The 55,087-nt window shown below is 65.0% G+C and carries 56 protein-coding genes (1 of these 56 cut by a window edge); 20 read left to right on the plus strand and 36 right to left on the minus strand.

Annotated features, from left to right (window positions below; all coding sequences use genetic code 11):
* Positions 1-104 precede the first annotated feature (104 nt).
* Complete coding sequence (locus C2134_RS02065; protein ID WP_103317154.1) at positions 105-1,115, minus strand: zinc-dependent alcohol dehydrogenase family protein; 1,011 nt, start codon at positions 1,113-1,115, stop codon at positions 105-107.
* A gap of 103 nt (positions 1,116-1,218) precedes the next feature.
* Here C2134_RS02065 and C2134_RS02070 point away from each other — a divergent pair, with 103 nt between their 5' ends.
* A complete protein-coding gene (locus tag C2134_RS02070; RefSeq protein WP_158248670.1) occupies positions 1,219-2,127 on the plus strand; it encodes an AraC family transcriptional regulator in 909 nt (302 codons plus the stop codon).
* Here C2134_RS02070 and C2134_RS02075 read toward each other — a convergent pair.
* From C2134_RS02075 to C2134_RS02120, 10 genes are all read right to left on the minus strand, one after another.
* Positions 2,124-2,819, minus strand: coding sequence for an aspartate/glutamate racemase family protein (locus tag C2134_RS02075; RefSeq protein WP_158248671.1), 696 nt, complete (start codon positions 2,817-2,819; stop codon positions 2,124-2,126). The genes C2134_RS02070 and C2134_RS02075 overlap by 4 nt on opposite strands.
* Positions 2,820-2,881: 62 nt before the next feature.
* Complete coding sequence (locus tag C2134_RS02080; RefSeq protein ID WP_103317159.1) at positions 2,882-4,444, minus strand: EAL domain-containing protein; 1,563 nt, start codon at positions 4,442-4,444, stop codon at positions 2,882-2,884.
* 133 nt (positions 4,445-4,577) lie between these two features.
* Complete coding sequence (gene argH / locus C2134_RS02085; RefSeq protein ID WP_103317161.1) at positions 4,578-5,957, minus strand: argininosuccinate lyase; 1,380 nt, start codon at positions 5,955-5,957, stop codon at positions 4,578-4,580.
* Between the two features lie 79 nt (positions 5,958-6,036).
* Entirely contained in the window at positions 6,037-6,795 is a 759-nt protein-coding gene (locus C2134_RS02090; RefSeq protein WP_158248672.1) for a substrate-binding periplasmic protein, read from the minus strand.
* Positions 6,796-6,996: 201 nt separating this feature from the next.
* On the minus strand, positions 6,997-7,731 hold the full coding sequence (locus C2134_RS02095) for an amino acid ABC transporter ATP-binding protein (RefSeq protein WP_103317164.1): 735 nt from the start codon (positions 7,729-7,731) through the stop codon (positions 6,997-6,999).
* Between the two features lie 5 nt (positions 7,732-7,736).
* A complete protein-coding gene (locus tag C2134_RS02100; RefSeq protein WP_199179855.1) occupies positions 7,737-8,405 on the minus strand; it encodes an amino acid ABC transporter permease in 669 nt (222 codons plus the stop codon).
* Complete coding sequence (locus tag C2134_RS02105) at positions 8,402-9,142, minus strand: amino acid ABC transporter permease (RefSeq protein WP_103317166.1); 741 nt, start codon at positions 9,140-9,142, stop codon at positions 8,402-8,404. Before C2134_RS02105 ends, C2134_RS02100 begins: the two co-directional genes overlap by 4 nt.
* A 156-nt stretch (positions 9,143-9,298) precedes the next feature.
* Positions 9,299-10,198 carry a glutamate/aspartate ABC transporter substrate-binding protein gene (locus C2134_RS02110; RefSeq protein WP_103317167.1) on the minus strand — a complete coding sequence of 300 codons (900 nt, stop codon included), beginning with the start codon at positions 10,196-10,198 and terminating at the stop codon, positions 9,299-9,301.
* 110 nt (positions 10,199-10,308) lie between these two features.
* The gene (gene rsmA / locus C2134_RS02115) at positions 10,309-11,097 is read right to left on the minus strand and encodes a 16S rRNA (adenine(1518)-N(6)/adenine(1519)-N(6))-dimethyltransferase RsmA (RefSeq protein WP_103317169.1); all 789 of its coding nucleotides are present in this window, start codon (positions 11,095-11,097) and stop codon (positions 10,309-10,311) included.
* Between the two features lie 117 nt (positions 11,098-11,214).
* A complete protein-coding gene (locus C2134_RS02120; RefSeq protein ID WP_103317171.1) occupies positions 11,215-12,423 on the minus strand; it encodes a multidrug effflux MFS transporter in 1,209 nt (402 codons plus the stop codon).
* Between the two features lie 515 nt (positions 12,424-12,938).
* Here C2134_RS02120 and C2134_RS02125 point away from each other — a divergent pair.
* Positions 12,939-13,535: a Maf family protein gene (locus C2134_RS02125; RefSeq protein ID WP_103317172.1), complete on the plus strand. Its 597-nt coding sequence runs from the start codon at positions 12,939-12,941 to the stop codon at positions 13,533-13,535.
* Between the two features lie 16 nt (positions 13,536-13,551).
* Positions 13,552-15,048, plus strand: coding sequence for a ribonuclease G (gene rng / locus C2134_RS02130; RefSeq protein WP_043627741.1), 1,497 nt, complete (start codon positions 13,552-13,554; stop codon positions 15,046-15,048).
* Positions 15,049-15,261: 213 nt separating this feature from the next.
* On the opposite strand, the gene C2134_RS02135 is transcribed toward rng, so the two are convergent.
* Positions 15,262-16,494 (minus strand): M23 family metallopeptidase, encoded by a 1,233-nt coding sequence (locus C2134_RS02135; RefSeq protein WP_103317174.1) that lies wholly within the window; start codon positions 16,492-16,494, stop codon positions 15,262-15,264.
* Positions 16,495-16,727: 233 nt separating this feature from the next.
* Between C2134_RS02135 and C2134_RS02140 the strand changes: the two genes are divergently transcribed.
* From C2134_RS02140 to C2134_RS02150, 3 genes are all read left to right on the plus strand, one after another.
* Complete coding sequence (locus C2134_RS02140) at positions 16,728-16,997, plus strand: hypothetical protein (protein WP_103317176.1); 270 nt, start codon at positions 16,728-16,730, stop codon at positions 16,995-16,997.
* Positions 16,998-17,208: 211 nt separating this feature from the next.
* On the plus strand, positions 17,209-17,826 hold the full coding sequence (locus C2134_RS02145; RefSeq protein WP_103317177.1) for a glutathione S-transferase family protein: 618 nt from the start codon (positions 17,209-17,211) through the stop codon (positions 17,824-17,826).
* A 64-nt stretch (positions 17,827-17,890) separates the two neighbouring features.
* The gene (locus C2134_RS02150) at positions 17,891-18,559 is read left to right on the plus strand and encodes an O-methyltransferase (protein WP_103317179.1); all 669 of its coding nucleotides are present in this window, start codon (positions 17,891-17,893) and stop codon (positions 18,557-18,559) included.
* A gap of 64 nt (positions 18,560-18,623) precedes the next feature.
* Here C2134_RS02150 and C2134_RS02155 read toward each other — a convergent pair whose 3' ends face one another.
* The gene (locus C2134_RS02155) at positions 18,624-19,373 is read right to left on the minus strand and encodes a BPSS1780 family membrane protein (protein ID WP_103317180.1); all 750 of its coding nucleotides are present in this window, start codon (positions 19,371-19,373) and stop codon (positions 18,624-18,626) included.
* Between the two features lie 241 nt (positions 19,374-19,614).
* On the opposite strand from C2134_RS02155, the gene tkt reads away from it, so the two are divergent.
* From tkt to moaE, 7 genes are all read left to right on the plus strand, one after another.
* The gene (gene tkt, locus C2134_RS02160; protein WP_103317182.1) at positions 19,615-21,603 is read left to right on the plus strand and encodes a transketolase; all 1,989 of its coding nucleotides are present in this window, start codon (positions 19,615-19,617) and stop codon (positions 21,601-21,603) included.
* Positions 21,604-21,697: 94 nt separating this feature from the next.
* Positions 21,698-22,708: a type I glyceraldehyde-3-phosphate dehydrogenase gene (gene gap / locus C2134_RS02165; protein ID WP_103317184.1), complete on the plus strand. Its 1,011-nt coding sequence runs from the start codon at positions 21,698-21,700 to the stop codon at positions 22,706-22,708.
* 395 nt (positions 22,709-23,103) lie between these two features.
* Positions 23,104-24,279, plus strand: coding sequence for a phosphoglycerate kinase (locus C2134_RS02170; RefSeq protein ID WP_103317185.1), 1,176 nt, complete (start codon positions 23,104-23,106; stop codon positions 24,277-24,279).
* A gap of 140 nt (positions 24,280-24,419) precedes the next feature.
* Positions 24,420-25,049 carry a LysE family translocator gene (locus C2134_RS02175; RefSeq protein ID WP_103317187.1) on the plus strand — a complete coding sequence of 210 codons (630 nt, stop codon included), beginning with the start codon at positions 24,420-24,422 and terminating at the stop codon, positions 25,047-25,049.
* Between the two features lie 82 nt (positions 25,050-25,131).
* Positions 25,132-26,196 carry a class II fructose-bisphosphate aldolase gene (gene fba / locus C2134_RS02180; protein WP_043627725.1) on the plus strand — a complete coding sequence of 355 codons (1,065 nt, stop codon included), beginning with the start codon at positions 25,132-25,134 and terminating at the stop codon, positions 26,194-26,196.
* A 410-nt stretch (positions 26,197-26,606) separates the two neighbouring features.
* Complete coding sequence (moaD, locus tag C2134_RS02190; protein WP_103317190.1) at positions 26,607-26,858, plus strand: molybdopterin converting factor subunit 1; 252 nt, start codon at positions 26,607-26,609, stop codon at positions 26,856-26,858.
* A 1-nt stretch (position 26,859) separates the two neighbouring features.
* A complete protein-coding gene (gene moaE, locus C2134_RS02195) occupies positions 26,860-27,357 on the plus strand; it encodes a molybdopterin synthase catalytic subunit MoaE (RefSeq protein WP_103317191.1) in 498 nt (165 codons plus the stop codon).
* On the opposite strand, the gene C2134_RS02200 is transcribed toward moaE, so the two are convergent.
* The 8 genes from C2134_RS02200 to C2134_RS02235 all read right to left on the minus strand — a co-directional run bounded on the left by C2134_RS02200 (position 27,329) and on the right by C2134_RS02235 (position 36,184).
* Positions 27,329-27,529 carry a 2'-5' RNA ligase family protein gene (locus tag C2134_RS02200; RefSeq protein ID WP_103317193.1) on the minus strand — a complete coding sequence of 67 codons (201 nt, stop codon included), beginning with the start codon at positions 27,527-27,529 and terminating at the stop codon, positions 27,329-27,331. The two genes, moaE and C2134_RS02200, sit on opposite strands and share 29 nt — an antisense overlap.
* A gap of 256 nt (positions 27,530-27,785) precedes the next feature.
* A complete protein-coding gene (locus C2134_RS02205; protein ID WP_158248673.1) occupies positions 27,786-28,139 on the minus strand; it encodes a 2'-5' RNA ligase family protein in 354 nt (117 codons plus the stop codon).
* Positions 28,136-29,749, minus strand: coding sequence for a response regulator (locus C2134_RS02210; protein WP_103317197.1), 1,614 nt, complete (start codon positions 29,747-29,749; stop codon positions 28,136-28,138). The genes C2134_RS02205 and C2134_RS02210 overlap by 4 nt, the downstream gene beginning before the upstream one ends.
* A 104-nt stretch (positions 29,750-29,853) precedes the next feature.
* On the minus strand, positions 29,854-31,467 hold the full coding sequence (locus tag C2134_RS02215) for a response regulator (RefSeq protein ID WP_103317199.1): 1,614 nt from the start codon (positions 31,465-31,467) through the stop codon (positions 29,854-29,856).
* 24 nt (positions 31,468-31,491) lie between these two features.
* The gene (locus C2134_RS02220; RefSeq protein WP_103317201.1) at positions 31,492-32,628 is read right to left on the minus strand and encodes a PilT/PilU family type 4a pilus ATPase; all 1,137 of its coding nucleotides are present in this window, start codon (positions 32,626-32,628) and stop codon (positions 31,492-31,494) included.
* A gap of 92 nt (positions 32,629-32,720) precedes the next feature.
* A complete protein-coding gene (locus C2134_RS02225; RefSeq protein ID WP_103317203.1) occupies positions 32,721-33,758 on the minus strand; it encodes a type IV pilus twitching motility protein PilT in 1,038 nt (345 codons plus the stop codon).
* 175 nt (positions 33,759-33,933) lie between these two features.
* On the minus strand, positions 33,934-35,649 hold the full coding sequence (locus C2134_RS02230; protein ID WP_158248674.1) for an ATP-binding response regulator: 1,716 nt from the start codon (positions 35,647-35,649) through the stop codon (positions 33,934-33,936).
* 40 nt (positions 35,650-35,689) lie between these two features.
* Positions 35,690-36,184, minus strand: a complete 495-nt coding sequence (locus C2134_RS02235) for a putative pterin-binding protein (protein WP_103317207.1) — start codon at positions 36,182-36,184, stop codon at positions 35,690-35,692.
* 257 nt (positions 36,185-36,441) lie between these two features.
* Between C2134_RS02235 and C2134_RS02240 the strand changes: the two genes are divergently transcribed.
* The 6 genes from C2134_RS02240 (at position 36,442) to aroG (ending at position 40,871) form a co-directional block, all read left to right on the plus strand.
* The gene (locus C2134_RS02240; protein WP_103317209.1) at positions 36,442-37,137 is read left to right on the plus strand and encodes a YggS family pyridoxal phosphate-dependent enzyme; all 696 of its coding nucleotides are present in this window, start codon (positions 36,442-36,444) and stop codon (positions 37,135-37,137) included.
* 49 nt (positions 37,138-37,186) lie between these two features.
* Positions 37,187-37,990 (plus strand): pyrroline-5-carboxylate reductase, encoded by an 804-nt coding sequence (proC, locus tag C2134_RS02245; RefSeq protein ID WP_103317211.1) that lies wholly within the window; start codon positions 37,187-37,189, stop codon positions 37,988-37,990.
* 9 nt (positions 37,991-37,999) lie between these two features.
* Positions 38,000-38,584, plus strand: a complete 585-nt coding sequence (locus C2134_RS02250; RefSeq protein ID WP_043627706.1) for a YggT family protein — start codon at positions 38,000-38,002, stop codon at positions 38,582-38,584.
* Between the two features lie 75 nt (positions 38,585-38,659).
* Positions 38,660-38,965, plus strand: coding sequence for a c-type cytochrome (locus C2134_RS02255; RefSeq protein WP_103317213.1), 306 nt, complete (start codon positions 38,660-38,662; stop codon positions 38,963-38,965).
* 286 nt (positions 38,966-39,251) lie between these two features.
* Positions 39,252-39,662, plus strand: coding sequence for an RNA polymerase-binding protein DksA (dksA, locus tag C2134_RS02260; RefSeq protein ID WP_043627703.1), 411 nt, complete (start codon positions 39,252-39,254; stop codon positions 39,660-39,662).
* Positions 39,663-39,806: 144 nt separating this feature from the next.
* Positions 39,807-40,871, plus strand: a complete 1,065-nt coding sequence (aroG, locus tag C2134_RS02265; protein ID WP_103317214.1) for a 3-deoxy-7-phosphoheptulonate synthase AroG — start codon at positions 39,807-39,809, stop codon at positions 40,869-40,871.
* A gap of 68 nt (positions 40,872-40,939) precedes the next feature.
* On the opposite strand, the gene C2134_RS02270 is transcribed toward aroG, so the two are convergent.
* The 4 genes from C2134_RS02270 to C2134_RS02285 form a co-directional block, all read right to left on the minus strand.
* On the minus strand, positions 40,940-41,935 hold the full coding sequence (locus C2134_RS02270; protein WP_103317216.1) for an extracellular catalytic domain type 2 short-chain-length polyhydroxyalkanoate depolymerase: 996 nt from the start codon (positions 41,933-41,935) through the stop codon (positions 40,940-40,942).
* A gap of 162 nt (positions 41,936-42,097) precedes the next feature.
* Positions 42,098-42,484, minus strand: a complete 387-nt coding sequence (locus C2134_RS02275; RefSeq protein ID WP_103317217.1) for a carboxymuconolactone decarboxylase family protein — start codon at positions 42,482-42,484, stop codon at positions 42,098-42,100.
* Positions 42,485-42,647: 163 nt separating this feature from the next.
* On the minus strand, positions 42,648-43,910 hold the full coding sequence (locus C2134_RS02280) for a deoxyribonuclease II family protein (protein ID WP_103317219.1): 1,263 nt from the start codon (positions 43,908-43,910) through the stop codon (positions 42,648-42,650).
* Between the two features lie 179 nt (positions 43,911-44,089).
* On the minus strand, positions 44,090-46,111 hold the full coding sequence (locus C2134_RS02285; RefSeq protein WP_103317222.1) for an NADPH-dependent 2,4-dienoyl-CoA reductase: 2,022 nt from the start codon (positions 46,109-46,111) through the stop codon (positions 44,090-44,092).
* Between the two features lie 209 nt (positions 46,112-46,320).
* Between C2134_RS02285 and C2134_RS02290 the strand changes: the two genes are divergently transcribed.
* Complete coding sequence (locus C2134_RS02290) at positions 46,321-46,887, plus strand: carbonic anhydrase (protein ID WP_103317225.1); 567 nt, start codon at positions 46,321-46,323, stop codon at positions 46,885-46,887.
* A 43-nt stretch (positions 46,888-46,930) separates the two neighbouring features.
* On the opposite strand, the gene C2134_RS02295 is transcribed toward C2134_RS02290, so the two are convergent.
* The 11 genes from C2134_RS02295 to C2134_RS02345 all read right to left on the minus strand — a co-directional run.
* A complete protein-coding gene (locus tag C2134_RS02295; protein WP_103317227.1) occupies positions 46,931-47,275 on the minus strand; it encodes a hypothetical protein in 345 nt (114 codons plus the stop codon).
* A 5-nt stretch (positions 47,276-47,280) separates the two neighbouring features.
* Complete coding sequence (locus tag C2134_RS02300; protein ID WP_103317229.1) at positions 47,281-47,616, minus strand: hypothetical protein; 336 nt, start codon at positions 47,614-47,616, stop codon at positions 47,281-47,283.
* 435 nt (positions 47,617-48,051) lie between these two features.
* The gene (locus C2134_RS02305; RefSeq protein ID WP_103317231.1) at positions 48,052-48,966 is read right to left on the minus strand and encodes an alpha/beta hydrolase; all 915 of its coding nucleotides are present in this window, start codon (positions 48,964-48,966) and stop codon (positions 48,052-48,054) included.
* Between the two features lie 16 nt (positions 48,967-48,982).
* Positions 48,983-49,564: a GNAT family N-acetyltransferase gene (locus C2134_RS02310; protein WP_103317233.1), complete on the minus strand. Its 582-nt coding sequence runs from the start codon at positions 49,562-49,564 to the stop codon at positions 48,983-48,985.
* Between the two features lie 95 nt (positions 49,565-49,659).
* Positions 49,660-50,538 (minus strand): phosphoribosylaminoimidazolesuccinocarboxamide synthase, encoded by an 879-nt coding sequence (locus C2134_RS02315; protein WP_103317234.1) that lies wholly within the window; start codon positions 50,536-50,538, stop codon positions 49,660-49,662.
* 52 nt (positions 50,539-50,590) lie between these two features.
* Entirely contained in the window at positions 50,591-51,721 is a 1,131-nt protein-coding gene (locus C2134_RS02320; protein ID WP_103317236.1) for a 5-(carboxyamino)imidazole ribonucleotide synthase, read from the minus strand.
* The gene (gene purE, locus C2134_RS02325) at positions 51,721-52,209 is read right to left on the minus strand and encodes a 5-(carboxyamino)imidazole ribonucleotide mutase (RefSeq protein WP_103317238.1); all 489 of its coding nucleotides are present in this window, start codon (positions 52,207-52,209) and stop codon (positions 51,721-51,723) included. Before purE ends, C2134_RS02320 begins: the two co-directional genes overlap by 1 nt.
* A gap of 125 nt (positions 52,210-52,334) precedes the next feature.
* Positions 52,335-53,156 (minus strand): CPBP family intramembrane glutamic endopeptidase, encoded by an 822-nt coding sequence (locus C2134_RS02330; protein ID WP_103317240.1) that lies wholly within the window; start codon positions 53,154-53,156, stop codon positions 52,335-52,337.
* Positions 53,157-53,279: 123 nt separating this feature from the next.
* On the minus strand, positions 53,280-53,660 hold the full coding sequence (locus tag C2134_RS02335; protein WP_071109528.1) for a hypothetical protein: 381 nt from the start codon (positions 53,658-53,660) through the stop codon (positions 53,280-53,282).
* 230 nt (positions 53,661-53,890) lie between these two features.
* Positions 53,891-54,175 carry a hypothetical protein gene (locus C2134_RS02340; protein ID WP_103317242.1) on the minus strand — a complete coding sequence of 95 codons (285 nt, stop codon included), beginning with the start codon at positions 54,173-54,175 and terminating at the stop codon, positions 53,891-53,893.
* 110 nt (positions 54,176-54,285) lie between these two features.
* Positions 54,286-55,087: the 3' portion of a pyridoxal phosphate-dependent aminotransferase gene (locus tag C2134_RS02345; RefSeq protein ID WP_103317244.1), read on the minus strand. It continues 293 nt past the right edge of the window; 802 of the gene's 1,095 nt are visible here — the last part of the coding sequence; its start codon lies beyond the right edge, outside the window; its stop codon occupies positions 54,286-54,288.

The raw sequence follows: 55,087 nt of genomic DNA on the forward strand, positions 1-55,087 counted from the left end.
TTCGTTGTTCCGCGCTGGCAGAGAATGACTATGCGGCGCGCGAAACGCCTCGATTCGCCGCAAAACGCATCCCGGCGCGACCGCTCACCAAACGTCAACAGCCCCTAGTGCGTGATCACCACCTTGCCGAAGTGGCGGCGCGCGTCGAAATGCTCAAACGCCGCGCGCGCCTGGTCGAAGGCGAAGGCCCGGTCTATCACCGGGCGCAGGCGATGCTGGCCGATGGCGCGCAGCATCGCCTCCAAGCCGTCGCGGTGGCCGACCGCGATGCGCCTGAGCGTGGCGCCGCTCATGAAGTAGCGCATGAAGTCCAGCGCCGCGCCGCCCTGGTCCAGAAAGCCGATCACCGCGATTTCGCCGCCCGCCGCGATGGCGGCCAGCGATTGTTCCAGCGTGCCCTGGCCGCCCACTTCGATGACCCAGTCCACGCCTTGTCCGCCAGTCAGCGCCCGCGCCCGCGCGCCCCAGTCCGGCGTGGCCTGGTAGTCGATGACCTCGTCGGCGCCCAGCGCCCGCAGCCGCTGCGCCTTGTCCGCGCTGGAGGTGGTGGCGATCACGTGCGCGCCCATCAGCTTGGCCAATTGCAGCGCGAACAGCGACACGCCGCCGGTGCCTTGCACCAGCACCGTGTCGCCGGCCTGCAGCGGCTTGGGTCCTGTCAGGGCGGTCCAGGCAGTCAGCGCGGCGCAGGGCAGCGCGGCGGCCTCGGCGTAGCTCAGATGATCCGGCACCCGGACCAGCGCCTCCTCGCGCACCGTCTTGTACTGGCACAGCCAGCCGTCCAGATTGCTGCCGTACTGGCGCGCGGCCTGCGCCAACGGGAACGGCCCGCCAAACCATTCCGGGAAGAAGGCGTTGCAGACGCGGTCGCCGACGGCGAAGCGGCGGCAGTCCTCGCCCAGCGCGACGATGTCGCCGGCGCCGTCGGACAGCGGAATCAACCCATCTTGCCAGCTCATCGGATAGTGGCCGTGCAGCAGCGCCAGGTCGCGGTAGTTCAACGAACTGGCGCGCACCCTGACCAGCACTTCGCCGCGGCCCGGTTGCGGCATGGCTTCGTCGTGTCGTTGCAAATGGTCGAGGGCGCCGAAGCGCGAAAAACGGTAGCTTTGCATCGTAATGGTCCTGTTGAGAAACAACGCTGCCATCTTGCCGCGGGCAAGCGGTATGATGAATGACTTGCCGTGCCGGCTTATTCACCATTCGTCTCAAACTGCCATGGACCTGCTGGAAAACCTGTTCACCGCCATGCGGGTGGAAAGCGCGCTGTACGCGCGACTGGAGGCGCGCGCGCCTTGGGGCATCGATTTTGCGCATCAAGTGTCCGCCCGTTTCGGCATCGTCGGCCATGGCCGTTGCTGGCTCAGCGGCGCCGGGCTGGACCAGCCGCTGGCGTTGGCGGCCGGCGATCTGTTCATCGTCAGCGGCGGCCAGCGCTTCAGCCTGCTGGACGCGCCGCAGCGCCCGGCCATCCCCTGCGAAGCGGTCTTCGCCGGCCGTACCGAGGGCCTGATTCGCTTTGGCGGCGAGGGCGATAAAACCGATGTCGTGTCCGGCCGTTTCGTATTCGATGCCGCCGCCGGCGCGCCGCTGATGGCGCTGTTGCCGCCGGTGCTGCATGTGCCGCTGGACGCCGAGCGGGCGCGCTTGCTCCAGGCCGCGCTGGAGATGATTGCGCGCGAGAATGCCGAGCCGGGGCTGGGCTCGCGGCTGGTGGTGCAGAAGCTGGTGGATGTGCTGCTGATCGAGGCGTTGCGGATTTATTGCCTGTCAGGCCGCGGCCAGGGCTGGCTGGGCGCGCTGTCGGACCCGCGCTTGTCGCCGCTGTTGCGCGCCTTGCATGCCGATCTGGCCGCGCCGTGGACGCTGCAGGCGATGGCCGCGCGCGCCGGCATGTCGCGTTCCGCCTTCGCCCGTTATTTCCGCCAACGGGTGGGCGACACGCCGCTGAATCATCTGACGGCCTGGCGCATCGACTGCGCGCGCGGCTTGCTGCGCGAGAGCCGGCTGCCGCTGGCTGAAGTGGCGGCGCGCGTCGGCTACGACAGCGACGCCGCCTTCCAGCGCGCGTTCAAGCGGCTGACCGGAATGCCGCCGGGCGAATACCGGCGGGCGGCGGCAGATTAGCCGCAGGCGGCGGCCAGCGCCGCCGCGGCCAGCGTCAGCGTGGTGTCGATGGCCGGCATGCCGCAATTGGCGTCGTTCAGCACCAAGGGCAGTTCGGTGCAGGCCAGCGCCACGCCATCGCACCCTTGGGCCTGCATGGACTGCACTACTTGCAGCAGCGCGGCCAGCGTTTCGTCGCTGGCGCGGCCGGTGGGCACCAGTTCGGAGAAAATCGCGCGCTGGATGATGGCCTGCTGCGCTTCGTCGGGGATCACTTCCTCGATGCCGCGGGCGGTGAGCGGCGCCTGGTACAGCCGGCGCGCCATGGTCCAGCGCGTGCCGAGTATCGCCACTCGTTTCAGGCCGCGCGCCGCGCAGGCGTCGGCCACCACGTCTAGCATGCTGATCAGCGGGATGGGCGAGCGGGCGCGGATATCGTCCACCACCAAGTGCACGGTGTTGGCCGGGATCACCGCCAGTTCGGCGCCGGCGCCGGCCAGGCGTTGCAGCGAGCCGACGATGGAGTCGGCTACCTTGTCCCAGCGGTCGTCGTCCTGGGCCTGGTGCACGATGCCGAAGTCCGGCTGGTCCAGCACAAAGCGCGGGTGGTGATGGGTGGGGAAGCGGTCTGCGCACAGACGATGGATCTTGGAGAGGCAATCGACGGCGCCGGGCACGGTCACGCCGGCGATGCCTATGGTTTTTGCTGTCATGATTTGGTCAGTTAAGCGGCGCCGCATGCCGGCGCCAATCGGCGCAGTCTACGCATCAGTCATTAAAATGACAATGTCTCATACCCGTCCCAGGTGTCGCCGGCGCGCAGCCGGCGGATGAAGGCATTCAGCGGCATCGGTTTGGCGATGTAGTAGCCCTGCAGCCAGCCGACGCCGAGCTGGCACAGGTAGTCGAACTGCTCGGCGGTTTCCACTCCTTCCGCCACCGTATCCAGGCCCAGTTTGGCCGCCAGTTCGGCCACGCTGTCCACGATGTGGGCCGACAGCCCGTCGCTGCCGATGCCGGCGACGAAGCTTTGATCTATCTTCAGTCCGTCCACCGCCAACTGGTGCAGATAAACCAGGCTGGAGTGGCCGGTGCCGAAATCGTCCAGCGCGATGGTGATGCCCAGCGCATGCAGCTGGCGGAACAAGGCCTCCACTTCCGGCGTGATGGCGATGATTTCGCGTTCGGTCAGCTCCAGCGTCAGCGTCGCGCCGCAGCCGGCCAGCGCGCGCTGCCAGCTCTCGCAGTCGCTATAGAAACGCGGATCGTCCAGATGGGCGCGGCTGATGTTCAGCCCCAGATGGAAACCGTCCGGCAGCCGCAGCGCGGCCAGTTGCCGCAGCAGCCGGTTCATCATGCTGCGCGTCATCGGCACGATCATCCCGCTCTCCTCCGCGCGCGGGATGAACAGATCGGGACGGATCAAGCCCTCGCGCGGATGGCGCCAGCGCATCAATACCTCCGCCCCCTGCCAGCCGGCCTGCCTGGGCCTGACGATGGGCTGCAGGAAGCCTTCGAATTCTTCGTTGTCCAGCGCGCGCAGCAGCTCCTCGGTTGGCGAGGCCGGCCGCCCCAGCAGGGCGTACAGCGTGGCGCCGGCCAACAGGCTCAGTGCGGCCACGACCAGCAGCAGCGCGGCATGGTGCTGCCACAGCACCCAGTGGCCGGCGGGCAGCGCGTAGCCGGTGGAAACCGAATACGGATAGCGCGCGGACTGCCGCTGCGCCTGAATCTGGGTGGGATGCGGCGGCTTGCCCTCGCCGGTTTTATGCGGGCCTAGCCAGCGCGTGCCCACGATCAGGTAGACCGGGCCTTCGTCGCTGGCGTCCTGCAACGCCAGCTGCAGGTAGCGGCCATCCACTGCCGACAGCGCATCGCCATGCTCGCCGCGCAGCCGGAAATGCAGCACCGGCACATCCGGCGTGGTGCGGTTGCCGGGCAGCAGCCGCAAGACGCCGGCGACGAATGGCGTGCTATAGGGCTTGGGGTCGGGAATAGGACCCGATAGCGAGGTGCAATAGATCGCGTCGTCGCGCAGCAGCGCGGTGCTGCGCACGAAGGGCACGATGGTGGCCTGGCGGCGCAGCTCCTGTTCGGCGTCTTCGCAGCGGCTGCCGGCCAGCGGCAGGATGGCGCGGCTCGCCAGCTGGGCCTGATCGAGGATCTCGTCCAGCTGGATCTGGGCCTGTGTCACCTGTTGTTCGGCTTGGCGCCGCAGGTCCTGCTTTTCTTGCCATATCAGGGTGGGAATGATGGCCAGCAAGGGCAGCGCGCCGACCAGCAGGCTGGCCAGCAGATGCGACACGCGGTGTTGGCGGCGTGGATGCAAGGGATTCATCGCGTCTCCGCGACAGGACCCCCCGCGTCCTCAAGGCTGATCCGCCGCAATTTGGTTTTAAATAAACGTTTTATATTAAACCAGAAATGCAAAAACCCTCCGGGCGGAGGGTTGTGGCGGACGCGGGGCGGGCTTATGCCAGCCGTGCGCGGTGGCGTTCGATCTGCGCCCTTACCTGGGTCGGCGCGGTCCCGCCGACGTGGTCGCGCTGCGCCAGGCTGCCTTCCGGTGTCAGTACGGTATAGACATCCTCGGCGATCAGCGCACTGAAGCCCTGCAGTACCGGCAGCGCCAGCTCGGACAGATCGACGCCCTGCTGTTCGGCATGGCGCACCGCCAGCGCCACCACTTCGTGGCTGTCGCGGAAGGGCAGGCCCTTTTTCACCAGGTAGTCGGCCAGATCGGTGGCGGTGGCGTAACCCTGCAGCACGGCGGCGCGCATCGCCTCCGGCTTCACCGTCACGCCGCGCATCATGTCGGCGTAGATGCGCAAGGTGGTCTGCAGCGTATCCACGGTATCGAACAAGGGTTCCTTGTCTTCCTGATTGTCCTTGTTGTAAGCCAAGGGCTGGGCCTTCATCAGCGTGATCAGCGCGATCAGGTGGCCCACCACGCGGCCGGACTTGCCGCGCACCAGCTCCGGCACGTCCGGATTCTTCTTCTGCGGCATGATGGACGAGCCGGTGCAGAAGCGGTCGGCGATGTCGATGAAGCCGACGCGCGGGCTCATCCACAGGATCAGTTCTTCCGACAGCCGCGACAGGTGGAGCATCGCCAGGCTGGCGGCGGCGGTGAATTCGATGGCGAAGTCGCGGTCGGACACGGCGTCCAGCGAGTTGTGGCACACGTCGTCGAAGCCCAGCAGGCCGGCGGTGTAGTGGCGGTCTATCGGATAGGTGGTGCCGGCCAATGCCGCCGCGCCCAAGGGCAGGCGATTGACGCGCTTGCGGCAGTCCTGCATCCGCTCGGCGTCACGCGCCAGCATTTCGACATAAGCCAGCAGGTGGTGGCCAAAGGTGACCGGCTGCGCCACCTGCAGGTGGGTGAAGCCCGGCATCACGGTGGCGGCGTGCTGTTCGGCCAGATCCAGCAAGCTCAGCTGCAGCTCGGCCAGCAGGCCGACGGTGGCGTCGATCTCGCCGCGCAGCCACAGCCGGATGTCGGTGGCGACCTGGTCGTTGCGGCTGCGGCCGGTGTGCAGACGCTTGCCGGCGTCGCCGATGCGGTCAGTCAGCCGGCGTTCGATATTCATGTGCACGTCTTCCAGATCGACGCTCCACTCCAGCTTGCCGGCGCGGATCTCGGCGCGGATTTCGGCCATGCCTCGTCTGATCGCTTCCAGATCGGCGTCGCTGAGCACGCCGGATCGATTCAGCATCGCGGCGTGCGCCAGCGAGCCTTCGATGTCCACCTCGGCCAGTCGGTAGTCGAAGCCGATGGAGGCGGTGTAGTGCTTGACGAGTTCGGAAACCGGCTCGGAAAAGCGGCCGGACCAGGCGTGTTGGTCTTGCATGGCGTTGCGTCCCACTGGTGATCGTGCAAAGACCCCTACTATGCCAGCCGCCACCGCGCGCGGCCAGTGCCGATTTTTGCTAGCGAATCCGGGTGTGTTCGAAAGCCAGCAGGCGGGAGATGGTGCCGTCGGCCAGCATGGCGCGCAGCGTGTGTTCAAATTCGGCTTTTTCCGGCTGCAATGGCGAATGGCGCGCCAGGGCCAGTCGGTTGGGATGGGGATTGTCCAGCGTCAGCCGCGCGCGCTGCACCCGGCCGGTGAATTCCTCGCTGGATGCCAGCAGCGCGCTTTGCTGTTCGTTGTCTATCAGCACATCGATGCGGCCGGCCACCAGCTTGCGAAAGCTCGATTCCGCCGTCGGCCCGGCGTCGCGGCGGATGCGGCCATCGGCATCGAATTGCGGCTGGTATTGCACGCCTTCCACCACGCCCACCGTCAGCGGCAGCAGGTCGGAATAATGGCTGATGTCGCGGCTGTCGCCGCTGCGCTGATACAACGCCAGCCGGTTGTCGTTGGCGAACGGCGGATCCAGGAAATCCAGATAGCGCGCCCGTTGCGGCGTGTTCTGCACGCCTATCATCAGGTCGGCCTTGCCATTCTGCATGGCCGCCAGGCAGCGCGACAACGGGCAAGGGAGGAAACGCAGCGAGAGATGCATGCGCCGCGCCAGCTCGCGCACGATATCGGTGTACGGACCGGTCGGCCGGCCTTGGCTGTCGAACGTTTTCCAGGGCGCAAACGCGTTGTAGGCGAAAACCAGCGTTTGCGGCGCGGCCGGCGCGGCGGCAAGCGCCGAGGCGGACAGAACGAACAGCAACAGGGCGGTCAGTTTCTTCACGGTGGTTTTGCTTGGAAATGTTTTCAGCAATCCTATCCGGTAATTGCGAATGACATGATTTTTGTTGTTGCCAGATGCGCTTGGCTGTTGCAAAAAGGCTGCTTTCGGTGTTTTGTCATTTTTGGCGTGGCGTGCGGCAAGGCGCGCACGAGATGCAAAAGCCCGCGCCAAGGCGCGGGCTTTTGTTTGGCTGTCGCACAATCAGTGCTGCAGGATCTTGGACAGGAAATGGCGCGCGCGCTCGCTGCGGGCGTCCAGATTGCCGAAGAACTCTTCCTTGGCGCAGTCTTCGACGATGCGGCCCTGATCCATGAAGATCACGCGATCGGCCACGCGGCGGGCGAAGCCCATCTCGTGCGTCACGCACATCATGGTCATGCCTTCGTGCGCCAGGCCTGTCATCACGTCCAGCACCTCGTTGATCATCTCCGGGTCCAGCGCGGAAGTCGGCTCGTCGAACAGCATGGCGATCGGGTCCATGGCCAGCGCGCGGGCGATGGCCACCCGCTGCTGCTGGCCGCCGGACAGCTGGCCGGGGTGCTTGTCGGCTTGCTCCTTCAGGCCGACGCGGTCCAGCAGCTTCAGGCCCTTGTCCACCGCCTCGTCGCGGCTGCGGCCCAGCACCTTGATCTGGGCGATGGCAAGGTTTTCGGTAATGGTGAGGTGCGGGAACAGTTCGAAGTGCTGAAACACCATGCCGACGCGGCTGCGCAGCTTGGGCAGGTCGGTTTTCGGATTGCCCACCGAGATGCCGTCGACGACGATCTCGCCCTGCTGGAACGCCTCCAGCCCATTGACGCACTTGATCAGGGTGGACTTGCCGGAGCCGGACGGCCCGCATACGACCACCACCTCGCCCTTGGCGACCTCGGTGGTGCAGTCGGTCAGCACCTGGAAGTCGCCATACCATTTGCTGACCTTGTTCAGCGAAATCATTGCAGTCATACAGCCAACCTTTGTTGCAGGCGCTTCACCAAACGCGAAGCGCTAAAACTGATTACGAAGTAGACCACGCCGGCGAATATCAGGAATTCGTGCGGCAGGCCGACGATGTCGCCCTTGGAGCGGGCGGTATTCAGAAAATCCATCAGTCCGACAGCGTATACCAGAGACGTGTCCTGGAACAGGATGATGGACTGCTGCAAGAGCAGCGGCAGCATCTTGCGCAGCGCCTGCGGCAGCACGATCAGCACCATCACTTGGTGATAGCGCATGCCCAGCGCGTAGGCGGCATTGGGCTGGCCTTTCGGTATCGCCTGGATGCCGGCGCGGACGATCTCGGCGAAATACGCCGCCTCGAACATCACGAATGCGGTGAGGCAGGAGGTGAAGGCACCCACCGGCTCCAGGCTGCCGGTGATCCGGTTCAGCAGCAGCGGCACCGCCAGGTAGAACCAGGAGATCACCAGCAAGAGCGGAATGGAGCGGAAATAATAGATGTAGGCCGTGGCCAGCGCCGACAGCGGCTTGAAGTCGGACAAGCGCGCCAGCGCCAGCAGGATGCCGAGCAGCACGCCGCCTGCCACGCCGCCGGCCAGCATCTTCAGCGTCAGCAGCATGCCTTGGCTCAGGCCGGGCAAGGCGGGGATGATTTGACTGAAATCCATCATTTGCCCCCCATCATGCCGGGCACCCTGAGCTTCTTCTCCAGCCCGTTCATCAGCAGCATCAGGCTCATATTGAGCACGAAGTAGATGACGGTGGCCAGGGTGAAAGCCTCGAAGATATTCGCGGAATATTCGGCGGTCTGCCGGGTTTGCGCCAGCAACTCCATCAGCCCGATCAGCGACGCCACCGAGGAGTTCTTGATGATGTTCAGGAACTCGCTGGTCAAGGGCGGGATGATGACGCGCAGCGCCTGCGGCAGCAGCACATGGCGGTAGGTTTGCGCCTGCGAGAAGCCCATCGCCATCGCCGCGTTGCGCTGGCCGCGCGGCAACGCCTCGATGCCGGTGCGCACCTGCTCCGCCACGCGGGCGGCGGTGAACAGGCCCAGGCACACCACCACCGACAGGAACTGCGAGGTGGTCGGCGACAGATCCTGCTTGTACCAGATCTGCGCGCCCTCCGGCAGCAGGTCCGGCACCAGGAAGTACCAGATGAACAGCTGCACCAGCAGCGGCACATTGCGGAACAAATCGATATAAGCGGCGGCGAGCGCGGCCGGCCAGCGCTTGGGCAGCGTGCGCGCCACGCCGACCGCCGTGCCGATGGCGAGCGCGATGATCCAGCCGCTCAGCGCGACCGCCAGGGTCCAGTACAGTCCGCTGGCAAACCAATTGAGATAGATTTCGCTACCGACGCCGGTAGGCTTGAAGAAGATTCCCCAGTCCCAGTGATAATTCATGGCAACCACTCCCAGCCGCGCGGTCGGCAGACGGCGCGGCGATTGATGCCCCTGCCGGCCTAAGACGGCCGCGCAGGGTGAAACCGCCGCCTGCTTGGGCAGGCGGCTTGGCGTTCAAAGCTTCAGGGCGAAGGCCGCAGGCGCGGCCGGGCCGGCTTACTCGGCAGGCTTGTCGGTCGGTTTGGCCAGCAGCGCCTTGAGCTCGTCGGACATCGGGAAGTTGAGGTTCAGGCCTTTCGGCGGCACCGGGCTGGTAAACCACTTGGCGTAGATCTTGTTGATCTCGCCGGACTTGAAGGTATTGGTCAGCGCGGTGTCCACCACCTTCTTGAAGGCCGGGTCGTCCTTGCGCAGCATGCAGCCGTAGATTTCATACGACTGCGACTTGCCGGTCACGGTCCAGTTGGCCGGGTTCTTGGCCTTGGCCATTTCGCCGTACAACAGCGCGTCGTCCATCATGAAGGCGACGGCGCGGCCGGATTCCAGCATCAGGAACGATTCGCCGTGGTCCTTGGCGGAGATGACGTTCATGCCCAGGTTCTTGCTGGCGTTCATGGCCTTGATCAGGCGTTCGGACGTGGTGCCGGCGGTGGTGACCACGTTTTTGCCCTTCAGATCCGGGAAGTCCTTGATGCCGGAGGTCTTGGCCGTCAGCAAGCGGGTGCCGATCTCGAAGATGCCAACCGAGAACGCCACTTGCTTGCCGCGTTCGGCGTTATTGGTGGTAGAGCCGCACTCCAAGTCCACCGTGCCGTTCTGCACCAGCGGGATGCGGGTCTGCGAGGTCACCAGGTTGTAGCGCACCTGCAGGTTCGGCATCTTCAGTTCTTTCTTGACCTCGTCCACCACTTTATTGGCGAGGTCCACCGAATAGCCGATCGGCTTCTGGTTGTTGTCGTAGTACGAGAACGGGATGGACGAATCGCGGTTGCCCAGCACGATCACGCCGGATTCCTTGATCTTCTTCAGCGTGCCGGTCAGCTCGGCCGCGCCTGCAGGCAGGGAGGCCAGTGCGGCCAGGGTACATCCGGCGATGACGGAGGTGCGGATATGCATGGAGTTTCTCCTTATAGACTCTCTTTGCGGGGAGGTTGGCGCCGCTGGGGCGGCGCCTTGATCTTCTTTTTAGTGATTGTCTGACAGTATGCTGATATTTTTTGTTTGTGTCAGGACTGAATGCCTTTGTCAGACAAATGGTTGGCCAGGCGGACATAGTCCTCCACCGGCAGATTCTCCGGACGCAGGCCCGGATCGATGCCCAGCGCGTCCAGATCGGCCACGTCGACCAGGCCCTTGAGATTGTTGCGCAGCGTTTTGCGGCGCTGGGCAAAGGCCTGGATCACCAGTTTTTCCAGCATCGCCTCATCGCGCGCCACTCCGCAGCGGCCCGGCGCCGGAATCATCCGCACCACGGCGGAATCGACCTTCGGCGGCGGCCAGAATGCTTCCGGCGGCACGAACAGGATGTTTTCCATATAGAAGCGGTATTGCAGCATGACGGACAGCCGGCCGTAATCGGCGGTGGACGGCTCGGCCACCATGCGCTCGATCACTTCCTTCTGCAGCATGAAGTGCATGTCCAGCACGCGGTTGCCGTAGCTGGCCAGGTGGAACAGCAGCGGCGTGGAGATGTTGTACGGCAGGTTGCCGACGATCTTCAGCGGCTGCTGGCTGACCGAGGCGAAATCGAAGGCCAGCGCGTCGCCGGCGTGGATGGTCAGCTTGTCGGCCGGGTGCTCGGCCTTGAGCCGCTCGATGATGTCGCGGTCGATTTCCACCACATGCAGGTGCTTGAGACGCGCCAGCAGCGGTTTGGTGATGGCGCCCAGGCCGGGGCCGATTTCGATGACGATGTCGTCCGGTTGCGGATTGACCGCGTGGACGATGCCGGCGATGACGCTGGCGTCCTGCAGGAAGTTCTGCCCGAAACGCTTGCGCGGGATGTGATTGCTCATGAATTTGCCAAATCTTGGAACAGCCGCGATTGTACTCGCGCCGCGGCAAATGTCCCAAGCGATTCAGGCAGTTGGCCTGATTTTCCGCGGCGTGGTTGGAAAATCAGGAACCGGCGCTCAGGCGCCCGCCGGCGCCGGCACCCCTGGTTGGCGCAGGGCCAGAGCGCAGCCGGCGGACAGCAGCAGCGCCGCTCCGGCCAGCGCCCACTCGCCCGGCACGGGCAAGGCGGCCAGTCCGGCGGACAGCGCGGCGGCGAACAGCATCTGGCTGCAGCCCAACAACGCGGCGGCGCGGCCGGCGGCATGGCTGAACGGCGCCATCGCCAGGCTGCTGGCCGGCCCCAAGGTGAAGGCGAAGCCCACGCTCAACACCGCCACCGGCCCCATGTAATGCCAGGCTTCGCCGCGGCCGGAAAGCGCCAGCAGCAGCAAGCCGGCCAAGGCCATCAGGCTGAGCCCGCAGTGCAGCAGCGTCTGCAGCGAAAAACGGCCGATCAGCCGCAGGCTGGCGAAGCTGGCGGCCATGATCAACAAGGCATTGGCGCCGAACAACAGGCCAAAGGTGGTGGCGTCCATCCCGCCGCGGGCGATCAGCACGCCGGGGGCCAGCGTGACGTAGCTCAGGATCATGCCCAGCGCGGCGCAGCTGCAGGCGCCGTATCGCAGCAGTTCCGGATGGCGCAGCAAATCGGCGCTGCCGATGCGCTCGGCCCGCGGCGGCGCGGCGGGGCGCGTCTCCGGCATGCGCCAGGCCAGGACGGCGAACGCGGCCAAGGCCAGCGCCGCCAGCAGCTGGAAACAGGACGGCCAGCCGTATTGCCGGATCAACAAGCCGCCCAGTGTCGGCGCCAGCGCCGGCACGATGTTGAGCGTGCCGTTGAGCAGGCTGTAGCGGCGGGCGGCCGCGTGGCCGGAGTAGCAGTCGCGGATCAGGGTGAAGGCGCATACCGTGCTGGCGCTGGCGCCCAGGCCCTGCAGCATGCGCGCCAGCATGAAACCGGACAGGGCGCCGCTGCGGCTGGCCAGCAGGGAGGCGGCGGCATAGACCAGCAGGCCGCCCAGCGCGACCGGCCGGCGGCCGATGCGGTCCGCCAGCGGCCCGAACAGCAGCTGGCCCAGGCCCAGGCTGAATACGAAGGCGCCGATGCTGGCCGAGGCGTCGGCATGGAATTGGCTGTGCAGCTGGGGCAGCGCCGGCAGGTAGAGATCAATGCCCAGCGGGTTGAACAGGATCAGCAAAATGGCGACGGCAGTGGCCAAATTGGCGTGACGGGCGTTGAGGCGGACGTGCGGCATGGCGCGAGACGGCTGGCGGAAAATAGCCATGATACCAAAACAGTCTATTTATGCTCAATTTGCATAAAATAAATCATTGGTAAGATTGATGGCATGAACGCGCACTAGGGGCTGTTGACGTTTGGTGGGCGGTCGCGCCGGGATGCGTTTTGCGGCGAATCGAGGCGTTTCGCGCGCCGCATAGTCATTCTCTGCCAGCGCGGAACAACGAAGAGTCGGCGCGAAAGGCGCCCGGCCCTGCGGGTTTGGCCGCTTTGGGCCGGAAGCAAGGCGCACAGTCCGCCGCATAGTCATTCTATGCAAGGGCTGGGCAACGTGGCTTCCGGCCCAAATCGGCTCAAACGCGATCCACTCACCAAACGTCAACAGCCCCTAGCCTGCCCCGCGCGGCTTACAAACGTTTACCAATCCGCGTCCTGGGCCAAGTGCTTGAATCCACGGGCGCGTCACGGCGCAAGCACCGGCCTGTCACGGTGGAAAGATGGTTGGCCGCCTGCCGCTCTGGTAACCTAGGCGACAGCCAAAGAACAAACGAGCAGCCTGACATGATCGCCAATGACAATAGAATATATCTCGCTTCCGGCAGCCCCCGCCGGCGCGAGATCCTGGAGCAGCTTGGCCTGAATCTGGAGCGCATCCACGCCGACATCGACGAAACGGTGTGTCCGGGCGAGGACGCCGTCGCTTACACCGAGCGGCTGGCGCGCGAGAAGGCCGAGGCGGGCTGGCAGGTGGTGGCGTCCTGCGGCCTGCCGGAGCGCCCGCTGCTGGCTGCCGACACCACCGTGACCCAGGATGGCGAAATCTTCGGCAAGCCGGAAGACGCCGCCGACGCCCGCCGCATGCTGCTGGCCTTCTCCGGCCGCAGCCACCAGGCGATCACCAGCGTGGCGGTCAGGCGCGGCGACAAGCTGCTCATCCAGACTTCGGTCACCGACGTTTATTTCAAGAAGCTGTCCGACGCTGAAATCCAGCGCTACATCGACAGCGGCGAACCGTTCGACAAGGCCGGCGGCTATGGCATACAGGGCCGCGCCGGCGTGTTCATCGAGCGCATCGCGGGCAGCTACACCGGCGTGATGGGCCTGCCGGTGTATGAAACCGCCTTGCTGCTGGCCGAGTTCGGCTTCGATCTGCCGTAAGCCAAAGGACGCCATCATGCTGCATCAATCGATAGCCCTGCCGCGCGACCTGCCGCGCCCGCAGGAACAGATACTGGTCAATATCACGCCGCAGGAAACCCGCGTCGCCGTGCTGGAAGAAGGCGTGGTGCAGGAATTGCACGTGGAACGCGCCGCCAGCCGCGGCATCGTCGGCAATATCTATCTGGGCCAGGTGAAGCGCGTGCTGCCGGGCATGCAGAGCGCCTTCATCGAGATCGGCCTGGAGCGCGCCGCCTTCCTGCACATCGCCGACGTGCTGGAGCAGCGCCAGCATCCCACCGAGCCGCAGCGCATCGAGAAGATGCTGTTCGAGGGCCAGACCGTGCTGGTGCAGGTGATCAAGGACCCGATCGGCACCAAGGGCGCGCGGCTGTCGACGCAGATCTCGCTCGCCGGCCGTTTCCTGGTGCATCTGCCGCAGGAAGAACACATCGGCGTGTCGCAAAAGATAGAAAGCGACAGCGAGCGCCACAACCTGAAGGCGCGGCTGGAGAAGCTGCTGCCGGCCGGCAGCCCCAGGGGCTACATCATCCGCACCAGCGCCGAAACCGCGCGCGACGACGAGCTGGCGGCCGACGTCGAGTACCTGTCCAAGCTGTGGACCGACATCAAGCAGAAGTCGCAGACGCTGCCGGCGCAAAGCCTGCTGTACGACGATTTGCCGCTGGCGGTGCGGGTGCTGCGCGACATGGTCAGCGGCTACACCGAAAAAGTGCTGGTGGACTCTAACGAGAACTACAGCCGCATGGTGGAGTTCGCCGAACAATACGTACAGATCGCCGTGGACAAGATCGAGCGCTACGCCGGCGAGCGGCCGCTGTTCGAGCTGCACGGCATCGAGGCCGAGATCGACAAGGCCTTGGCGCGCCGCGTCAACCTGAAGTTCGGCGGCTATCTGATCATCGACCAGACCGAGGCGATGACGACGATAGACGTCAACACCGGCGGCTTCGTCGGCAACCGCAACTTCGACGAGACCATCTTCAAGACCAATCTGGAAGCCACCCAGGTCATCGCCCGCCAGCTGCGGCTGCGCAATCTGGGCGGCATCGTCATTGTCGATTTCATCGACATGGACAGCGACGAGCACCAGGCGGCGGTGCTGTCCGAGCTGGCCAAGGCCATGGCGCGCGACCGTACCCGGGTGACGCTGAACGGCTTCACCAGCCTGGGGCTGGTGGAAATCACCCGCAAGCGCACCCGCGAAAGCCTGGCCCATGTGTTGTGCGAGCCCTGCCCCACCTGTCAGGGCCGCGGCGAGATCAAGACGGCGCAGACGGTGTGCTACGAGATCCAGCGCGAGATCGTGCGCGAGGCGCGGCAGTACGACGCCAAGAGCTATCGCATCCTGGCGGCGCAGTCGGTGATCGACATGTTCCTGGACGAGGAGTCGCAGAGCCTGGCGATGCTGGTGGACTTCATCGGCAAGCCGGTGTCGCTATCGGTGGAGTCGAGCTACACGCAGGAGCAGTTTGACGTGGTCTTGCTGTGAGGTAGGACGGAAGCCCGGCATGGCCGGGCGTTCCGCCGGTTACGCTGTCGCGGGACGGCCATCCAGCAACGGGCAAGCGCGGCATCGCGCTTGCCCGTTTTGCTTGGCGCGACAGCTAGCCGCGGGCGCATTGTGGATAAAAGATGATTTCGTGGCTTGGTGTGGATAAGTTTCCGACGCGCTGAGTCAGCCGCGTCGCGCTCGCTCAAGCGCTTACCAGGGACGCTGCGACGCTGGGCAGAGCGGCGCCACCGCTTGATTGCTGCCGGTGTCGACAAAACCATCGCTGACCCACAGGCCGGCCGAGGTCTGGTTCCAGATGTCGGTTCTGCCCCAGACGCCCTCCACCGGCTCGGCGCGGACATGGCAAACCAGCGCCACGCTCTCGCCGCGCTTGGCCTTGCCGCCGATCTGCGCGCTGAGGCTGGGCGAGATGCGCAAGTTGACGTGGCTGTTTCCCGCTTTGGGCGTGGCCACGCCGCTCAAGCCAGCAGGCGGCTGCGAAGGCGGCGCGGGTTCCGCGCCGTCATGGTAATGCACCAGCCGGCCGCCGACATTCACCCGGCTGCCATCGCGTTGCGCATAGCCCTGATAGGCGCGGTTGCCGGCAAAGAACTGCCAGCCGCCCAGGCGCTTGCGGTTGACCGGTTCCGCCTGTCCTTGGTAGATCAGGGAAAAATGGACATGCGGCCCGGTGGTGCTGCCGCCGCAGGGCAGGCCGTTGCCTATCGTCCCCAAGTACGCGCCCTTGTCCAGCCGTTGGCCGTCGGGCGCGGAGGTCAAATTGATCATGTGGTAGTAAGTGGTGGAATAGCCATTGTCATGCACCAGCTTCACCAGCGCGCTGCCGTTGCGCACGCAGCTTTTGTAAATCACGCCGGCTTGCGGCGCCAGCACCTTGCCATCGCCGCCGGCAAAGTCGATCGAGTCATAGGGCTGGCTTTCGCCGCTATAACCATGCGGCCCGCCCGTCATGTTCCAGGCTGCGCCCGCGCGCCAGGGCAAGCCGAGGCCGGTGTTTTCCGGCGCCAGCCGTTTGGATGCGGCCAGTTGGCTGCGCCAGGCGCGCTTTTCCGCGTCGCTCAGCCAGCCGGCTGGCGATTGCTCCAATAACTCGGCGAAACGCGGGTCGTCGTCCAGCGCCAGCTGCCAGCCTTCAGCTTGGCGCCGGGCCAGAAACAGGCGCGACACCGGCACCCGGTCTGCGCCGGTCATTTGAACCGGCAAGGGCTGGGTGGCCGAGCCGAGCACCCAGCGGCGGTCCGGCGTTTCGTGATGGGTTTCCACCAGCGTTTCCATCTGCGACCCGCTGGCTGGCGGCTGTGTTTGCCGCAGCGCCCGGCTGGCGGTCAGGCGCAGGCTGTCATCGTGCGTGGCTTGAGCCGCCATGGCGGCGCCGGCGGCGAGCAGGGAGATCAGGGAGACAATGGAAATGAACGGTTTCATTGCGGGCTCCTCATCGTTGTGAGCGTGCGGTGCAAGGCCGGATGGCCGTTTGCGACCATAGCCGGTAAACCACTGGGGGACAGCTGGCCTTACGTATGACGGGATGGCTGGAACTTTGGCAGGGATGGCGGTTTGGCGTGCGCTCGGCAAACGTCGACAGTCACTAGGCCCGGCAAACCCGCTACACTCAAAATGACATTCTCGTGACGGTTATGCGACAGGAGGGGAAAGCCATGGACGCGCTCAGCCGTGAAAACCTGCTGTGCCTGATGGAGGACGTGGAGGCGGAGGACCCGATCGACTACGCCGACCTGCCGTTTGACGAACAAAACCTACGCGAGCTGATCGTCGATTCGCTGTTGGAGCGGGAGCTGGTATTCCGCGCCGAGGAGCCGGACGAGGCCAAGCGCATGCTGGTGTATCTGGCCGCCACCGCCCGGCTGACGCTGGAAAACATGGTGCTGCACGCCCGCTTGCTGCGCGCCGGGCTGGAGGACGGTTAAGGCCGCTCGCCGCGGTTTTCGGCGAGCGGCCCTGGCCTTGATGGCAGTGGATTGTGCTCGTCAACCTGCCGGCTGAAGTCCCGTCCACGCATGACCGTGCGATTTGACAGGCTGTCGCGTTGAGCAGAACACACTGTCAAATGGCCAAAATAAACATTTGGCATGGCGGGTGGTATGCTGTTCATCCCACTTCTTCCTTCAGGATGACCCCATGCTCCGCCTGCTCGGCCGCGCCAACTCCATCAATGTCCGCAAGGTGCTGTGGACCTGTCATGAAATCGGCCTCGACTACCAACGCGAGGACTGGGGACGCGGCTTCCGGCCGGTGACCGATCCCGACTTCCTGGCGCTGAACCCCTTCGCGCAAATCCCGGCGCTGGTCGATGGCGACACCGCGCTGTCCGAATCGAACACCATCTGCCGCTACCTGGCCGCCAAACATGGCCGCCATGATCTGTTGCCGCAGGAAGCCGCCCAGCGCGCCCAAGTCGAAAAATGGATGGATTGGCAGCTCAGCGAGCTGAACGGCAGCTGGATGTATGCCTTCCATGCGCTAAGCCGCAACAGTCCGGATCACCAGGACCCGGCGCGCATCGCCGAAAGCGTGGCGGCGTGGAAAAAGCAGATGGCGGTGCTGGAGTCGCAACTGGGCGAACGCTGGATCCTGGGCGAAACCTTCACCCTGGCCGACATCGTGCTGGGCGTGTCGGTCCAGCGCTGGTTGCTCACCCCGTTCGACAAGCCGGCGCTGCCGAAGGCCGAGGCTTATTTCGAGCGCTTGCGCCAGCGGCCGGCCTATCGCGCCCACGGCGGCGAGGGCGTCGCCTGAGCGCGGTCCCTTTTCGGTTTGCAAGCCTGCTTCAAGCAGGCCGCCCCCCACCTAGGAGAATGAGATGCACGACGCACAATGGACCGTCCTGGATGACTACTACAGCGCGGCGCTGGTGAAGCAAGACGCCGCGCTGGAAGCGGCGCTGGCCGACAGCGCGGCCGCCGGTTTGCCGGCGATCAATGTGGCGCCGAATCAGGGCAAGTTCTTGAACTTGCTGGCCCGTATCCATGGCGCGAAGCGGATTCTGGAGATCGGCACCTTGGGCGGCTACAGCACCATCTGGCTGGCGCGCGCCTTGCCGGCGGACGGCAGGCTGGTGACGCTGGAGTTCGAGCCGCGCCATGTCGAGATCGCCGCCGCCAACCTCAAACGCGCCGGCGTGGCGGACAAGGTGGAAATTCTGCAAGGCGCGGCGGCGGATTCGCTGCAGCGGCTGATCGCGCAAGGCGCGGCGCCGTTTGACTTCATCTTCATCGACGCCGACAAGCCCAACAATCCGGTCTATCTGGAGCTGGCGCTGCAGCTGTCCCGCCCCGGCACGGTCATCGTCGGCGACAATGTGGCGCGCGGCGGCGCGGTGGCGGATGCAGGCAGCGCTGACCCCGCCATCCAGGGCATACGCCGCTTCATCGAGCTGATGGGGGCTAATCCTCGCCTGTCCGCAACCGCGGTGCAGACCGTGGGAGCCAAGGGTCATGACGGTTTCGCCTTGGCCATCGTCGAGCGCTGATCAGGCAAGCAAAACGGGCAGCGGTTCACGCCAGCTGCCCGTTTTTCTATGCGGCTCCCGCTTATCACTGGGCGGCCGGCTGCGGCTGGCCGAACACGTCTTTCCAGCTGGTGTAAGCGGTGACGAAGGCGATGGGGCACCACAACAGCAGGCCCAGGCCTAGCGTCAGCATGGCCGGAATCAGCAGCAGGCCCAGCACCAGGCCGGCCACCAGCATCGGCAGCCAGTTGGACAGGCCGGCGCGCAGGCTGGCCTGAATGGCCTGCCACGGCGAGACATTTTCCAGCGCCACCAGAGACGGGGCGAACCAGTAGCTGAGGCTGACGACGAACATCACCAGCGACATCACCAGCAGCAGCAGGGCGACGAAGCCGCCGGCCGCCGCCGGCTTGGCATCGATGGCCAGATGGCCGCTCGCCATGCCGCTCATCACCCCGGTGGACACCCCGGCCATGCCGACGATCAGCATCGCCGCCGCCATCAGCGCGAAGAATATCGCGCCCACCTGCAGCAGCGGGCCGGGCATCAGGCGGAAGCCGGCGAACAGGTCGGCCAGCTCCAGCTCCTCGCCGCGTTCGGACTTGCGCGCGGCCATCACGAAAGCGCCGGCGAACACCGGGCCGATGATGGCCCCGATCAGGCCGCCGATGAACGGCACCAGGTTGATCACAAAATGGATCATCAAGTAGACCAGGGTCAGCAGCACCCAGGTCAGGGGCTGCTCGCGCACGATGTAAAACGCTTCCACGCACCAGCGCCAGCCGCGGCCGGCGCCCACTTTGCGGGCTGGGGGCGGGGTGTCGAATGACTGCATATTCGGTCTCCGTTGCGGCGCATGCTGCGCCGGATTTGGGGGAAAGAAGGCTAGACCATGCCGTCTGTACATGGTTCTGCTTGATTCTACTCAATTTGTGTGTGGGATGGCTGGTTGCCGGAAAGTGCCAAAATCGGCGATAATCCGGCGGTTTTGCGACGGTAGACCCATGTCGCCAGCAGCATAGAGCGGATGGAAGAACCGTCGTTCCGGTTCCCAATAGTCTTGAGGTTTTACCGAAATGGTTACCCGCACCGAGCTTGCCAACGCCATCCGCTTCCTGGCCATGGACGCCGTGGAAAAAGCCAAATCCGGCCATCCGGGCGCCCCGATGGGCATGGCAGACATCGCCGAAGTCCTGTGGCGCGATCATCTGAAGCACAATCCGGCCAACCCGTCCTGGGCCGACCGCGACCGCTTCGTTCTCTCCAACGGCCACGGCTCGATGCTGATCTACAGCTTGCTGCACCTGACCGGTTACGACCTTTCCATCGACGACCTCAAGAATTTCCGCCAACTGCATTCCAAGACGCCGGGCCACCCGGAGTACGGTTACGCGCCGGGCATCGAAACCACCACCGGTCCGCTGGGCCAGGGCATCACCAACGCCGTGGGCATGGCGATGGCAGAGAAGATGCTCGCCGCCCAGTTCAACCGCGACGGCCACGCCATCGTCGATCACCACACCTATGTGTTCATGGGCGATGGTTGCCTGATGGAAGGCATCAGCCACGAGGCTTGCTCGCTGGCCGGCACCTGGGGCCTGAACAAGCTGATCGCCTTCTGGGACGATAACGGCATCTCCATCGACGGCCATGTCGAAGGCTGGTTCAGCGACGATACCCCGGCCCGCTTCGAAGCCTACGGCTGGCAAGTGATCCGCAACGTCAACGGCCACGATCCGGTCGAGATCGCCACCGCCATCGCCACCGCCAAGCAAAGCGCCGACAAGCCGACGCTGATCTGCTGCAAGACTACCATCGGTTTTGGCGCCCCCACCAAGCAGGGCAGCCACGACTGCCACGGCTCGCCGCTGGGCGCGGCTGAAATCGCCGCCGCGCGCGAAGGCCTGAAGTGGCCGCACGCGCCGTTCGAGATTCCGGCCGAGATCTATGCCGAGTGGAGCGCCCGCGACAAGGGCGCCGTGGCCGAGATCGAATGGAACAAGCGCTTCGACGCTTACCGCGCCGCGCATCCGGAGCTGGCCGCCGAATTCGAGCGCCGCATGAAGGGCGAGCTGCCGCAAGGTTGGGTGGAGGCTCAGGCCGCCGCCATCGCCAAGATCAACGACGCCGCCCAGACCGTGGCCACCCGCAAGGCCAGCCAGATCGCGCTGGAAGCGCTGTCGCCGCTGCTGCCGGAGTTCGTCGGCGGCTCCGCCGACCTGACCGGCTCTAATCTGACCAACTGGTCCGGCTCCAAGTGGATCAACCGCGAAGGCCAGGGCAACTACATCAGCTACGGCGTGCGCGAGTTCGGCATGGCCGCCATCATCAACGGCATGACCCTGCACGGCGGCCTGCGCCCGTACGGCGGCACCTTCCTGATGTTCAGCGAATACGCCCGCAACGCCCTGCGCATGGCCTCGCTGATGAAGATCAATCCGATCTTCGTGTTCACCCACGATTCGATCGGCCTGGGCGAAGACGGCCCGACACACCAGCCGGTGGAGCAGACCGCCACCCTGCGCTACATCCCCAACCACCACACCTGGCGTCCGTGCGACACCGTGGAAGCCGCGGTGGCCTGGGCGCACGCCATCGAGCAGAAGACCACCCCGACCAGCCTGGTGCTGAGCCGGCAGAACCTGCCGTTCGTGTCCCGCGACGCGGCGCAGATCGCCGCTATCCGCAAGGGCGGCTACGTGCTGCGCGACGCGACTGGCGCCAAAGCCGTGCTGATCGCCACCGGTTCCGAAGTGGAACTGGCGCTGAAGGCGCAGGAAACGCTGGCGGCCGAAGGCGTGCCGGTGCGCGTGGTGTCCATGCCTTGCACCAATGTGTTCGACGTGCAGGACAAGGCCTGGCAACAGAGCGTGTTGCCGGCGGGCCTGCCGCGCGTGGCCATTGAAGCCGGCCATGGCGACTTCTGGCGCAAGTATGTCGGCCTGGAAGGCGAAGTGGTGGGCATCGACCACTTTGGCGAATCCGCCCCGGCCGGCCAGCTGTTCAAGGAATTCGGCTTCACCGTGGAGAATGTGGTCGCCAAGACCCGCTCCGTGTTGCGTTAAGCAGTCGATAGACCACCGCGGCGACGCGGTGGTCTTTTTTTGCCGTGTCATGTAGTCGTCGCACTACAAAAAAGCATCTGGAGAAGAGAGAAGCATGACCATCCGCCTCGCCATCAACGGTTACGGCCGCATTGGCCGCCAAGTTTTGCGCGCCATCTACGAAAACAAGTTGCACGACGATTTCAAGGTGGTGGCCGTGAACGCTTCCGGCGACCTCGCCATCAATGCCCACCTGACCCAGTTCGACACCGTGCATGGCCGCTTCCCCGGCACCGTGGAGCAGGACGGCGAACACCTGATCCTGAATGGCGACAAGATCCCGTTCTTCAGCACCCGCAACCCGGCCGAGCTGCCGTGGCGCGCGCTGGAGGTGGACCTGGTGCTGGAATGCACCGGCGCATTCACCAGCAAGGAAAAGTGCCAGGCCCATTTGAACGCCGGCGCCAAGAAGGTGCTGATTTCCGCGCCGGGCGGCGATGACGTGGACGCCACCATCGTGTATGGCGTGAACCATGACGTGCTGACGCCGGAGATGACCGTGGTGTCCAACGCCAGCTGCACCACCAACTGTCTGGCCCCGGTGGCCAAGGCGCTGAACGACGCGCTGGGCATCAAGAAAGGCCTGATGACCACTATCCACGCCTTCACCAACGACCAGGTGCTGACCGACGTCAAGCACAAGGATCTGCGCCGCGCCCGCTCCGCCACCGACAATATGATCCCCACCAAGACCGGCGCGGCCAAGGCCGTCGGCCTGGTGCTGCCGGAGCTGAAGGGCAAGCTGGACGGCTTTGCCGTGCGCGTGCCTACCATCAATGTGTCGCTGGTGGATCTGACTTTCACCGCCATGCGCGACACTTGCAAGGACGAGGTCAACGAGATCCTGCAGGGCGCGGCCAATGGCGCGATGAAGGGCATCCTGGGCTTCAACACCCTGCCGCTGGTGTCCGGCGATTTCAACCACACCGAAGAAGCGTCGACCTTCGACGCCACGCTGACCAAGGTGACAGGCGGCAATCTGGTCAAGGTGCTGGCCTGGTACGACAACGAGTGGGGCTTCAGCTGCCAGATGCTGCGCACCGCGCGCGCGATGTTCGGCCGCTGATCCAGCCGTAGGGCGGATGCCTCGCGAGGGGCGATCCGCCATCTTGTTGCGGGGCTAGTTTGCTCCGATGCAAAGATGGCGCGGCGGAACGCCCGGCCACGCCGGGCTTCCGCCCTACCAAAACAGCGGTGCGCATGCCAAACGCACTGTTGTTTTGTTACATGGCGCGCGCAAGAAATTTGATTGGTGTTAAAGTGACGCCGCTGAATCGGCATACACTGCCGGATAGGGGCGAGCGCCGGGCGCGCCAGGTCCATCCGCTTGCGGCCTTGCGCCGCCGTGGGAAATTTTGCAACAGCGCGCCGGTGCATGCCCGCGGTTTCGCCTTATCCCGTTCCGCAAGCCACTGGCCGCTTGCCGGATCGTCCCGCATCCAAACCTGAGTGAGTGAAGCGATGAAATTCAACAAACTCTCCGAGCAGAATCTTTCCGGCAAGCGCGTACTGATCCGCGTCGACATGAACGTTCCGCTGAAAAACGGCGTGATCGGCGAAGACACCCGCATCCGCGCCAGCCTGCCCACCATCGAGCACTGCCTGAAGGCCGGCGCCGGTGTGATGCTGATGACCCACCTGGGCCGTCCGACCGAAGGCGAGCCGAAGCCGGAAGACAGCCTGGCGCCGGTGGTGGCCCGTCTGTCCGAACTCTTGGGCAAGCCGGTGCGCCTGCAAGCCGATTTCCAGAATGGCGTCGAACTCGCCCCGGGCGAAGTGGTGATGCTGGAAAACGTGCGCCTGAACAAGGGCGAGAAGAAGAACAACGAAGAACTGGGCCGCGCCTACGCCGCCCTGTGCGACGTGTTCGTGCACGACGCTTTCGGCACCGCGCACCGCGCCGAGGCCTCCACCCACGCCGTGGCCAAGTTCGCCCCGGTGGCCTGCGCCGGCCTGCTGCTGTCGGCCGAGCTGGACGCGCTGGGCAAGGCGCTGCAGGCGCCGGCCCGCCCGATGGTGGCCATCGTCGCCGGCTCCAAGGTATCGACCAAGCTGACCATCCTGGAAGCGCTGGCGGACAAGGTGGACCAGCTGATCGTGGGCGGCGGCATCGCCAACACCTTCCTCTTGGCTGAAGGCAAGGCCATCGGCAAGAGCCTGGCCGAAGCCGAGCTGGTGGAAGACGCCAAGCGCGTGATCGCCAAGATCCGCGCCCGAGGCGGCGACGTGCCGCTGCCGTCCGACGTGGTGTGCGCCAAGGAATTCGCCGAAACCGCCGCCGCCGTCACCAAGCCGGTGGGCGAAGTGACCGCCGACGACATGATCCTGGACATCGGCCCAGATTCCGCCAAAGAGCTGGCCGCCATCATCGCCCAAGCCGGCACCGTGGTGTGGAACGGCCCGGTCGGCGTGTTCGAGTTCGACCAGTTCGGCAACGGCACCAAGACTTTGGCCCAGGCCATCGCCCAGTCCAAGGCGTTCTCCATCGCCGGCGGCGGCGACACGCTGGCGGCCATCGCCAAGTACGGCATCACCGACGACATCAGCTACATCTCCACCGGCGGCGGCGCCTTCCTGGAATTCCTGGAAGGCAAGGAACTGCCGGCCGTGGCGATTCTGGCCGAGCGCGCCCACTAAACGGGAGACGCCAGGGCGGCTTTTGCCGCCATGGCGCTTGCGGATGACGATATGTTGGCAAAGACAGGATGTGAGATGAGCCGCCGCCTGACCCGGCCGCTCCGTTATACTGGCGGCTATTCCCCCACCAGGAGAACGTGATGTCGCTGCAAACCTGGCTGTTGTTCGTCACTACCGTCTTTTTCGTCTCCGCCACCCCCGGCCCCAATATGCTGCTGGCGATGACGCATGGCATTCATTACGGCGTGCGCCGCACGTTGATGACCTGTTTGGGCCTGATGACGGCACTGGGCCTGATCATGGCCGGCTCGGTGGCCGGCCTGGGCGCGCTGCTGGCCACGTCGGAGCTGCTGTTCTCCATCGTCAAGTACGCCGGCGCGCTGTATCTGGTGTATCTGGGCATCAAGACCTGGCGCAGCTTGCCGCAACCGGTGGCCGAGCTGCGCGAGGACGACAGCGGCAAGCACGGACCGTGGGCGCTGTTCCGCCGCGGCTTCCTGGTGGCGATGAGCAACCCCAAGGCCTTTATCTTCTTTACCGCGCTGTTCCCGCAGTTCATGAACGCGCATCAGCCGCAGGGGCCGCAGCTGGCCATCCTGGCGGTCACGTTTTACCTGATCGAGTCCTGCTGGCAGCTGACTTACGCCAGCAGCGGCGCCCGGCTGGCGCGCTGGTTGAACAGCGCGAGCCGGCTGCGGATGGTCAACCGCTTCAGCGGCGGCGCCTTCGTCGGCGCCGGCGTGCTGCTGACCGGTTTGTCCAGACAGTAACCATCACGGCTGCCGATTCGTCATCGCCAGCCGTTTTTTTCGAACTGGCCCCGCCGTGGCGGGGCTCACGAGGGAGAGATTCATGGCACTCGTTTCCATGCGCCAGCTGCTGGATCACGCGGCTGAATTCAGCTACGGCCTGCCGGCCTTCAACGTCAACAACCTGGAGCAGATGCGCGCCATCATGGAGGCCGCCGACAAGGTGAACGCCCCGGTGATCGTGCAGGCTTCCGCCGGCGCCCGCAAATACGCCGGCGCGCCCTTCCTGCGCCACATGATCCTGGCCGCGGTGGAAGAATTCCCGCACATTCCGGTGGTGATGCACCAGGACCACGGCGTGAGCCCGGACGTCTGTCAGCGTTCCATCCAGCTGGGCTTTTCCTCGGTGATGATGGACGGCTCGCTGAAGTCCGACGGCAAGACCCCGGCCGACTATGACTACAACGTCGGCGTGACCCGCACCGTGGTCAGCTTCGCCCACGCCTGCGGCGTGTCGGTGGAAGGCGAAATCGGCTGCCTGGGCAGCCTGGAAACCGGCATGGCCGGCGAGGAAGACGGCGTCGGCGCCGCTGGCGTGCTGGATCACAGCCAACTGCTGACCGATCCGGAAGAAGCCGCCCGTTTCGTCAAGGACACCGGCGTGGACGCCCTGGCCATCGCCATCGGCACCAGCCACGGCGCCTACAAGTTCACCAAGAAGCCCACCGGCGACGTGCTGCGCATCGACCGCATCAAGGAAATCCACGCCCGCATCCCCAATACCCACTTGGTGATGCACGGCTCCTCCAGCGTACCGCAGGAATGGCTGCAGATCATCAACCAGTACGGCGGCGATCTGGGCGAAACCTACGGCGTGCCGGTTGAGGAAATCGTTGAAGGCATCAAGCACGGCGTGCGCAAGGTCAACATCGACACCGACCTGCGTCTGGCCTCCACCGGCGCCATCCGCCAGTTCATGGCCAAGAACCCGGCCGAATTCGACCCGCGCAAATACCTGGCCAAGACCATCGAAGCGATGCGCGATGTCTGCATCGCCCGCTACGAGGCGTTTGGCGCGGCCGGCATGGCCAGCAAGATCAAGCCGATCAGCCTGGACGCGATGGCCGACAAGTACCTGAAAGGCGAGCTGGCGCAAATCGTGCGCTGAGTCCTGTGACACGATGCGACAGCTGTTTGTAAGAACAGTGTAAAAGCTCTTGTCACCTGAAGTGATGATCTGCGATAATTCATTTGTCATTTCAGGAAAAGGGATTGTATGCAGCGCAGTCCGCCATGCGACTGTCCTGCCATACGGCTTACCCGACCCGCCCGCGAGGCGGGTTTTTTTTTGAGGAGACAGCATGGTTCTGCATTTGAGTTTCGCGCCATGGCGGCGGACGGCTGGAGAAGCCTAAGCAACAGCCATCAGCATTTTGCAACGGTTGCGCGAAGGAGTAGGTTGATAGCGGAGAGGCCGCCATCCGCCTGGCTCTTGATCGTCGTCCTTTTCCGCACCCTGTGGTTTGCTTACACTGCTGCCATCACCAAAATGGTCCGCAGGGGCCGGGAGGAGGGGCAATGAAACTGAACCTGCTGTATTTCGCCCGTCTGCGCGAGACGCTGGGCGTGGAGAGCGAGCAACTGGACAGCGACGCCGCCACCGTGGCGGAGCTGTTGACCGAATTGCGCCAGCGCGGCCATGTCTGGGCGCTGGAACTGGCCGCCGACAAGGTATTCCGCGTGGCGGTGAACCAGGAGATGGCCGGCCTGGACACGCCGTTGGCCGATGGCGACGAAGTGGCGGTGTTTCCGCCGGTCACCGGGGGCTGAGATGGCGGTCAACCACATCCGGGTGCAGGGCGAGGATTTCGACGTCGGGGCCGAGGTGAGGCGCTGGTCGGCCAATCCGGCTTGCGGCGCGGTGGTCAGCTTCTCCGGCCTGGTGCGCGACCATGGCGACCGCCAGGACGTGGTGGCGCTGGAGCTGGAACATTATCCGGGGATGACCGAAAAGGCCCTGGCCGACATCGTGCGCGAGGCGCGCCAGCGCTGGTCGCTGAAGGGTGTGACGCTGATTCATCGCGTGGGCCGGCTGACGCTGGGCGACAATATCGTGTTGGTGGTGACGGCCAGCAGCCACAGGCGCGACGCCTTTGAGGCCGCGTCGTTTCTGATGGATTACCTGAAACGGCAGGCGCCGTTCTGGAAGTGCGAAGTCCTGGCCGATGGCAGTCGCCACTGGGTGGACGCCAAGACCAGCGACGAAACCGCCGCCGCGCGCTGGGATCAGGCGGCTGGCCCTAATCCCCCGCCGCTGAAGCCCGCGTGACGAACGCCGGCACCGGCCAGCCATCCAGCCGGTAATGGCGGGCGCCGCCGGGGCACAGGACGGAGGCGAATAAGCTGACTTCGCGCAAAGGCATGACCAGCGGCGGAAGAGCCTGTTGCGGCAGCGGCCGCGCCAGATGGCGCAGCAGGGTCAGGTGCGGCCGGTATGGCATAGGGGCTGCTGACGTTTGGTGAGCGGTCGCGCCGGGATGCGTTTTGCGGCGAATCCAGGCGTATCGCGCGCCGCATAGTCATTCTCTGCCAGCGCGGAACAACGAGGAGTCGGCGCGAAAGGCGCCCGGCCCTGCGGGTTTGGCCGCTTTGGGCCGGAAGCCGCGTTGCCCAGCCCTTGCATAGAATGACTATGCGTCGGACTGTGCGCCTTGCTTCCGGCCCAAATCGGCGCAAACGCGATCCACTCACCAAACGTCAACAGCCCCTAGCTTCCAGCGCGATGCCCGCCGCGCGCAATTCGTCTTTCAGCGCGTTCACCCATGCGCCCAGCTCCGGCGGAGGGTGGAGCGGTCCGCACCAGCCCACATCGTGCCAGCTGCCGCAAGCATCCAGCGTGATGGCGTCCGGTAAGCTGGGCGTGGCCCAAGAGGCGCAGTCTGCGGCTCTTTGCAATTGCAGCGGCGTCACTTCGCCCAGAAAGGCCAGCGTCAGATGCAGCTGGCGGGCAGGCAGGGGGCGGCCGCCGCCCAGTCGCTGCAGCTGGCGCTGCCAGGCTTGCAGCGTGGCCAGGCACGCTTGCGGCGGCAGACAGGCGAGGAACGCTCTCAATCGCCCGGACCCAGCAGCGCCTGGCGCCGCTTGACGAAGCCGCGCGCCCGCTCGTTGTTCTGCGGCAGCCAGTCCAGCAGCTCGTCTAGCGACGCCATTTCCCAGCCCTTGGGCTGGCCGGCTTCGCGCCGGTTTTCCGCGATGCGCAGCAGCATGGCGCAGCCGTAGTGGCCCAGCCGGCTGTTCAGGGTGCGCATCGCTTCGCGGTGCAGCATGCGCGCCGCTTGCTCCAGCTCGCCCTGGTTGGCTTGCGCCAATGCGGCGCGGCTATGCTCTTGCAACTCGGCGTAGGCTTGGGCGATGGCCTCGCCGCAAGCCGGCTGCGCCTGGGCGATCTCCTGCAGCGTGCCCAGTTCGTGGCGGCCATCGGCAAAGCGCAGGCCGATCAGCCGCGCCCATTGCGGCGTCTGCTCGCCGCCTTCGCTCGGCGCCAGTTGGACCGCTGCGGACAGGAAGCGCTGCGCGCTGTTGAAGTCCACTTCCGGCGCCAGCAGCCATTGCGCTGCCTCCCGCAGCTGCTCCAGCGCCTGGGCCGGCCGTTGCTGCGCCAGCGCCGTCAGCGCGCGGCAGACGGCCATGGTCAGCGGGCCGCCGGCCAGTTCTTCCTGACGGGCGGCGATGTCGCTTTGCAGCCGGTCCAGTTGCTGGGTCTGGCCGCTGACGCAGCGCGCCTGCAGCAGATCGACCATCGCGTCGGGTCCGAAGAAGCTGTTGTTGCGGCCGATATCGACCGCTCTTTGCAGCGGCTCCACCGCGCGGGTCGCTTCGCCGCTGCGCAGCAGCGCGGTGCCGAAGCAGTGCAGGCGCTGGAAATTGCGCGGCGACAAGGCCACGGCTTTTTCCAGCACGGTGGAGGCTTGGGCGTAGTCGCCGTCGTCGACCAGATTTTGCGCCAGCAGGTCGTAGGCCTCGGTGTAGCGCGGCGCGGCGGCGAGGACCTGGTCCAGCAGCGCGCTGGAGCCGGCGCCATCGCCCTGCTCCGCCAGGATGCGCGCCACGCCCATCTTGGCCCAGGGCAGATCGGCTTGGGCCAGCACCGCGCGATACAGCTCCAGGGCCGCCTCGTACTGCCCCTCGCGCGTTTGCAGCTCGCCGCACAGCCGCAGCGCGTCCAGCCGCTGCTGGCGGCTTTGGGCCTGCTGCGCCAGGTCCAGCAGCGTCTGGATCGCCTGCTCCGCCCTGCCCTTGTCGAGCAGCTTGTGCGCCGGCGTCAGCCAGGCCTTGCGCCGCGCCGCGGCCTCCAGCCGGTCCAGCAGCTGCTGGGCGGTGAACGGTTTGAGCACGTAGTCGTCCGGGGTCATTTCGGCGGCGCTCATCACCTGGCCATAGTGGCGTTCGCCTGTGATCATCACCCACAGGGTGGATAGCGACAGCGCGCCGGTCTTGCGCATCGCTTCCAGCAGTTCCTGGCCGTTCATGCCGTGTCCCAGGTTGTAGTCGCACAGCACGACGTCGTAACGGCGTCCGCGCAGCCGGCCTTGCGCGTCGGAAGCGTTGCTGGCGGTTTCGGTTTGGGTGACGCCGGCCATGGCCAGGATGGCGCGCATGCCCTGCGCCATGGTGAGGGCGTCTTCGACGATCAGGACCGTGGTGTTTTCATCGAATGCCATATTGAATCTCGCGACAGCGCTGTTGGGATGGCGGATAGGCCGCACATGCGCGGCCGGGGTATGGGTTCAGTTTAGGCGCTGCTTGTTCTCATTCGAGCGGATGCTTACTCGAGGTCTGGGTTCAGCGCCTGGTGGCGCCGCACGAAGCCGCGCACACGCTCGTTTTCTTCCGGCAGCCAGTGCAGCAGCTGTTGCACCTGTTTTTCCTCCTCGGGGAACGGCTGCTTGGCCTTGCTGCGGGTTTCGCAGGTGCGCAGCAGCAGCGCGCAGGCGTTCATGCTGATCCGTTCGTTCAAGGTTTTCTGCGACAGCAGGTACAACATGGCGGCCGCTTCTTCCAGCATGCCGTTGCTGGCCAGTTCTACTGCCTTGTTGCTCTCGGTTTGCAGCGTGTCGTAGGCGGTCTGGATGGCTTCGTGGCAGGCCGGATGCTTGTGGGCGATTTCCAGCAGCGTGCCCAGCTCGTGGCGGCCGTCGGCGAAGCGCAGGCCTATGCTGTGCGCCCATTGCGGCGGCAGCTCGCTGCTCTGTTCCGGCGGCAGCCGCACTGCGGCTGAGAGAAAGCGCTGGGCGCAGGAAAAATCTGTCTCGCGGGCGCGCAGCGACTCGGCCACCGCTTGCAGCTGCGCCAGCGCGTCGGCCGGGCGGTTTTGCGCCAGCGCGGTCATGGCGCGGCAGACCGCCATCGTCATCTGGCCGCCGGGCAACTCGTCTACCCGGCCGGCGATTTCGGCCTGCAGGCGGTCCAATTGCTGGGTCTGGCCGCTTTCGCTGAAAGCCTGCAGCAGGTCCACCAGTATGTCCGGGCCGAAGAAATTGTTGTTGCGGCCGATTTCCACCGCGCGCTGCAGGTAGTCGGCGGCCTTGGCCGGATCGCCGCAGCGCAAGAGCGCGGTGCCGCAGCTCTTCAGACGGTGGAAATTGCGCGGCGAAATGGCCACCGCCTTTTCCAGCACCACGGCGGCGGTCTGGTATTGGCCGTCGTCGATCAGGTTCTGCGCCAATAGGTCGTACGCGTCGGTGTAGCGCGGCGCGTCGGCGATGATCTCGCGCAGCAGCGCGTTGGACTCCTGGGTTTCACCCTGTTCGGCGACGATGCGCGCCACGCCCATCTTGGCCCAGGGGATCACCCGCATGCTCAGCAGCTCCTGGTAGATGGTCAGCGCCTCGCTCTGGCGGCCCTCGTTGACCAACAGCTCGGCGGCCAGCCGCTGGGCATCGAGCCGGTATTGCGGGTTCTGCGCTTCGCGCGCCAGCTGCCGCAGAACCTGGATCGCCTGCTCCGGCTTGCCCTGCATCACCAGTTTGTGGGCCGGCGCCAGGAAAATCTTGCGCTGGTGGGCCAGGTTCATCCGGTCCAGCAGCATCTGCGAGGCGAATGGTTTCAAAATATAGTCGTCCGGCGCCATTTCGGCGGCGGCGACTACCCGCTCGTAGTGGCGCTCGCCGGTGATCATGATCCAGATGGTGGAGATCGGCAGGTTGCCGCCCTTGCGCATCGCTTCCAGCAGCTCCTGGCCATCCATGCCTTCGCCCAGGTTGTAGTCGCACAGCACGACGTCGTAGTTCTTGCCGCGCAGGCGGTTGCGCGCTTCGCTGGCGTTGCTGACGGCCTCCGAACGCGTGATGCCGGCGGTGGACAGCATGCTGCGCAGGCTCTGGCGCACGGTGTGGGAGTCTTCGATGATCAGGACAGTGGTGTTGTTATCAAGAGGCATGGTGAATAACGGCGTTGCGCCGGGTCAAACGATATCCAGGTGGTCTATGCCTTCCAGCGGGTCCCGATTGCGGGCGTTTTCGCTGTACAGCTTGATTCTCAGGCGCAGGTCGTTGATGGAGTCCGCGTTACGCAACGCGTCCTCGTAGCTGATCAGATCGGCCTCGTACAGTTCGAACAGCGATTGGTCGAAGGTCTGCATGCCGGCTTCGCGCGAGCGCGCCATCACTTCCTTCAGGCTGGCGATCTCGCCCTTGAAGATCATGTCCGATACCAGCGGGCTGTTGAGCAGGATTTCCACCGCTGCCACGCGGCCGGTGCCGCCCTTGTGCGGCACCAGCCGCTGCGAAACGATGGCGCGCATGTTCAGCGACAGGTCCATCAGCACCTGCTGGTGGCGCTCTTCCGGGAAGAAGTTGAGGATGCGGTCCAGCGCCTGGTTGGCGTTGTTGGCGTGCATGGTGGCCAGGCACAGGTGGCCGGTCTCGGCGAACTGCAAGCCGTAGTTCATGGTTTCGCGGTCGCGGATCTCGCCCATCAGGATGACGTCGGGCGCCTGGCGCAGCGTGTTCTTCAGCGCGATTTCCCAGCTTTCGGTATCGACGCCGATCTCGCGCTGGGTGACGATGGATTTCTTGTGCGTGTGCACGTATTCGATCGGATCCTCCACCGTGATGATGTGATCCTGATTGGTGCTGTTGCGCCAGTCGACCAGCGCGGCCAGCGAGGTGGATTTGCCGGAGCCGGTGCCGCCGACGAAGATCACCAGCCCGCGCTTGATCAGCGCGACATCCTTCAGCACCTCGGGCAGGTTCAGCTGGTCGAGGTTCGGAATTTCGGTGTTGATCTTGCGCAGCACCATGCCCACCATGCCCTGCTGCACGAAGGCGCTGACGCGGAAGCGGCCGATGCCCGGCGGATTGATGGCGAAATTGGCTTCTTTTTTGGACTCGAATTCCTCGGTCTGGCGGTCGTTCATCACTGAACGCACCAGCTCCTTGCTCTGCTGGGCCGACAAGGGCTGCGGCGCCACCGGGGTGATCTTGCCGTCGATCTTCATCGCCGGCGGAAATTCCGGCGAGATGAAGACGTCCGAGGCGTTCTTGCCGATCGCGTGTTTCAGCAGATCGTGGATGAATTTGGAGGCCTGGTCTTTTTCCATGGCGGCGTATCCTGCTTGGCTGCTTCCAGTTTAGCCCGCGGCCGCTGGCGGCTGCGGGGGATTTTGACCGGGGTGCGGTTGCGCGTCCGGCTTCAGAACGCGTCCTTGTTGCTGGCCTTGGCGCGGGCTTCGACGGGCGAGACCACGTTGCGCCGGACCAGATCGGCCAGACACTGGTCCAGCGTCTGCATGCCGTGCTGCTGGCCGGTCTGGATCATCGAATTGATCTGCGCGATCTTGTTCTCGCGGATCAGGTTGCGGATGGCCGGCGTGCCCATCATGATCTCATGCGCCGCCACCCGCCCCTGGCCGTCCTTGGTCTTCAACAGCGTCTGCGCGATCACCGCCCGCACCGACTCGGACAGCATGGAGCGCACCATTTCCTTTTCCCCGGCCGGGAACACGTCGACGATACGGTCTATGGTTTTGGCGGCGCTGCTGGTGTGCAAGGTGCCGAACACCAGGTGGCCGGTTTCGGCCGCGGTCAGCGCCAGCCTTATCGTTTCCAGATCGCGCAATTCGCCCACCAGAATCACGTCCGGGTCTTCGCGCAGCGCGCTCTTCAGCGCGTTGGCGAAGCTGTGGGTCTGCAGGCCGAGCTCGCGCTGGTTGATCAGGCTTTTTTTGCTTTCGTGGACGAATTCAATCGGGTCTTCCACAGTAAGAATGTGCGAAAACTCGTTTTCGTTGACATAGTCTATCATCGCGGCCAGCGTGGTCGACTTGCCGGAGCCGGTGGGGCCGGTCACCAGCACCAGGCCGCGCGGCAGGGAGGCGATCTCCTGGAAGATTCTGGGCGCCGCCAGCTGCTCCAGCGTCAGCACCTTGCTGGGAATCACCCGGAACACCGAGGCCATGCCGCGGTTCTGGATGAAAGAGTTGACCCGGAAGCGGGCGATGCCGGGCAGCTCGAACGAGAAGTCGCACTCGTAGGTGTCTTCGAAAATCTTCCGCTGATAATCGTTCATGATGTCGTACACCATGTCGTGCACGTCATGGTGGTCCATCGGCGGCAGGTTGATGCGGCGGATGTCGCCATTGACCCGGATCATGGGCGGCAGGCCGGCCGACAGGTGCAGGTCGGAGGCCTTGTTCTTGACGGTGAAAGCCAGCAGCTCGGAGATTTCCATATCGAGACCCGTTGCGAGATTGCGGACGCGCCCTCGTCCGCGGCGCGGCGGCGGACGGGCGCGATTATCCGTGCATTCTCAAGCGTAGCGGGCAGCTGGCGCAACAAAATCGCGCATCGCGCCGGGCGCGTGTGCCGGAAACGCATCCCGGAGGATGCTCCTATGTCAACAGCCTCTAGCCGCGCTGGCGCAGGCTGGCGCGCAAGCGGCTCAGGTCAAACGGCTTTTCCAGCCTTTCGTCGAACCAGGCGGCGCGCGGGTCGCTGTACTCTTCCGGATAGGCGGTCATCGCGATCAGCCGCGCGGCGCGATTCAGACCGTCGCGCGCCTTGGACGCCACATCGTAGCCGCTGTCCGCGCCCAGCTGCATATCCAGCAGGACGACGCCGAAGGCCTGCTCCCGCAGCCGCCGACAGGCCTCCGCGGCCGTCGCGGCGGTGGTTACCGCATAGCCATCCAGCGCCAGGCAGTCGGCGAAGGGCTCGCGGATATTCGGGTCGTCATCCACCAGCAGAATGGTCTTGTCCGACGCGGCTAGCGTCAGCTGGATGGGCAGCCGCACAGAGAATTCTGATCCGCGGCCTTCCTCGCTGCGCAGGGCGATTTCCCCGCCCAGCAGCCGCACCAGCTCCTTGACGATGGCCAGTCCCAGCCCGCTGCTGCCGGGCCGGCGCTGGCGACCCTGGAAGAACGGCTGGAAGATGCGCGACTGCAGGTCGGCCGGCACGCCGATGCCGGTGTCGGCGACGCGGACTTCCAACACGGACAGGCCGTCCGCGGTTTCCACGCGCGCCGCGACCGTTACCGCGCCGTGGTCGGTGTAGCGGATGGCGTTGGAGATCAGGTTGCCGACGATCTGGCGCAGCCGGCAGCCATCCAGCCGCGCCAGCGGCGGCAGGTCTTCCAGCGCCACGCTCAGCTGCAGCCCCTTGCCTTCCAGCTGCACCCGGTAGGCGTCTATCGCCTCATGCAGTATCTGGGCGAGGTCGACGTCCTCCGGCTGCAGCCGGAACTGCATGTTGTGGATGGCGGAAATGTCCATGATGTCGCGCACCTGGGTCATCAAGTGCGCCATGCTGGACTTCAGCCGCGACAACGCGGCATAGGTTTTGCTGCCGGACGCGATCTGCGGCTCGATCAGTTCGACGCAGACCTGCATCGTCTGCAGCGGCGAGCGGATTTCGTGGCTGATGGTGGCGAGGAAGGTGGTGCGGTCCAGCTCGGCCGCCACCGTCGCCTGGTGGGCGGCGCGCTCCTGCTCCAACAATGCCTGGTGCGAGGCGACGTCGCGGCGGGCGTTCTGGTAGCGGTACAGCAGGCCGAGGATGACGATGCAGATGGCCACCCACAGCGCGAACCACAGCGACATCAGGTGCTGATTGCGCTCCTGCTCGCGGTTGCGCGCTTCGCGGGCGCCGACCTCGGCCACGCGCGACTGCACGGCGAACTCGGCCAGCGTCGGCCGCAGCTGGTCGATGGCGGCGACCAGCGCCGCGGCGTCGGCCGGTTGCGGGTGGCGTACGCGTTCGTCGTGGAAGAAGCGTTGCAGCTGCTCGGTCAGCGCAGCGAAACCGTTGATGCCGCCTAGCTGGCGGCTGACCGGCGACGGCAGCAGGAAGTCCAGCGTGCGGCTCTGGGCGATGGCCAGCCGAGTCTGCGCCTGGCTGGCGTCGATCTCCCCGGCGCGCAGCCGCTCCAGCTCGGCGCGCGAGCGTTCCAGCTCCACTTGCAGCTGCGCCACGCTCCAGTACAGATCGTCGCCGTGCGGCGGCAGCGCGCGCGCCGCGACGAAGCGCTCCGTCGCCAGATAGATGCCGGAGGCGACGACGAATAACAGCATCAGCATGCTGGGAGAGGCGCCTTTCCAGGCGGCGCGGAACCGGCGGCCCATGTTCTCTTCTGGCGAGGGGCGGGATGTCGGCATCGCGGCCTCAGCGGATATCGATGCGGTTGACTTGCCAAACCAGTTTGGCGTCGAGCAGCGGTCCGCGCAGCTGGCTAGGCATATTGTCCAGCGGATAGATCAGCCACAGCGGTCCGCGCTCGGCAATGTCCATTTTCCGGCCGTCCCGCTCCCGCGCCAAAATCACGCCGTACTGGACCAGTTCCTTGGCGGCGATGGTGTAGGTGTAATCATTCAGCGCCGTTAGTTTGACCTGGCCGCCGCTGGCGCCGACTTTTTGCAGAATATCCCGCAGCTGCGGGCCGGAAAATGTCGATTTCGGGGTCCAGCTGGTTTGCGTGACGATTTTATGCTGCGGCAAAGCCTGTAAATCCGCCTCGCTGAACTGATAGGTTTTCTGCTGCGGGTCGGTATATCGGCTGATATGCCCGGAAACGGTCAGGATAATCGGATTCGATTGCGCCTGAACGGGGAGAGAGAGCCAAGCGGCGAGCAACGAAATACCGATCAGTCTGATAATCATGGCGGAGATTCAGCGGAAGCGGGGCAACCATCATACCGCAGATGGCTGGCTTTCAACATGCATCTGTAATATCTGGCTGATTGATATTATTTCCATTGAAACAAGATAGAATGTGGCTGCATCGTGCGGCGTTCACTGCCGCGGCCCATGGCGCGATGGGGTGTTCGATTGTGATCCGCGGCCGCTTTCCCTACAATCTTCGCGATAACGCAGTCGTCATCCGGCCACGGCCGGTATTCGCTCTCGGACCCCTATACATGACAGATTCCCTCTCATCCCGCTTGTCGCAGGTGCAGTCGCGGCTGCGCGCGGCGTGCGCAGCCGCTGGCCGCGCCGATGACGCGGTTGCCCTGCTCGCCGTCAGCAAGACTTTTCCCGCGGCCGATATCCGCGACCTCTTCGCCTTGGGCCAGCGCGCCTTTGGCGAAAACTACGTGCAGGAACTGCAGCAGAAATGCGAGGCGCTCGCCGACCTGGCGGTAGAATGGCACTTCATCGGTCCCCTGCAGTCGAACAAGACCCGCGTGGTCGCCGAACGCGCGCACTGGGTGCATTCGGTAGACCGGCCCAAGATCGCCGAGCGCTTGTCGGCGCAACGGCCGGACGCGCTGCCGCCGCTGAACATATGCGTGCAGGTCAATGTTTCCGGCGAAGACAGCAAGAGCGGCTGCGCGCCGGAAGAGGCCTTGGCCCTGGCGCGCGCGGCGGCGGCCATGCCGAGGCTGAGGCTACGCGGACTGATGTGCATTCCGGAGCCAACCGAGGACGCGGCCAAGCTGGCGGCCCAGTTCGCCGTTTTGCGGCGGCTGCGGGAGCAACTGAACGCCGAGGGCCTGGCGCTGGACACCTTGTCGATGGGCATGTCGGCCGACCTGGAGCTGGCGGTGTCCGAAGGCGCCACGCTGGTGCGCGTGGGTTCGGCCATTTTCGGCCACAGACACTACAGCCATTGAGTTTATTGGCGTCGGCGCGGCCGGCGCCGCAACGCGTCCAGAGGACACCATGCAAATCACCTTCATCGGCGGCGGCAATATGGCCGGCGCCATCATAGGCGGGCTGGCCCGCCAGGGCGGCCACCGCATCCATGTGGTGGAGCATCAGCAAGACAAGCTGGACCAATTAGCGGCCGATTTCGGCTGCAGCGGCGGCCAAACGCTGCCGGCGAGCCTCTCTGCCAACGACGTGGTGGTGCTGGCGGTCAAGCCGCAGCAACTGCGCGAATTGTGCCTGGAACTCGCGCCGCGGCTGAATGGCGCGCTGGTGGTGTCCATCGCCGCCGGCATCCGCCTGGACGCGCTGCGGCGCTGGCTGGGCAGCGGCCGCATCGTGCGCGTCATGCCGAATACGCCGGCCATGGTGGGCAAGGGCGTATCCGGCCTGTATGCCGACGCCGCGATAGCCGCGGCGGACCGCCAGGCGGCTGAAATCATCATGCGGGCCGCGGGCCTGACCGTGTGGCTGGACGACGAGACCGGCATCGACGATATTACCTGCGTCTCCGGCAGCGGCCCGGCCTATGTGTTCTACTTCATCGAAAGCATGATCGAGGCCGCGCTCAAGGCCGGCTTTGCCGAGGCGCAGGCGCGCGAACTGGTGCTGGCCACCTTCGACGGCGCGGTGGAGCTGGCGCGGCAAAGCCCGCTGCCGGTGGCTACCTTGCGGCAGAACGTGATGTCCAAGGGCGGCACCACCGAGCGCGCCATCGCGCGCTTCGAAGCCGAGGGCGTCAAGGCGGCCATCATCGCCGGCGCGATGGATTGCCGCGAGCGCTCGATCGAAATGGGTCAACAACTCAGCCAGGAGTAAACCGCAATCATGTTTTTCGATACGCTGCAGTTCCTGATCAAGACCCTGTCCGGCCTGTTCGTGCTGGTGTTGCTGCTGCGCTTCTACCTGCAGGTGGCGCGCGCGCCGTTCAAGCACCCCTTGTGCCAGTTCGTGATGGCCGCCACTAATTTCCTGGTGCTGCCGGCGCGCAAGCTGGTGCCGTCGGTGCGCAATTACGACACCGCCACCATGCTGCTGGCCTGGCTGGTATGCCTGCTGGCCAATATCCTGATGCTGCTCCTGGGCTCGCTGCCTGAGGTGTTCGCCTTCCCGCAGGTGTGGGTGGCGCTGGCGCTGCTGTCGCTGCTGGAGGTGTTCAAGCAGTCGCTGACCCTGCTGATGGGCGCGGTGATCGTGCAGGCCGTGATGAGCTGGATCAATCCGTACAACCCGATCGCGCCGGTGCTGGACAGCCTGACCCGGCCGTTCCTGCGGCCGTTCCGCCGCGCAGTGGTGGGCGGGGTGGACCTGTCGCCGCTGTTGCTGTTGCTGGTGATCCAAGTGATCATGATGCTGCCGGTGCGCATGCTGGAAACGGGTTTCTTGACCCAACTCAAAGTGGTCATCCAGTAAGACGGGTTATTTGTCATACTTTTGACAGCTGCCGGTCTTTGCCGGCGGCACCGTGAAACGATAGGGAGCATCAAGATGAAGAAGACCCTGCTCGCCGCCCTGCTGCTGGGCGCCGCCGCCGCGCCGGCCATGGCGAATATGCAACTGGCGCAGAAGTATGGCTGTACCGCCTGCCATGCAGTCGACAAGAAAATCGTCGGCCCGGCTTACAAGGACGTGGCCAAGAAATATGCCGGCCAGAAAGGCGCCGAGGCGGCGCTGGTGGCCAAGGTGAAGAACGGCGGTTCCGGCGTATGGGGTCCGATTCCGATGACCCCGCATCCGAATATTCCGGATGCCGACCTGAAAGCGCTGGTGAAGTGGGTATTGAGCCAGAAATAAATCCCTGGCGTGGATAGTGGCGATGCGAAACCGCAACGGTTTTTCTTCGCTAAAAAGGCGGCTCCGGCCGCCTTTGAACTTGTATGGGAATGACCGGTCGAAAACGACGTCCCTATTGATTTGAACTGAAATTCGGGCGGACTTGTTATTGATACCGGGCCGGGCTATAAAAAATGATAGCAGTCGAGAGTAATTATTGGGATTCAGGCTCAAGACAGTTGCGCAAATATTGGCCCGCCGGTAATCTTCTCCGCCTGTTGCCAACTCTATGCTGGAAGCACCAAACATGGCCAAGCTGACCGAACAGGATATCCTCAACTGGGAAGGCGATGACTACATGAACGCCGACCACCTTGAGTTTTTCAAGGACCGGTTGTTGCAGATGCAGCAGGAGTTGCTGGTAAACGCCAACGCTACCGCCAACCATCTGCAAGAACAGGAAGCCACGCCCGATCCGGCCGATCGCGCGACGCTGGAGGAAGAGTACGCCCTGGAGCTGCGCACCCGCGACCGCGAGCGCAAGCTGCTGCAAAAGATCCAGGCCTCCATCCGCCAGATCGAAGACGGTTCCTACGGTTTCTGCGAAGACACCGGCGAGCCGATCGGCCTGAAGCGCCTGATGGCGCGCCCCACCGCCACGCTGTCGGTGGAGGCCCAGGAGCGCCGCGAGCGCATGAAGCGCCAGTACGCCGACTGATCGCCATTCATCCGTTTTGCGCCAAGCGCCGCCGCCTTCGGGCCGCGGCGCTTTTCGCATTGTGCCAGCCGGCGGTTGTCTAGGGCGGACAAATCCGGTTATCTTGCTGCTATGCAGAAAACGACATAGCCAAGGGACAACCGCATGCAACGCCAGACCGATGACGTCAGAATCCGCGAGATCAAGGAACTGCTTCCTCCGATCGCCCACCTGTATGAGCTGCCGATCAGCGAATCCGCCTCCGAACTGATCTACAACACCCGGCGCGACATCGCGGCGCTGCTGCGCGGCGAGGACGACCGCCTGCTGGTGGTGATCGGCCCCTGTTCCATCCACGATACCGACGCCGCGATCGAATACGCGCAGAAGCTGGCGCCGCTGCGCCAGGCGCTGGCTGGCGAGCTGGTGGTGGTGATGCGCGTGTATTTCGAGAAGCCGCGCACCACGGTGGGCTGGAAGGGCCTGATCAACGATCCGCACCTGAACGAGTCCTACGACATCAACGCCGGCCTGCGCATCGCGCGCCGCCTGCTGTTGACGCTGAACAACCTGGGCATGCCGGCCGCCACCGAATTCCTCGACATGATCACGCCGCAGTATTTCGCCGACCTGATCAGCTGGGGCGCCATCGGCGCCCGCACCACCGAGAGCCAGGTGCACCGCGAGCTGGCGTCCGGCCTGTCCTGCCCGGTAGGCTTCAAGAACGGCACCGACGGCAACCTGAAGATCGCGGTGGACGCCATTCGCGCCGCCAGCGTGCCGCACCATTTCCTGTCGGTGACCAAGACCGGCCATTCCGCCATCGTGTCCACCGGCGGCAACCCGGACTGCCACGTCATCCTGCGCGGAGGCAAGGAACCCAACTACTCGGCCGAGCACGTGCGCGCCGCCGCCGCCGAGCTGACCGCCGTGGGCCTGTCGCACAAGCTGATGGTGGATTTCAGCCACGCCAACAGCCGCAAGGACTATCGTCGTCAGATGGAAGTCAGCGCCGATGTGGCCGGCCAGATCGCCGGCGGCGACCGCAGCATCTTCGGCGTGATGGTGGAGAGCCATCTGGTAGAGGGCCGCCAGGATCAGAAACCCGGTTGCGAGCTGAAGTACGGCCAGAGCATCACCGATGGCTGCCTGGGTTGGGACGACACGGAAAAACTGCTGACCCAGCTGGCCGACGCGATCAAGGCTCGCCGCGCCCTGCAGGCTGAGTAAGTCTTGGCGTGACTCAAAGACAATGCCCCGCTTGCGGGGCATTGTCTTGTGCGGCGGAAAGCTTGCCGCTAGCGCGCCGAGACCAGATGGTCGGCCATCTGCTTGATCGCCTGCATTTGCAGGCCCTTCTTCCAGGCATAGGCCGGGCCGGTGTAGCCGAACCAGTCCCAGCAGCCCTGCGGATTCTTCAGCGAGGTCGTGGTCTGCGGATACAGCACCAGGATGTGGTTGCTGTCGGCCCAGTTGTTGTAGCCGGTGTGGGCGTAGAAATCGTCGCCCACCTTGCCGGCGTACTGCTGGCAGCCATGCAGCGCGATATGCACCTTGCAGGTCTCGCCTTCGGCGCAGGCGCGCGGCACATAGACGAAGCCTTCGTCGGCCAGGCTGCTGCCGGAGGCGGCGTACGGCTTCTGGTCGAAGCGGACGATATGGCCGGTCAGCGCTTGCGCCTTGGCTTGCAGCGGGCCGTAGATGTGCTGCAGCAGCACTCCGGCCTGGTCATAGCCTTTGCCTTGCCATTCGCAATGGTTGATGTAGGGCGAGGCGGTGACGCTGCAGTCGTTACCGAAGGCCGGCGTGATCTGGGCATGGCCGGCCGGCAGGCGGCGTTCGTAGGCGATCTGTCCGGCCGGCATGCCGGCCTGGCGGAAGAACTCCGCCGCCACATCCACCACCTGGGTCTTCACCGTGTTGTCGTTGCTGCCGCTGAACAGGTAGACGCGGCGCCGGGCCAGCTTGTCCAGCGGGTCGATCTCGCCTTTGGCGGCAAACTGTTTGGCCGATTTGAGCAACTGGGCGGCGGCTGGCGGCTGGCCCGTATTCATGCAGGGGCCGGCGCCGGCGAGCGCGCCTTTGGCGCAGTAGTATGGTCCGCCGGCTACCACGCCGGCGCCGACCACAGAGGCGGAATAAGCGACCTGATATTGCACCGCCATGAAGGCGCCGGAGGACAAGCCGGATACCGAGGACTGGTTTGGATCGCCATGGAAGGCCGGCAGCGGATCGGCCGCCCAGGCCATGGGCGCCAGCAGGACAGCCAGGCATAGCAAGGATTTTCGGGTCATGAACGCTCCTCAAGAACGTGCCGGCGCGGGCCGGCGGGATGGAAAAGCCAATGCAGCGCTTGCAAGCGGTGTTCATGATGAAAATGGCAAATGCCGGCAGAAATGGCAATGACAATTGTCGAATCGGCGTCTATTGGCCAGTTGCCGGCCCAGCTAGCCGCCTCAGGCTTGCGGTTCCGCCAGCACGTCTTTCAGCGCCACCAGCGCGTTGCTGACTGCCGGCCCGCCGGCGTAAAAGGTCAGCTGCAGAATGGTTTCCAGAATCTGCTGTCGGCTGGCGCCGGCGCGCAGCGCCGCCTCGGCGTGCGCCACCAGTTGCGCCAGCGCGAAACCCTGGGTGGCGCAAGCCGCCACCAGGATCAGCTCGCGAGTGGCGAGATCCAGGCCGGGGCGGGTCAGGATGTGGCCGGTGGCCCAGGCGATGGTCATGTCGGCGAAGTCGGGGCTGATGTCGGCCACCGCCGCCACCCGCTCGCCGCCGCTATGGCCGCCGTGCAGAAATTCGATCAACTCCAGGCCCTGCTGATACTGCGCGTCTTGGCGAATCATGGCTAAGCTCCTTGCTGGTTGGATGATGCACATGCATCTGGCATTCAGTGTCGCCAAAGCTTGCCGTCAGATAAACCAGGCTGGAGTGTGATCACTTGTTCGCGCAGGTTTTGAATGCCGGAGCCGGCCTGTCGATCGCCGGCTCCGGCGGCGCTATTGGAGATCAGCGCGCGGCGGCGGCGGTGCTGCCGCCGATCAGCTTGGCGATCGAGCTCGCCAGCGTGGCGTTGGGCAGGGCGAAGAACAGGCCGCCGCGGCCGTTCTGGGCGCTGGCGCAGTTGCCGGACAGCGCGCCCTCCTGGTTCATGTCGCCGAAGATGGCGTAGGCGGTGCCGTTGCCGGTGCTCACGCCTATTTTGGCGTGGTTGAAGTTGTAGCCCATGCCGCCTTTCAGCGAGAACGAGCGTCCGGCCCAGCTGCCGGAAGTGGCGATGGCCACCGGGCCCGGCGTCGGGAGGCTGCTGTCCCAGCAGGCCGGCGCGCCGGCGCGGCTGGTGGAGGGGATGGCGATGCTCTTGCTGCCCTCCCACCAGGTGGCCGCGCGCAGCGGCACGCCGCCGAGTTCGGCCGACACCAGTTGCCACGGCGGCACCTGCAGCGCCGACGGCTTGGCGATCAGCGTGACCCCGCTGGACAGCTTGCTGACTTGCGGCGTCGAGCTGTCAGACTGCTGCCCCAGCTGGCTGACCGCATTTTGGATATCGGCCGGGCCGCCGTTCTTGACGATCTGCGGGTTGCCCGGGTCGGTCACCACGCTGGCGTTGGCCAGGCCCTGCAACACGGCCAGCGTGTCGGCGTGGCTCAGCTTGAGCGCGAAGAAATGCTGGCTGACCTTGACGTCGTTGTCCTGCACACAGCCCAGGGTGTTGCCGTCGCTGCCGCGCGGATACTGCGCGCTGCCGGAGGCCGGCCACGACGGCGTGCTCACCTGCATCACCACGCCGTTGCCCTGGTTGTCCCACGCCAGCACACCCTTGGAGTGGCCCCACGGCGCGCCGCAGGAAGCGCCGGAGCAGGAGGGAATGGCCGGATCGCCATAGAACTGGTCGTTCCACACCACGTAATTGAGCGTGCCGTTGTAAATCTGCTTGAATGTCGCGCCGACAGGGTCAGTCGTGGTGTCGCCCACACAGCCGCCGCCCTGGCTCAGGCTGGGCTGGCTGCTGCTGGCGTAGACGAACTGCTGGCTGAAGCCGTTGCCGCTGGTGTAGTCCTGCGGGCTGCCGCCGAACTGGCAGCTGTCCACCTGGGCCGAACCGCCGCAGCCGGGGAAGGACGCGGCGTTGAACTTGAAGGCGAACCACCAGTTGACCGGGTGGCTGGCGTCCAGCATGGGAGACGGGGCGGCGTGGACGAGCGCCGGCAGCGCGGCGAGGCTGAGCGCCGCGGCCAAGGCGGCGCGGCGTAAGGTTGGGGGAACAGTCATGGCGTTTCTCCAGATATTGTTTGATGTGAAGCGGCCGTTTCATGGCCGCGCGCCATGCTGATTGAGTATTGTGTAAGCAGCGTTAAGATGATCTGGTTAGAAACATTCCTTAACGTTTTCCTCTGTTTGTAATGAAAACGCCCCCGCGTGGCGGGGGCGTGGCAGATAGTGGGGCGCGATCAGATGGCGGCGGCCAGGCGCGAGCCCTGGTCGATGGCGCGCTTGGCGTCCAGTTCGGCCGCCACGTCTGCGCCGCCGATCAGGTGCACCGGCTTGCCTGCGTCCTGCAGCGGCTGCAGCAGCTCGCGCAGCGGGTCCTGGCCGGCGCAGATCACCACATTGTCCACTGGCAGCACCTGCGATTCGCCCTTGACCGTGATGTGCAGGCCGGCATCGTCGATCTTGTCGTAGCTCACGCCGGACAGCATCCGCACCCGCTTCATCTGCAGGCTGGCACGGTGGATCCAGCCGGTGGTCTTGCCCAGGCCTTCACCCACCTTGCTGGTCTTGCGTTGCAAGAGGTAGACCTCGCGCGGGCTCTTGTGCGGCTGCGGGCCTTGCGGCGTCAGGCCGCCAGCGGTGTCGCCCGTCATGTCCACGCCCCATTCGCGCATGAAGGCCTCGGTGTTCAGCGAGGTGGACTGGCCCTCGTGGCACAGGTATTCCGCGGTGTCGAAACCGATGCCGCCGGCGCCGATGATGGCTACCTTCTTGCCCACCGGCTTCTTGTGCTTGAGCACGTCCAGATAGCTCAGCACCATCGGGTGGTCCACGCCCGGGATGGCCGGCGTGCGCGGCGCGATGCCGGTGGCCAGGATGACTTCGTCGAAGCCGGCCAGATCGGCGGCGGCGACGCGGGTGTTCAGCTTCAGCTCGACGCCGGTGGTTTCGATGCGGCGCTTGAAGTAGCGAATGGTTTCATAGAACTCTTCCTTGCCCGGAATCTGCTTGGCCACGTTGAACTGGCCGCCGATCTCATTGGCCGAATCGAACAGCGTGACGCTGTGGCCGCGTTGGGCGGCGACGGTGGCGAAGGCCAGGCCGGCCGGGCCGGCGCCGACGACAGCCAGCTTCTTGGGCGCGGCGGCGGTTTCGTAGTTCAGCTCGGTTTCGCGGCAGGCGCGCGGGTTGACCAGACAGGAGGTCAGCTTGCCCTGGAAGATGTGGTCCAGACAGGCCTGGTTGCAGCCTATGCAGGTATTGATCTCGTCGCCGCGGCCTGCCGCCGCCTTGTTGACGAAGTCCGGATCGGCCAGGAAGGGGCGCGCCATCGATACCATGTCGGCGCAGCCGCTGGCCAGGATGTCCTCGGCCACTTCCGGCGTGTTGATGCGGTTGGTGGTGATCAGCGGGATCTTCACCTGGCCCATCAGCTTCTTGGTCACCCAGGCGAAGCCGCCGCGCGGCACCATGGTGGCGATGGTGGGCACGCGGGCTTCGTGCCAGCCGATGCCGGTGTTGATCAGGGTGGCGCCGGCCTTTTCGATTTCGCGCGCTAGGTGGGCGACTTCGTCCCAGGTGCTGCCGTCCTGCACCAGGTCCAGCATGGACAGCCGGTAGATGATGATGAAGTTGGGGCCGGCCGCCGCGCGCACCGCCTTGACGGTTTCGATGGCGAAGCGGATGCGGTTTTCAAAGCTGCCGCCCCAGTCGTCGCTGCGCTTGTTGGTGGCGCGGGCGATGAACTGGTTGATCAAATAGCCTTCCGAGCCCATCACCTCGACGCCGTCGTAGCCGGCCTGCTGCGCCAGCTTGGCGCAGCGCGCGAAATCGGCGATGGTTTGCCAGATGTCGGCGTCGGACAGCTCGCGCGGCTTGTAGAAGTTGATCGGCGCGATCAAGGGCGAGGCCGACACGCACTTTTCCTGGAAGCTGTAACGGCCGGAGTGCAGGATTTGCAGCGCGATCTTGCCGCCGGCGGCATGCACGGCGTCGGTCACCAGCTTGTGCTGGGGCACTTCATGCTCGTCCGAAAGCTGGGCCGCGCCTTCCGCCACGCAGCCCTCGGCATTGGGGCCGACACCGCCGGTGACGATCAGCGCCACGCCGCCACGGGCGCGCTCGGCGTAGAAGGCGGCCATTTTTTCGAACCCGTTCGGGGATTCTTCCAGGCCGGTGTGCATCGAACCCATCAGCACGCGGTTTTTCAGCGTGGTGAAGCCCAGGTCCAGCGGGGCCAGCAGGTGCGGGTAAGCGCTCATGTTTCTTCCTCGTGTCCGTTATGTAGCGGCTCGGGCGGGGCGCGCCCAAGCCTTTGATTCGTCTGGCGATGTCAACCCTGTTGGCCAAGATACTTACTGGTAAGTAAGTTGTCAACGCAAGCACCGCGCAATCACCTGTCATTGTGCTGTTGTACCTGACTATAATCGCCGCAGACGACTGGCGTCGTCGCTAACAAAGGAGAATAAAGATGTGCCAAGAAACGCACCACGCTCACACGGATTGCCTGACCCCGCTGCAGCAGCGCCCGCTGGGCCGCCGCGGCTTCCTGAAGCTGGCCACGCTGGGCGGCGGCGCCATGCTGCTGGGCAGCTTTGTGCCGCGCACGGCCTGGGCGGCCAAGGGCACCGACGTGCTGCTGCTGTCCTGCATGGATTACCGGCTGGTCGATGAAACCGCCGCCTTCATGAACGGCATGGGCCTGCGCGACAACTACGACCACATCGTGCTGGCCGGCGCTTCGCTGATTTCCATCACCGACAAATTTCCAGCCTGGAACACCACCTTCTGGCAGCATCTGGGCGTGGCGATAGACCTGCACCACATCAAGAAAGTGGTGTTGCTGGACCATCGCGATTGCGGCGCCTACAAGGTGGTGTTCGATGAAGACTTCGCCAAGGAGCCGGCGAAGGAAACGGAAATCCACGCCACGGCGCTGAAGACCTTGCGGCGGGCCATCTTGGACAAGCACCCGCAACTGGCGGTGGAGAGCTATCTGATGGCGCTGGACGGCAAGGCGGAGGCGATTCCGGCCTGACGGCCGGATGTAGAAAACGGACCCGTTGCGGGTCCGTTTGCGCCTAGTACGGCTGGCAGGAGAAACGCACTGCCAGCTGGTACTGGCCGTTCAGTTGCCTGGGTTGCAGGCTGCTGTCTTCGGCGCCGGCGTCGCCATCCAGATCGGCCCGCGTCATTTGCCCCACTTTCATTCCCAGATTCATGCAAACCTGGTTGGCCTTTTTCGACACGGCACGCGTCACGGCCTGGCTGGTGCTGCCCTGGCCATGCAGCAGATAGGTCTGGTCGGACGAGGCGCTGAGATTGACCTGCGCGGTGGCGCCCAGGTCACTGGCGGTTTGCTGCAGCTGGCTACAAGCGGCCAACGGCGACAAGGCCGCCGCCAGCAGTAAAAGATTCCAACGCATGCTGTTTACTCGCAACGGAACAGCAGCGTGGTCTTGTAGTCCTGATCGCTGCGGATCGGCAGCACATAGCTGGCTACGCTCTTGGCCATTTGCGTCAGCGCGCTGTCGCCATCGTTCTTCGACTCATCTTCTCGATTCAGCACCACCAGTTTCTTCTTCTGGTCCTTGCAGATTTCGTTGGCTTTGCCCACCGCGTTATCCAGCGCGTCCTTGGCATTATCCGCCATGGCGACCGCGGAATAGGTATTGTTCTGTTGCGGCAAAATAGTGGCCTTGAACGAGGAGCAGGCGGACAGCGACAGCACCGTTACGGCAAGCAGCGGAAGAGTCTTGATTTGCATGATGAACCATTGATCAGAATTGAATTTTGTCGCGCCCGCACATGCCCATTCGATGGGCGATAAAACGGGAGCGTGTCAATAATAGTTAAGCCAAAATTTTCTGTACAAGGCTGTTTTGTAAATTGAAACGAACAAAAATCGAAATGGATACCTGCTGAATATTTAAATTTTCACAGGATAGCCGCTGGTTAAGCGAAATAATGCCAATAAAATATTTTATGAAATCCATTTAAGTAAAAAATGTCTTAATTGTTGATTTTGTTGCTTATATCTATCAATAAAAAAGATATTGGCATTTAAATTTATTTTCCTGCTGGTTGTGGCTGTTTTTCTCGTCAGGCGCCGGGGACTGATGGCTGTTGCATTTCTGCTTCCTTTTCCGGTTCGGGACGCTGGCAACAAGCCGCAGCGCGTCTGGGGTAAGCAAGGTTTGGCTCAGGCGTTTTTTTGCGCCAGCCAATGCAGCAAGTCGGCCTCTACCTCGGCGCGGTTGCGCTCGTTCAACATTTCGTGCCGGCCGCCCGGATATACCTTGCTTTGCAAGTCCAGCACGCCGGCGTCGCGGTAGCGGATTTCCAGTTGGCCCAGCGCCAGCCGGCCCAGGCTGACTGGGTCGCGGCTGCCGGCAAACAGCAGGATGCGGCAATGGCGGTTGATGGCGGCGCCGGCAGCCTCGCCCGCTTCCATGGCAATGATGCCGCCGAACAGGTCGGCCCAGAGGCCCGGCGTCGGGTCGAAGCCGCAGTCAGGGTCCGCGATATAGGCATCCACCTCGGCCGGGTCGCGGCTGAGCCAGTCCATGCCGGTACGCCACGGCGGAAAACCCAGATTGAAGCTGCCGAAGACCAGCCTGGCCATCAGCTGGCTGGGGCGGTCCCACCCGTTGCGCCGACCCAAGTATCGCGCCAAGCCGCCCAGCAGCCGCGCCAATGCGTTTTGGCGATAGCCGGTGGACGACAGCATCAGCCCGGACAGATGGGTGCCGTAGCGCAGGAAATAGGCGCGGGCGATGAAGCTGCCCATGCTGTGGCCCAGCAGGACAAGGGGCTGGCCGGGATGTTCGGCGGCGGCGTGGCGGCGCACCGTTTCCACATCGTCCACCACCTTGCGCCAGCCGTCCTCAGCGGCGAAGAAGCCGCGCGGCGCGGGAGAGCTGCCATGGCCGCGGTGGTCGTGCGCGTACACGGCGTAGCCGGCTTCCGCCAGCATGCTGGCGAAGCGGTGGTAGCGTGCGGCGTACTCGCTCATGCCGTGCGAGATGAGCACCACGGCGCGTATCGGTCCCTCCGGCCGCCATTGGCATAGCGGTATGGCGACGCCGTCGGCGGCGGTCAGGGTGGCGCGTAGCATGCGCGGTCCTCTCGTTTCAGCCGAGCAGCGGCCGGTTGTCGAAATGGGGGTGGGTCAGCGAGGTCAGCACATGGTCGCGCCAGGCGCCGTTCAGGAACAGATAGTTCTTGGCCTGGCCTTCGATCACGAAGCCCAGCCGCTGCAGCAAGGCCGCGCTGCGCGCGTTGGACGGCTGATAATTGGCCTGGATGCGGTGCAGCTTCAATTCGTCGAAAGCGAAGCGTATCGCCGCCTGCAGCGCCTCGCGCATCAGGCCTTGGCCTTCGCAGGCATGGTCTATGCCGTAGCCCAGATGGCAGGCCTGGAACACGCCGCGCACGATATTGCTGAAGCCGACGGTGCCGATGATGCGCTCCGGTTCGTCTTGCATGGCCAGCAAGAAGCGGGCGCTATGGCCTTCTGCCCAGGCGCGGGCGGCCTGGCGCATCTGCATGGCCCAATAGGCTTCGGTATAGAACTGTGGCCCTGGCGTAGGATTCCATGGCTCCAGGTGGGCGCGGTTGCGGCTGTGGTAGTCCAGCGCCGCCGCCGTCAGGTCCGGATGAGCCGGCAGCAGTTTCAGGCGCGCGGTATCGAGTGTCGGTTGAGTCAGGCTCATGGCGTCGCGGCGGTATGACAGGCACTAGATAGTAGCCGCAAGCAGGCTTGATGCTCAAGGCATGCCGCCGACTCGGGGCCGGCGGCATGGGGGACTTAGCCGGTCAGCCTCTCCAGCGCCTCGCGGTATTTGGCTGCGGTTTTCTCGCGCACCTCCAGCGGCACGGCCGGGGCCGGGGCCTGCTTGTTCCAGCCCGAGGCCTCCAGCCAGTCGCGGACGAACTGCTTGTCGAAGGACGGCGGGTTGCTGCCTGGCTGGTAGCTGTCGGCCGGCCAGAAGCGGCTGGAATCCGGCGTCAGCGCCTCGTCCATCAGCGTCAGCGTGCCGTTTTCGTCCAGGCCGAACTCGAACTTGGTGTCGCAGATGATGATGCCGCGCGTGGCCGCGTATTCGGCGGCGGTCTGGTACAGCAGGATGGCGGTGTCGCGCACCTTGGCCGCCAGCTCGGCGCCGACGATGGCCTCGCACTGGGCGAAGCTGATGTTTTCGTCGTGGTCGCCGACCGCCGCCTTGGTGGACGGGGTGAAGATGGGTTCGGGCAGCTTGTCCGCTTCCTTCAGCCCGGCCGGCAGCGCGATGCCGCAGACCGAGCCGGACTGCCGGTATTCCTTCCAGCCGGAGCCGGCCAGGTAGCCGCGCACCACCGCCTCGATCGGCACCGCCTTCAAGCGCTTGGCCACCACGGCGCGGCCTTGCACCTGCGGCAGGTCTGCCGCGGCCACCACGTCTTCCGGCTGGTCGCCGGTCAGGTGGTTGGGCACCACGTCCTTCAGTTTTTCAAACCAGAAATTGGAGATGGCGGTCAGAATCTGGCCCTTGGCCGGGATCGGGTCGTCCAGGATCACGTCGAAGGCGGAGAGCCGGTCGGTGGCGATCATCAGCATGCGCTTGTCGTCGATCTCGTACAGATCGCGCACCTTGCCGGAGTAGATCTTCTTCAGGCTGGTCAGATTGGTGGTGTTCAGTCCGGTCATCATGCTTCCTTGAAATGCAAAAGGGCGATGCCTGATGGCATCGCCCGATGAATTACAGCGTATCTTTCAGCGCCCTGGCCTGCTCCAGCGCCTCGTCGGCGCTGGCGGCCATCACGTTGAAGTGGCCCATCTTGCGGCCGGGCCGCGCGGTTTTCTTGCCGTACAGGTGCAGTTGGGCGTTGGGCGCCTCCACCAGCACATCCCAGTTCGGCTCGCCGCCGCCCTCTTTCCACACGTCGCCCAGCAAGTTGACCATCACCACCGGGCTGAGCAGGTCGGTGCGGCCTGGAAGCAGGCCGCACATGGCGCGCACTTGCTGCTGGAACTGGTCGGTCAGGCAGGCGGTCAGCGTGTAATGCCCGGAGTTGTGCGGCCGCGGGGCGATCTCGTTGACCACCAGGCTGTCGTCGGCCAGCACGAAGAACTCCACCGCCAGCACGCCCACATAGTCCAGCGCGTCGGCCAATTTTTTGGCCATGCTCTGCGCCTGCGCGGCCAGCGCCGGGTCTATGCGCGCCGGCACGATGGATTCGTCGAGGATGCCGTCCTGGTGGATGTTTTCCGCCACCGGGAACACCGCGCTTTGCGCTTGGCTGACGCGGGTGACGATGGCCGAGACCTCCAGCTTCAGGTCCAGCATTTTTTCCAGCACGCAGGCCTGGCCGCCCAGGTTGGCGTAGGCGGCGCGCGCTTCGGCGGCGGTTTTGACCCGCACCTGGCCCTTGCCGTCGTAACCGAGGCGGGCGGTTTTCAGGATGCCCGGCAGGTAAGGCGCCAGGTCTACCTGGATGTCTTCGACGCTTTCGATCGCCAGATACGGCGCCGTCGGCAGGCCGGCCTTGTTGATCCAGCTTTTTTCGACAATGCGGTCCTGGGCGATGGCCACGCAATCGCCGGACGGCGAGACGCGCGTGGTCTTGGCCAGCTCGCGCATGGCGTCGGCGTTGACGTTTTCAAACTCGGTGGTGACGGCGGCGCAGCTTTGCGCCAGCTCGCGCAGGGCGGCCGGGTCGTTGTAAGACGCGCGGATATGGCGATCGGCGAAGGCCGCGGCGGGCGCGTTCTCGTCCGGGTCCAGCACGGTGACGCGGTAGCCCATGGTCTTGGCGGCCACGGCGAACATGCGGCCGAGCTGGCCGCCGCCGAGGATGCCCAGCATGGCTGGCGGCAGAATGGCGGCCATTATTCGATCTCCGGCAGCGTCATCGCCAGTACGGTTTGTTCCTGTTCCTGGCGGAAGGCCACCAGCTTCTCGGCCAGTTCCGGACGCGTCGTCGCCAGCATGGCCACGGCGAACAGCGCGGCGTTGGCGGCGCCGGCCTCGCCGATGGCGAAGGTGGCGACCGGTATGCCCTTGGGCATTTGCACGATGGACAGCAGCGAGTCCTCGCCGCGCAGGTATTTCGACGGCACCGGCACGCCCAGCACCGGCACATGTGTTTTGGCGGCCAGCATGCCCGGCAGGTGGGCGGCGCCGCCGGCGCCGGCGATGATGGCCTTCAGGCCGCGCTGGGCGGCTTGTTCGGCGTACTGGAACAGCAGGTCAGGGGTGCGGTGGGCGGAGACGACGCGGGTTTCGCAGGCGACGCCGAAGTGTTTCAGCATGCGCGCGGCGTGCTGCATCACTTCCCAGTCGCTATTGCTACCCATCACGATGCCGACTTCAATCATGGCGGTGCTGCTCGCGGATGGTGAACGAAGACCGCGATTTTAACCGACAGCGCGGCTTACTCGGAATGGTTTTTTATTTTCATATCAAGACAGTTAGCGCGCGAAGCGCGCCGTCATCCGTCCATTCACGCCAGCTTCGGGTAGCTGAACAGCAGCAGGTGCAAGGTGTTGAAGCCTAGGTGGGCCAACACGGCCAGCCATAACTGGCGGCGGGCGGCATAGAGCAGGCCGTAGCCTATGCCGGCCAGGGTCGCCAGGCCCACCCAGGCCCAGCCTCCGGCCAGATGCGCCAGGCCAAACAGCAGCGACGCCGCCAGCAGCGCGGCGAAAGGCTCGGTGCGCAGCTCCAGCCAACGCTGGATGCCGCCGCGGAAGAAGGCCTCTTCCACCAGCGAAACCAGGAAGCAATTGGCCAGCAACCAGGGCAGCAGCCAGGCCGGCCACTTCAGGGAAAAACCGATGATGCCGCTGACGGCGGCGATGCCCAGCGTCAGCAGCAGCGCCAGCGCGCCCACCAGCGCCGCCGGCCAGCCCAATTGCCTGTCCGGCAGCGGCGCGGTGGAGAGGCCCAGCAGCAACATCAGCCCGGCCAGGCCCTTGTCGTAGCTCCAGAACAGCCGGTACGGCGCGCTGTCCGCGCTGGCCTTGCCTTGCCACAGCAGAGGGTTGTCGAAGCCGGGCAGCGCGTGTAGCGCCAGCGCCAACAGCAACGCGATCCACACCACGGTCAGCTCAGGACGCGGGCGTTTGAGCTGCGCCAGCGTCAGGCCGGCGGCGGCGGCGGCGAAGACCACGCCCAGCGGCTGCAGCACGCCGGCCGCCAGCGCCAACAGGGCGCTGCAGGCCAGAGCGATCCAGGCGGGCGGTTGCCGGCGCAGGCTGGCGGACAGCAGGCCAAGCGCAAGCAGCGCGAAGGCGGCCAGCGGCAGAGGGGGCGGCAGGAACATGTCGGCTCCGGGAAGCAGTGGACAAGCGACCGATGATAACGGCTGGCAGCAAAGAGGCCAAACCGCCGCGCCTCATGCGCTGGCGGCTGGGAATGATGCCGCTGCGCGCTGCTGGCAACCGGTTCAGCGCGCCACGACGGCGATGTCGCCCAGATGATAGGTGCCGGTGCGGTTGATCTGGCAGAACACTTTGGCTTGCACGGTGACGGTCTTGCCTTTGTAGCGGCCCATGTCTTCCTGGCTCAGCGCCAGGCTGGTCTTGTCCTGCGGGCCGCAATCGGCACCGTCGTCGAAGCGCATCGGCTTGGCCAGTTTCAGATGATAGGCCTTGAATAGCGTGCCTTCCGCCTTGTCGCCGGAGGTAAGCGGACCGATCACAGTGCCTTGCAGCGTGATCGGCGTTTCGCCGTCGTCGCGAACGGGAATCGGACGGGCCAGGCAGACGGTGGCGACAGCCAGCAGGCTCCATGCCGCCAGGCCGCGGGGGAAGTGGGTTTTCATCATGTGGGTATCGTGTTCAAAAACGGAAGAAGGGATGCCGATCCGAGCCGCATCCCGGTTTTATTCGTTTTCAGGTGCGGCGCCGCTGCCCGATGCGCCCTGCCAGGCGATTGTTTTGGCGCGGCGGCCCAATACAAAGCGGGACCTCGCCTAGGCAGAGATCCCGCTTTGAAAAACGTCGGGCGATTATGTCTTTCGCATCGCCGGCGGTCAATGGGCGGCGCTTCGGCCTGTCATGAGCGGCGCATGCATTGCCGGATGCGCGGCCACAGCGAGCCGCAGGCGGTGGCGACAATGCCGATTTGCGCCAGCATCGCGCCCAGGCCGAAGCCGGGCGGCATCTCGCCGGAATTCGGCGTGGCCGGTTCGGCCAGCAGCATCAACAGCGCGCTGCCGGCAAGCAGCAGCGCGCAAGCCAGCCAATATAAACGGCAAGTGCGCCAAGCCTGGCGCAGCGCGTGCAACAGCGCGGCGAAATACAGCGCCAGCAAGGCAATCAGGGGAATCGACTCGGACATGCGACAGGGCCACGATCAGGGTGGTAACCCGATTTTAGGCCGCGCGCGGCGGCGTTAAGTTCACCGCCCTGAGGCGCGGATAACAATCAACAGCCCTTGGCGCATGCTGCTCAGTGTCCCGCCAGCGCATCCAGCACCTTGCTCGACAAGGCAGACGGCTGCGCGGTGACGCGCAGCAGATGGCGCAGCGCCGGGTGCGGCGGCCGGTGCACGGCGATGCCGTCGGCCAGCAGCCGGCGTTGGATGTCCTCGGCGGCGGCGGCGTTGGGATAGAGCACGGCGACGAAATTGGTGTGCGACGGCAGCACGGTCAGGTCGCGCGCGCGCAGCGCGGCGTCGAGCTTGTCGCGCAGCTGCAGCGTGGCCTGCACCAGCTGGCGCGAGTAGTCCGGATCGTCCAGCACCAGCCGCGCGGCGTGCTGGGCCAGGCCGGACAGCGCGTATTGCGGGCGGATCTGGTCGGCCTTGGCGATGATGTCGGCCGGCGCCAGCGCGAAGCCGACACGCAGGCCGGCCAGGCCGTAGGCCTTGGACAAGGTGCGCAGCCGCAGCGTGTTGGGCAGCGCGCCGGCCGGCGGCGCGTCTTGAGGCTCGGTGCAGAAATCGACGTAGGCTTCGTCCAGAATCAGCAGCGTGCTCGATGGCAGCTGCTGGCGCAGCGCCTGGATATCGGCGGCGGACCAGTAGTGGCCGGTGGGATTGTCCGGGTTGGCCAGATACAGCGCCACGGCGCGCTCGGCCTGCGCCACTTCGCACAGCCGCGCCAAGTCGGGCCGCAGGCCGATGCCATGTGGGCGATACGGCACTTCCAGGATGCGCGCGCCCACGCCTTCGGCGAAGTAGCGGAAGGCGGGGTAGGTGCCGGCGCTGCACACCACGGCGTCCCCGGCATTGCAGCGCAAGCGCAGCGCC

The sequence above is a fragment of the Chromobacterium sinusclupearum genome (assembly GCF_002902845.1).
GTDB lineage: Bacteria > Pseudomonadota > Gammaproteobacteria > Burkholderiales > Chromobacteriaceae > Chromobacterium > Chromobacterium sinusclupearum.

Coding starts and splice junctions, on each gene's coding strand:
- C2134_RS02240 (WP_103317209.1), top strand. CDS start 36,442: ATGACAGATTCCCTCTCATCCCGCTTGTCGCAGGTGCAGTCGCGGCTG.
- tkt (WP_103317182.1), top strand. CDS start 19,615: ATGGTTACCCGCACCGAGCTTGCCAACGCCATCCGCTTCCTGGCCATG.
- C2134_RS02335 (WP_071109528.1), bottom strand. CDS start 53,660: ATGATGAAAACCCACTTCCCCCGCGGCCTGGCGGCATGGAGCCTGCTG.
- C2134_RS02280 (WP_103317219.1), bottom strand. CDS start 43,910: ATGACTGTTCCCCCAACCTTACGCCGCGCCGCCTTGGCCGCGGCGCTC.
- C2134_RS02235 (WP_103317207.1), bottom strand. CDS start 36,184: ATGATTATCAGACTGATCGGTATTTCGTTGCTCGCCGCTTGGCTCTCT.
- C2134_RS02095 (WP_103317164.1), bottom strand. CDS start 7,731: ATGATTTCGCTGAACAAGGTCAGCAAATGGTATGGCGACTTCCAGGTG.
- C2134_RS02105 (WP_103317166.1), bottom strand. CDS start 9,142: ATGAATTATCACTGGGACTGGGGAATCTTCTTCAAGCCTACCGGCGTC.
- C2134_RS02300 (WP_103317229.1), bottom strand. CDS start 47,616: ATGCAAATCAAGACTCTTCCGCTGCTTGCCGTAACGGTGCTGTCGCTG.
- C2134_RS02125 (WP_103317172.1), top strand. CDS start 12,939: ATGATCGCCAATGACAATAGAATATATCTCGCTTCCGGCAGCCCCCGC.
- C2134_RS02255 (WP_103317213.1), top strand. CDS start 38,660: ATGAAGAAGACCCTGCTCGCCGCCCTGCTGCTGGGCGCCGCCGCCGCG.
- C2134_RS02110 (WP_103317167.1), bottom strand. CDS start 10,198: ATGCATATCCGCACCTCCGTCATCGCCGGATGTACCCTGGCCGCACTG.
- C2134_RS02290 (WP_103317225.1), top strand. CDS start 46,321: ATGTGCCAAGAAACGCACCACGCTCACACGGATTGCCTGACCCCGCTG.
- dksA (WP_043627703.1), top strand. CDS start 39,252: ATGGCCAAGCTGACCGAACAGGATATCCTCAACTGGGAAGGCGATGAC.
- C2134_RS02140 (WP_103317176.1), top strand. CDS start 16,728: ATGGACGCGCTCAGCCGTGAAAACCTGCTGTGCCTGATGGAGGACGTG.
- aroG (WP_103317214.1), top strand. CDS start 39,807: ATGCAACGCCAGACCGATGACGTCAGAATCCGCGAGATCAAGGAACTG.
- C2134_RS02210 (WP_103317197.1), bottom strand. CDS start 29,749: ATGGCATTCGATGAAAACACCACGGTCCTGATCGTCGAAGACGCCCTC.
- moaE (WP_103317191.1), top strand. CDS start 26,860: ATGGCGGTCAACCACATCCGGGTGCAGGGCGAGGATTTCGACGTCGGG.
- gap (WP_103317184.1), top strand. CDS start 21,698: ATGACCATCCGCCTCGCCATCAACGGTTACGGCCGCATTGGCCGCCAA.
- C2134_RS02220 (WP_103317201.1), bottom strand. CDS start 32,628: ATGGAAAAAGACCAGGCCTCCAAATTCATCCACGATCTGCTGAAACAC.
- C2134_RS02340 (WP_103317242.1), bottom strand. CDS start 54,175: ATGTCCGAGTCGATTCCCCTGATTGCCTTGCTGGCGCTGTATTTCGCC.
- C2134_RS02225 (WP_103317203.1), bottom strand. CDS start 33,758: ATGGAAATCTCCGAGCTGCTGGCTTTCACCGTCAAGAACAAGGCCTCC.
- C2134_RS02305 (WP_103317231.1), bottom strand. CDS start 48,966: ATGCTACGCGCCACCCTGACCGCCGCCGACGGCGTCGCCATACCGCTA.
- C2134_RS02200 (WP_103317193.1), bottom strand. CDS start 27,529: ATGCCATACCGGCCGCACCTGACCCTGCTGCGCCATCTGGCGCGGCCG.
- purE (WP_103317238.1), bottom strand. CDS start 52,209: ATGATTGAAGTCGGCATCGTGATGGGTAGCAATAGCGACTGGGAAGTG.
- C2134_RS02175 (WP_103317187.1), top strand. CDS start 24,420: ATGTCGCTGCAAACCTGGCTGTTGTTCGTCACTACCGTCTTTTTCGTC.
- C2134_RS02145 (WP_103317177.1), top strand. CDS start 17,209: ATGCTCCGCCTGCTCGGCCGCGCCAACTCCATCAATGTCCGCAAGGTG.
- C2134_RS02075 (WP_158248671.1), bottom strand. CDS start 2,819: ATGACAGCAAAAACCATAGGCATCGCCGGCGTGACCGTGCCCGGCGCC.
- argH (WP_103317161.1), bottom strand. CDS start 5,957: ATGCAAGACCAACACGCCTGGTCCGGCCGCTTTTCCGAGCCGGTTTCC.
- C2134_RS02315 (WP_103317234.1), bottom strand. CDS start 50,538: ATGACCGGACTGAACACCACCAATCTGACCAGCCTGAAGAAGATCTAC.
- rsmA (WP_103317169.1), bottom strand. CDS start 11,097: ATGAGCAATCACATCCCGCGCAAGCGTTTCGGGCAGAACTTCCTGCAG.
- C2134_RS02065 (WP_103317154.1), bottom strand. CDS start 1,115: ATGCAAAGCTACCGTTTTTCGCGCTTCGGCGCCCTCGACCATTTGCAA.
- proC (WP_103317211.1), top strand. CDS start 37,187: ATGCAAATCACCTTCATCGGCGGCGGCAATATGGCCGGCGCCATCATA.
- C2134_RS02230 (WP_158248674.1), bottom strand. CDS start 35,649: ATGGGCCGCCGGTTCCGCGCCGCCTGGAAAGGCGCCTCTCCCAGCATG.
- C2134_RS02310 (WP_103317233.1), bottom strand. CDS start 49,564: ATGAGCCTGACTCAACCGACACTCGATACCGCGCGCCTGAAACTGCTG.
- C2134_RS02155 (WP_103317180.1), bottom strand. CDS start 19,373: ATGCAGTCATTCGACACCCCGCCCCCAGCCCGCAAAGTGGGCGCCGGC.
- C2134_RS02215 (WP_103317199.1), bottom strand. CDS start 31,467: ATGCCTCTTGATAACAACACCACTGTCCTGATCATCGAAGACTCCCAC.
- fba (WP_043627725.1), top strand. CDS start 25,132: ATGGCACTCGTTTCCATGCGCCAGCTGCTGGATCACGCGGCTGAATTC.
- C2134_RS02285 (WP_103317222.1), bottom strand. CDS start 46,111: ATGAGCGCTTACCCGCACCTGCTGGCCCCGCTGGACCTGGGCTTCACC.
- C2134_RS02330 (WP_103317240.1), bottom strand. CDS start 53,156: ATGTTCCTGCCGCCCCCTCTGCCGCTGGCCGCCTTCGCGCTGCTTGCG.
- C2134_RS02275 (WP_103317217.1), bottom strand. CDS start 42,484: ATGATTCGCCAAGACGCGCAGTATCAGCAGGGCCTGGAGTTGATCGAA.
- C2134_RS02295 (WP_103317227.1), bottom strand. CDS start 47,275: ATGCGTTGGAATCTTTTACTGCTGGCGGCGGCCTTGTCGCCGTTGGCC.
- C2134_RS02070 (WP_158248670.1), top strand. CDS start 1,219: ATGGACCTGCTGGAAAACCTGTTCACCGCCATGCGGGTGGAAAGCGCG.
- C2134_RS02250 (WP_043627706.1), top strand. CDS start 38,000: ATGTTTTTCGATACGCTGCAGTTCCTGATCAAGACCCTGTCCGGCCTG.
- rng (WP_043627741.1), top strand. CDS start 13,552: ATGCTGCATCAATCGATAGCCCTGCCGCGCGACCTGCCGCGCCCGCAG.
- moaD (WP_103317190.1), top strand. CDS start 26,607: ATGAAACTGAACCTGCTGTATTTCGCCCGTCTGCGCGAGACGCTGGGC.
- C2134_RS02170 (WP_103317185.1), top strand. CDS start 23,104: ATGAAATTCAACAAACTCTCCGAGCAGAATCTTTCCGGCAAGCGCGTA.
- C2134_RS02100 (WP_199179855.1), bottom strand. CDS start 8,405: ATGATGGATTTCAGTCAAATCATCCCCGCCTTGCCCGGCCTGAGCCAA.
- C2134_RS02270 (WP_103317216.1), bottom strand. CDS start 41,935: ATGACCCGAAAATCCTTGCTATGCCTGGCTGTCCTGCTGGCGCCCATG.
- C2134_RS02120 (WP_103317171.1), bottom strand. CDS start 12,423: ATGGCTATTTTCCGCCAGCCGTCTCGCGCCATGCCGCACGTCCGCCTC.
- C2134_RS02150 (WP_103317179.1), top strand. CDS start 17,891: ATGCACGACGCACAATGGACCGTCCTGGATGACTACTACAGCGCGGCG.
- C2134_RS02080 (WP_103317159.1), bottom strand. CDS start 4,444: ATGAATCCCTTGCATCCACGCCGCCAACACCGCGTGTCGCATCTGCTG.
- C2134_RS02320 (WP_103317236.1), bottom strand. CDS start 51,721: ATGGCCGCCATTCTGCCGCCAGCCATGCTGGGCATCCTCGGCGGCGGC.
- C2134_RS02135 (WP_103317174.1), bottom strand. CDS start 16,494: ATGAAACCGTTCATTTCCATTGTCTCCCTGATCTCCCTGCTCGCCGCC.